The sequence below is a fragment of the Kitasatospora sp. NPDC048545 genome, assembly GCF_040651155.1.
GTDB lineage: Bacteria > Actinomycetota > Actinomycetes > Streptomycetales > Streptomycetaceae > Kitasatospora.
This window is the reverse complement of sequence record NZ_JBEZIQ010000006.1, coordinates 113,385-167,227: the sequence shown is the minus strand read 5'-3', so window position 1 is coordinate 167,227 and position 53,843 is coordinate 113,385. Positions and strand designations below refer to the sequence as shown.

The window sequence follows — 53,843 nt, the reverse complement described above, 5'->3', positions numbered from 1 at the left end:
CCGCCGCTTCACCGAGCTGGACCTGCGGGCCCGCAAGCGGGACGACGCACTGTTCGTCGTCCGGGCGCTGGACGGCCTCGGCGGCGACGGGGTGCTCAAGCTGGGCACCCCCGACTGCCCGCGCTGGCTGGGCGCGTTGAACGACCTGCGGCTGGCCCTCGGCGTCCGGCTGGAGGTCACCGAGGACGACGAGGAGGGCCTCTACGAGCTGCCGGACGGCGACGAGCGCAAGCCGCTGGTGATGGCGTACCTGTGGCTGGGGGCGCTGCAGGAGTCGCTACTGGAGGCGATGGTCGACTGAACGGCCGACTGAACGGCGCCGACTGAACGGCGCCGATCGAACGGTGTCGGCCGGGTGCCGCGGGCCGGGCGGTGCGGGCCGGGTGCCGCGGGCCGGGCGGTCGGTCCGGTGAGCGGCTCCGACCCGGTGAACGGAGCCTGAATCCAGGCGTATCACCGGATGAACGTGGAGCGGCCGGCCCGCTCCCGTTCGCGTTTCCGGGGCGATCGTGCCCGGTTTCGGGCAGGCCCCGGCGATTTCGTCCAGGATGTGGACGATTCGCCGGGGCTTTTCAGTGCAAAATGGGGCAGATCATACCAGGTCATGCTCAAATATCGCTCAGATGAACACCGCTGTCCGGACGGCCCGTGGTACGACTTCTCCACTCCCGAGACCGACCAGGACGGTGCACCATGGCCGAGAAGTTGTACGACCACGTGGTCGACACCAAGCCGGACGAGGAGGGCTACGAGCGGGGACTCGGCAGCCGCCAGATCCAGATGATCGCGATCGGCGGAGCGATCGGCACCGGGCTCTTCCTCGGCGCCGGCACCGCGATCTCCAAGTCCGGCCCGAGCCTGATCCTCTCCTACGCCGTCGCCGGCGTGGTGATCTTCGCGATCATGCGCGCCCTCGGTGAACTCCTCACCTACCGCCCGGTGTCCGGCAGCTTCGCCGAGTACGCGCGGGAGTTCCTCGGCCCCTTCGCCGGCTACGTGACCGGCTGGACGTACTGGCTGTTCTGGGTCGTCACCGGCATGGCCGAGACCACCGCCGCCGCCGTGTACGTGAAGTTCTGGGCGCCCGGCATACCCCAGTGGGCCAGCGCTCTGACCTTCCTGGTCGTCCTCTACGCGGCCAACCTGATCTCGGTGAAGCTGTTCGGCGAGATCGAGTTCTGGTTCTCCATGGTCAAGGTCACCGCCATCATCGGCATGATCCTGATCGGCGTCGGGGTGCTCACCCTGGGCTTCAGCAAGGCCGGTGACACCGCGTCGATCACCCACCTGTGGCAGGACGGCGGCTTCTTCCCCAAGGGCATCGGCTCCACCGTGATGACCCTCCAGATCGTCATGTTCGCCTACCTCGGCGTCGAACTCGTCGGCGTCACCGCGGGCGAGAGCGAGAACCCCGAGAAGACCCTCCCGCGCGCCATCAACACGCTGCCCTGGCGCATCGCGCTGTTCTACATCGGCGCTCTGGTCGTCATCCTCTCGCTCGTGCCGTGGACCGAATTCCAGCCCGGCGTCAGCCCGTTCGTCGCCGCCTTCGGCAAGATCGGCATCCCGGCCGCGGCCGGCATCATCAACTTCGTGGTGCTCACCGCCGCGCTCTCCTCCTGCAACTCCGGGATGTACTCCACCGGCCGCATGCTGCGCGACCTCGCTCTGCGCGGCCAGGCCCCGGGGCGGCTCACCACGCTCAACTCCCGCCGCACCCCGGCCTTCGCGATCACCGTCTCCTGCCTGCTGATGGGCGCCGGCGTGGTGCTCAACTACCTCGTCCCCGCGCGGGCGTTCGAGTACATCACCTCGGTCGCCACCGTCTGCGGCCTGTGGACCTGGGCGATGATCCTGATCTCCCAGATCCGCTACCGCCGGGCCTGGAAGGCCGGCCGCCTGCCCGCACCCGGCTTCAAGTCGCCCGGCGGCGCCTGGGTCAGCTGGGCCGCGCTCGCCTTCCTCGCCCTCGTCGTGGTGCTGATCGGCCTGGACGAGGACAACCGGATCTCGCTCTACGTCTTCCCCGGCTGGGCCGTGGTGCTGGTCATCGGCTACCGCTTCCTCCAGCGCCGCAACCCGCAGGCCGTCAACGGCCCCGCCCACGACGACCCGCACGCGGGGGACGCCGCCTGAGTCCGGGCTCCGCACGGCCCGGGACCGGACGCACGGCGGGACCGCACGTGCACCGGGACCGGCCCGCGGACGGCCGTCGACCGCGCCTCGGACACCCGTCGACCGCGCCTCGGACGCCCCGGCGGACACCCGCCGGGGCGTGGCTATCCTGACCGCATGCTGACCATCACCCGAGAAATCCGCGACCGGATCGTGGCCCACGCCCGCGCCGACCACCCGGACGAGGCCTGCGGCGTGGTCGCCGGACCGGCCGGCACCGGACGGCCCGAGCGGTTCGTCCCGATGCTCAACGCCGCCCGCTCGCCCACCTTCTACGAGTTCGACTCGGGCGACCTGCTCAAGCTCTACCGCGAGATGGACGACCGCGACGAGGAGCCGGTGATCGTCTACCACTCGCACACCGCGACCGAGGCCTACCCGTCGCGGACCGACGTGAGCTACGCCTCCGAACCGTTCGCCCACTACGTCCTGGTCTCCACCGCCGACGGCAACGGCGAGGACGACGCCTACCAGTTCCGCTCGTTCCGCATCGTGGACGGCGAGATCACAGAGGAAGACGTCGAGGTCGTCGAGGCCCACCCGGCCTGACCGGTACCCGCCCGGACGCGGCCCGCCGACCCCGGCGAAGAGGCGGCGGGCCCGCCGCGTCTCAGCACTGGGGACGAGAACATCCGGATCCCGAGACGGGCATGTCGGAGCGGGCCCGGGAATCTATACGATGAGCCCATGCGTTCCGTCGATGTGAGCAACCAGGCCCCGGGCACCCGCCTCGTGGCGCGCCTGCACATCGACCTGTGCCGGCACGCCGGCGCGATCTGTCCAGGCACGCCCGCGCGCTCGCGCTGAGAGCCGCCGCACCCCGCCCGGGCCCGCCGCCCCTCCGGCGCCGCCGCGCCCGGGCACCCGTCCGCCCTGCCGCGCCGCTGCGGCCCACCACTCCACGACTCGCACAGGAGCGCACCCATGGCCATCGAGGTCCGCATCCCGACCATCCTCCGCACCTACACCGACGGCGCCAAGGCCGTCGAGGGCAACGGCAGCAACCTCGGGGAACTCTTCACCGACCTCGACGCCCGCCATCCGGGCATCGCCGCCCGCCTCGTCGACGGCGGCGAGCTGCGCCGCTTCGTCAACGTCTACCTGAACGACGAGGACGTCCGGTTCCTGGAGGGCATCTCCACCGCCCTCGCCGACGGCGACAGCGTCACCATCCTGCCCGCCGTGGCCGGCGGCGCCCGCTGACCTCCCGGTTCCCCCGCCACGGCGGGGGAACCACCCCCGCGACCCTCACCGCCGTGTGACCCCTCACCGCCGTGGCCGGAGGCCTCCCTTGCGTTACGACAGTCCGCTCGAAGCCGTCGGCAACACCCCGCTGGTCCGCCTGCCCCGGCTGTCCGCCGCCGTCCCCGGCAACACCGGGGGCCTGGTCACCCTCTGGGCCAAGCTGGAGGACCGCAACCCGACCGGCTCGATCAAGGACCGCCCGGCGCTGCACATGATCGAGCGCGCCGAGGCCGAGGGCCGGCTCACCCCGGGCTGCACCATCCTGGAACCCACCAGCGGCAACACCGGCATCTCGCTCGCCATGGCCGCCAAGCTCAAGGGCTACCGGATGGTCTGCGTGATGCCCGAGAACACCAGCGAGGAACGGCGCGAGCTGCTCCGCATGTGGGGCGCCGAGATCATCCCCTCCCCGGCCGCCGGCGGCTCCAACACCGCCGTCCGGATCGCCAAGGAGATCGCCGCCGAACACCCCGACTGGGTGATGCTCTACCAGTACGGCAACCCCGACAACGCGGGCGCCCACTACACCGGCACCGGCCCCGAGATCCTCGCCGACCTGCCGACCGTCACCCACTTCGTGGCCGGCCTCGGCACCACCGGCACCCTGATGGGCGTCGGCCGCTACCTGCGCGAGAAGGTCCCCGGCGTGAAGATCGTCGCCGCCGAACCGCGCTACGACGACCTGGTGTACGGGCTGCGCAACCTCGACGAGGGCTTCGTCCCCGAGCTGTACGACGCCGAGGTGCTCACCACCCGCTTCTCGGTCGGCTCCGCGGACGCCGTCCGCCGCACCCGCGAACTCCTGAAGCAGGAAGGCATCTTCGCGGGCGTCTCCACCGGCGCCATCCTGCACGCGGCGATCGGCGTCGGCCGCAAGGCGGCGGCCGCGGGAGAACGCGCGGACATCGTCTTCGTGGTCGCCGACGGCGGCTGGAAGTACCTGTCCACCGGCATCTACACCGCCGAGTCCACCGAGGCGGCCGTCGAGGCGCTGCAGGGCCAGCTCTGGGCCTAGCGGCCGGCTGACGGTCGGCGGGTCCGGCCAGGACCTAGTTCAGCACCTGCCGGGCCCGGGACCACACCTGCCGGTCCACCGTGCCCGCCCGGCGGCGGAACGCCGACAGCGGGACCTCCCGCAGCTCGTCGGTCTCCAGCCAGCTGGCCCGGCCCTGCCGGTCGCCCACCGAACCGGGCGGCAGCGGCAGCACGCCCGGGCGCTCGGCGTGGTGCTTGCTGGTGATCTTCGCGACGGTCGCGGTCCGGCCCCGCACCCGCAGCACCAGGCACGGGCGGTCCTTCGACCCGGGGCCGTCCTCGAACGGCACCTCAGCCCACCAGATCTCCTGCGGTTCGGGGCGGGACCGGGTGCTCGGGCGCGGTCGCGGACCGGTCGGACCCGCCGGGCGGGGGGCCGGGCGGGTCCGCCGCGCCAGCACCGCCGCGACGGCCGCCAGCAGCGCGATGCCGGCCAGCGCCAGGACGACCCAGGTACCAGTCATGCCGTTCATGCGGCGAACCGTACCGGGCCGGGGGTGCGCGCCACCACCGTGACGGCTGTGACAGTTGAGCATGTGTCCGCGCTTTGCTCCCGGTTCGTCACGGAACCACCACTGTGCCCGTTCCGCGCCGGATGTCCGGCCGCACCCCGGAAGGCTGCGTCACGAACGTCCGCCCCGTCCCCCCGGAGGTGCCCCGTGCGTGAGCGAAGCGAGGTGGGTGCATGAGCCGTAGCGCCGAACTGTGGTCCTACGCCGAGATCGCCCGCCACATCGAGGTCCGCCCCGAGACCGTCCGCAGCTACCGGCGGCACGGGCTGCTGCCCGGCCCCGACGCGACCGACGCCGGCGGCCACCCCCGCTGGTACCCCGACACCATCCGCGCCTGGGCCCGCAACCGCCCCGGGCACCGCTGAGCCCACCCCGGCCCCGGCCCCCGCTCCCGTCCCCGGCGTTCTGGTGATTCCAGCCACAGCCCGGCACGGGGACGGGGGCAAAGTGCCGCTCCACCCTTACCCTCGACACACCAATGCAGTGCTACCGGCCGGTTCACCGGCCCGGCCTGCCGTTTTCCATGCCGTTTTCCAGCAGCAGCCAGGACGTGTCGGGGCGGAGGGGCTCGGATGAAACTGACCGTGGTGGGGTGCTCGGGGAGCTTCCCGTCCGCCGACTCGCCCTGCTCCAGCTACCTCGTCGAGGCCGACGGCTACCGCCTCGTCCTCGACCTCGGCAACGGAGCCCTCGGCGCCCTGCAGAAGTACACCGGCCTCTACGACGTCGACGCCGTCCTGCTCAGCCACCTGCACGCCGACCACTGCGTCGACCTGTGCGCCTACTGGGTGGCCCGCAACTACCGCGCCGGGGGCTGCCCCGAACTGCTCCCCGTGTACGGCCCGGCCGGCACCGCCGAGCGACTCGCCCGTGCCTACGACATGCCGGAGAACCCCGGCATGAAGGAGGTCTTCGAGTTCCGCACCCTCACTCCCGGCAGCTTCGACCTCGGCCCCTTCCGGGTCGAGGTCGCCCAGGTCAACCACCCGGTCGACGCCTTCGCCTTCCGGCTCGAACACGACGGTCGCTCGATCGTGTACAGCGGCGACACCGGCGAGAGCGCCGCACTCGTCGAACTCGCCCGCGACGCCGACCTCTTCCTCTGCGAGGCCGCGTACATCGACGGCCGTGACACCTACCGGGCCGTCCACCTCAACGGACGCGAAGCCGGCGAGCACGCCACCGCCGCCGGTGCCCGCCGACTCGTCCTCACCCACATCCCCCCGTGGACCGACGCCGAGCACAACCGCCGCGACGCGGCCGCCGCCTACGCCGGGCCGGTCGAGATCGCCCGCGCGGGCGCGGTGTACGAGGTCTGACCGGGCACGGGACCGCCCCGGGCGCGGAGCCCCGTCGGGCCTGCGCCCGGCGGCCGGGCGCAGGCCCGACGGGGCACGCCACCGGCGTCCGCCGGTGCTGCGGATCGACGTCCGTCACGGCCGCCCGGTACGCCTCCCGCAGCCGGGCGGTGACCGGGCAGGGAGGCGTGGGCAGGGCGCGGCACGTCCGGCCGGCGGCCCGGACGCCACCCGAACCCGGATCGGCGGACAGCGGTATGACGGAGCGCCGACTCACCGTGCCGCGGCGCCCGCCCCTGGCGCGGGGAGCCGCTTCCGGGCCGGCGTGCACGCGGGGCGGGTGGACCCGGGGACCGGGCGCCGGGGCCGAGGGCGGGGCTCAGCGTTGCCCGGGGACGGGCAGTCCGAGGTGGTCGCGCAGGGTCGGGCCGGTGTAGTCGGTGCGGAAGACCCCGCGTTCCTGGAGCAGTGGCACCACCCGGTCGACGAACTCGTCCAGGCCGCCCGGGGTCAGGTGCGGGACGAGGATGAAGCCGTCGGCCGCGTCGTTCTGCACGAAGTGGTCGATCCGTGCGGCGACGGTGGCTGGGGAGCCGACGAAGGACTGCCGGCCGGTCACCTCGATCACCAGTTCGCGGCTGGTCAGCCGCTTCTCCGCCGCGATCGCCCGCCAGCGTCGGGCGACGGCCAGCGGGTCGCCGAACCGGACCCGGCCCTGGACCAGGGCGCTGTCCGGGTCGGGGTCGACGTCCGGCAGCGGTCCGTCCGGGTCGTGGCCGGACAGGTCGACGCCCCAGACCTGCTCCAGGAAGGCGATCGCGGTCTGCGGTCCGACCTGGGCCAGCCGGACCTCGGCGGCGCGTTCGGCCGCCTCGGCGTCGGTGTCGCCCAAGACGAAGGTGGCCCCGGGCATGATCTTCAGTTCGTCCGGCTTGCGCCCGTACGCGGCGAGCCGGCGCTTGACGTCCGCGTGGAAGGCCTGGCCGGCGGCGAGGGTGGAGTGCACGGTGAAGACCACGTCGGCGGTGGCGGCGGCGAACTCCCTGCCCTCGGCGGAGTCCCCGGCCTGGATCACCACCGGGTGGCCCTGCGGCGGCCGCGGCAGCGAGAGCCGGCCCTCGACCTCGAACTGCGGGCCGCGGTGCCGGACGCCCTCCGCCCCGGCGTCCCAGAACTCCCTTGCCAGCTGCACGAACTCGGCGGCCCTGGTGTAGCGGTCGGCGCGGTCCAGGTAGCCGCCGCGGCGGAAGTTCTCCCCGGTGAAGGCGTCCGAGGAGGTGACCACGTTCCAGGCCGCGCGGCCGCCGGAGAGGTGGTCCAAGGAGGCGAAGCGGCGGGCCAGTTCGTACGGTTCGTTGAAGGTCGCGTTGACGGTGGCGGCCAGCCCGATCCGCTCGGTGACGGCGGCGAGCGCGTTCAGCACGGTGATCGACTCGGGGCGGCCGACCACGTCCAGGTCGTGGACGAGTCCCTTGTGCTCGCGCAGCCGCAGGCCCTCGGCGAGGAAGAAGTAGTCGAACTTCCCGCGCTCGGCGGTCCGGGCGAGGTGGCGGAAGGAGTCGAACTCGATGTGGCTGCCGGAGGCCGGATCGCTCCACACCGTGGTGTTGTTGACGCCGGGGAAGTGCGCGGCGAGGTGGATCTGCTTGAGCGGGCGGTCCGTCATCGGGTCACCTCGGCGAGCGCGGGGGAAGCGGCGGGAACGGGCGCGGCGACGGGCGCGAGGGAGGAGGGGAGGGTGCTGTAGCGGCCGGCCGGGCGGTCCAGTCCGAGGTGGTCGCGCAGGGTGCGGCCGGTGTACGCGGGGCGCAGCAGGCCGGCGGCGCGCAGGGCGGGGGCGATCCGGTCGGCCAGGGCGGTCAGGTCGCGCAGCGGGTCGGCGGGGACGAGGTGGAAGCCGTCGACGCCGGTCCCGGTCGCGGTGAGTTCGGCGAGCAGTCGCTCCTCGGCGGCGCGGTCGGTCCCGGCCGTCCCGGCGTCGCCGTCGCTGCCGGCGGTGCCGGTGATTCCGGTGATGCCGACGGGCAGGGCGGCGTCGAGCCGGGCGAGGATCCGCAGGCTCTCGCCGGCGCGCAGCCGCAGCTCGGTGGCGGCGCTGAGCCGGGCCGCCCGGTCGGGGGCGTCGAGCAGGACGACGTCGGCGTGCCGGATCGCGGCGGCGACCCGGGCGCGCCCGCCGGGGGAGGCGTCCGGTGCGAGGTCGGACGCGGACACCGGCAGCACGACCACCGGGCGGCCCTGCGGCGGACGCGGGGTGATGGACGGGCCGCGGACCGAGAAGTGGCGGCCCTCGAAGTCGACGTAGTGCAGCTTGTCGCGGTCGACGAACCGTCCGGTGGCGGTGTCGCGGATCTCCGCGTCGTCCTCCCAGCTGTCCCAGAGCCGGGCGGCGACCTCGACGGCGTCGGCGGCCTCGGCCCACAGCTCGTCGACGGGGGCGACCGGGCGGCGGCCGAAGGCCTTGGCCTCGGTGTCGGTCGCGGAGACGCCGACCAGCCAGCCGGCCCGGCCCTTGCTCACCCAGTCCAGGGTGTTGACCGAGATCGAGGTGTGGAAGGGTTCGGTGTGAGTGGTGGTGACGGTCGGCACCAGCCCGACCCGGCCGGTCAGCGGGGCGATCCGGGCGAGGGCGGCGAGTGCGTCGGGGCGGCCCGGCTCGGGGGTGAACGAGTCGTCGAGGGTGACGAAGTCCAGGGTGGCCCGTTCGGCGAGGCCGGCGAGGGCGGCGTAGTGCCCGGCGTCGAAGCGGCCGGGGCTGTCGAGGGCGGCGGACAGGTGGAGCTGGCGGGGCATGGTGAGCCTGACTTTCCTCGTGCGGAGGCGTGCGCGCAGGGGCCGGCCCGTACGGGGTCGGGGGTGCGCGGAGGCCCGCGGGTGCGCGGTGACGGCCCGCGGGCGGGAGCCGGGACGGGCGGCGGGGGAGGAACGGCGCCGGGCGGGACGTCAGCCGGGCGGCGGGGGAACGGTCGGCTCAGCCGCGACACGCCGCGGACCACACACGACCGAAGTCGATGTGGCTGCGGGTGACCAGCGGGCAGGTGGTGTTCACCGTTTCAGTTGACCAGGGGTTCCGTCGGTTCGTCAACCGCCGTTTCCGCGGGCCGGGACGTCCGGGAACGCCGGAGGCCCCGCTCGGCCGCTGGGGGAGCGGCGGCCGGGCGGGGCCTTCGAAGGGGTGGCGCGGACGTCAGGCCTTGGTGACGTCCTCGATCTCGTCGTCGTCCTCGCGACCGGGGGTCTTGAGGTTGAACTTGGTGATCGCGAAGCGGAAGAGGAAGTAGTACAGGGCGGCGAAGACCAGGCCGATCGGGATGATCAGCCACGGCTTGGTGGCCAGGTTCCAGTTGAGGCCGTAGTCGATCAGACCGGCCGAGAAGCCGAAGCCGTCGTGCACGCCCAGGCCCCAGGTGACGGCCATCGAGAGGCCGGTGAGCAGCGCGTGGATCAGGTAGAGCACCGGGGCGATGAACATGAACGAGAACTCGATCGGCTCGGTGACACCGGTGACGAAGCTGGTGAGCGCGACGGAGATCATCATGCCGAGGACGGCCTTGCGGCGCTCGGGGCGCGCGGCGTGGGCGATGGCCAGGGCGGCGGCCGGGAGGCCGAACATCATGATCGGGAAGAAGCCCGACATGAACTGGCCCGCGGTCGGGTCGTTGTGGAAGAAGCGCGGGATGTCGCCGGTCCAGGTGTGGCCCGAGGCGTCCGTGAAGCTGCCGACCTGCTGCTGGAAGAAGGTGTTCAGGAACTGGTGCATGCCGACCGGGATCAGCGCGCGGTTGGCGACGCCGTAGATGCCGGAGCCGGCGGCGCCGAGGCCGGTCAGCCAGTCGCTGGCGTTGGTCAGGCCGGTGCCGATCGGGCCCCAGAGCAGGCCCATGACGACGCCGAGCAGGGTGCCGACGAAGGCCATGATGATCGGCACGAGGCGGCGGCCGTTGAAGAAGCCGAGCCAGTCGACCAGCTTCTTGCGGTGGAACCGCTGCCAGATCATGGCGCTGAGCAGACCGACGACGATGCCGCCGAAGACGCCCGGGTTCTGCGGCTTGCCGGCCGGCAGCGCCTCGGTGACGGTGCCGTCCATCGGGAAGACGGTCAGCACGTTGTGGAAGACCAGGTAGCCGACGAGGGCCGCCAGCGCGGTCGAACCGTCGGCCTTCTTGGCGAAGCCGATGGCGACACCGACGCAGAACAGCAGCGGCAGGTTGGTGAACACGGCGTCACCGGCGGTGGCGAAGACCTCCGCGACCTTCCCCCAGCCGAGCCCGTCCTTGCCGAAGACGTCGGGCTGGCCGAGCCGGAGCAGGATGCCGGCGGCCGGGAGGACGGCGACCGGCAGCTGGAGGCTACGGCCGATCTTCTGCAGACCCTGGAGGAGGCTCTGGCCGAACTTCTTGGCGGGGCTTGGCGTGGCCGGAGCCGTGGCGGGCGCCGGTGCCTGCGCAGACTGACTCATGGGGGTGGGTTCCTAACGGCATGGCGGTCGGTCGGGGGAGGGCACAGGGGGCCGAACCGCGAACTGGTCTACACCACGGGTGGTGTAGACCAGTTTTGTAGCACGGGTGGAGAAGGGGGGGAACCCTGGAAAGGGCCGTCGCCCGGAAGTGCTATGAAATCGAAACCTACCTGCGGAACGACGATCATGATTAGTGCCGGGATTGCGATTTTGGCTATTTGCGCAACAAAAGAACGGCCGCCGCCCGGCCCGGCCCGCGCGGGCCGGGGGTGCGCGAACGGGAGCAGGGCGCCGCAGGTTCACCGGCGGCCCCGGTGACGGGCGGCGCGGCGGTCGCTCCGGGCGTGGGTCCGGGCCGGCCGCGGCGCGGCGGGGGCGCCCGCGGAGGTGTCGAAGCTCACGGCTGCGGGCGGGGTGACACCCGGCCGTGCTCGCCTATCGGGCAAACCGTGGCGATCCGACCGCCGACGCTGCGTCGATGCTCCGGAACGGGGACGGCGATGGCGCACCGCCGGGCGTCGCGGCGGCACCCGATCCCCCCGCCCGGATGGCACCGGGCGACCCGGGGCGGCCGCGCGCGGGCCGGGCCGCCCGGCCCGTCGCGCCGCGGCGGGTGGCGCTGCGGGAAATGTCCCGGACGAATGAGGGAATTGTTTCGGCGGCCGGGCCGCAAGTCCCCCCGGTAAATGACGAAGGCCCCGGACCGGCGGGTCCGGAGGCCATTGCGGGCAGAAATCCCCGAGGTGCTCGGGGTCAGTCCTTGGCGACGTCCTCGACCTCGCTCTCGTCCTCCCGCCCCGGTGTTTTCAGGTCGAATTTGACGATGATGAAGCGGAAGAGCACGTAGTACACCGCCGCGAAGGCGAGGCCGATCGGGATGATCAGCCAGGGTTTGGTGGCCAGCCCCCAGTTGAGCCCGTAGTCGATCAGGCCCGCCGAGAAGCTGAACCCGTCGTGCACCCCGAGGCCCCAGGTCACCGCCATCGAGGCGCCGGTCAGCAGGGCGTGCACGGCGTACAGGGCCGGGGCGAGGTAGGCGAAGGAGTACTCGATCGGCTCGGTGACACCGGTGACGAGGGAGGTGAGGCCGAGCGAGAGCATCAGGCCGTAGATCTCCTTCCGCCGGTGCGGCTTGGCCGAGTGCGCGATTGCGAGCGCGGCGGCGGGCAGCGCGAACATCATGATCGGGAAGAAGCCGGACAGGAACTGGCCGGCCGTCGGGTCGCCCCCCAGGAAACGCGGGATGTCGCCGTGCACGATCGTGCCGTCGGACTTGGTGAACTCTCCGAACTGGAACCAGACGAAGGTGTTCAGCAACTGGTGCATACCGATCAGCAGCAGCGCCCGGTTGAACACGCCGAAGAGTCCGGCGCCCCCCGCGCCGAGATCGGCCAGGTCCTGCGAGAAGTCATTGAGGCCGCGGCCGATCGGCGGCCAGATCCAGAGCGCGAGAACGGCCATCAGCATGCCGACCAGGGCGGTGATCATCGGCACCAGGCGGCGGCCGTTGAAGAAGCCCAGCCAGTCGACCAGCCGGGTGCGGTGGAACCGCACCCACAGCCAGGCCGACATCAGGCCGATCAGGATGCCGCCCAGCACCCCGGGGTTCTGGTACGTCGCGGCGGCCGCCTTCGCCGAGGTGAAGTCCACGCACTGGTCGCTCACCAGCACCGTCGGCGGCTTGCAGTGCTCCGGGAAGGCGTGCAGCACCCGGAAGTAGACGAGGAAGCCGACCACCGCCGCCAGCGCCGTCGAACCGTCCGCCTTCTTCGCCATGCCGATCGCCACGCCGACGCAGAACAGCATCGGCAGGCCGAAGGCGGAGTCGAGCAGCGCGCCGCCGGCCGCGGCGAAGACCCTGGCGACGTCGTCCCAGCCCAGGCCGTCCTTGCCGAACACGTCCGGCTGGCCGAGGCGGTTCAGGATGCCGGCCGCCGGGAGCACCGCCACCGGCAGCTGCAGCGAACGCCCCATCTTCTGGAGGCCGCCGTAGAAGGTGTGCCACCACGTCGTCCGCGGGGCCGCGGCGCCAGCCGAACTCATCCTTCGCCCTCCGGGTGCAGTTGCCGGGCGGTCGCCCCCTGAGGGACCCTCGGTCGGGGTCCAGGAACACCCGGGGTCCTTCCTGCGTTCTCCGAAGTGCACATATATTGGTGTAGACCACTTTGGGACACAGGCCGCACTCCGGTACGCCGGCCCCGCTGATCGTCATCCTCGGGCGACGATCGGGAGGCTGCCCGCCGGAATGGGCCGAAAGTGGACTGACGTGGCAAACCGGCCCTGTGCGGGTGATGCTGGTCGCGCTGCTCGTCAGCACGACCGCAGCTGAACCCGCGTCAGCCGCCGGCACGGACCTCGCCGCTCCACGGCCGAGGAACGACCCCCCACAGCACAGCGCACGACGGCACCCGGCAGAGCGGCCGGCGGGCCGAGACAGAGGGAGAAATCAGATGGCCAGCAAGGCTGAGAAGATCGTCGCCGGTCTGGGCGGCATCGACAACATCGAAGAGGTCGAAGGCTGCATCACCCGCCTGCGCACCGAGGTCAAGGACGCCTCCCTGGTCGACGAGGCCGCCCTCAAGGCCGCCGGCGCCCACGGCGTCGTCAAGATGGGCACCGCGATCCAGGTCGTCATCGGCACCGACGCCGACCCCATCGCCGCCGACATCGAGGACATGATGTGAGCTGAGCCACCCGGGCTCACCGACCCCGGCCCGCCGCCCCGCCCAGGGGAACGGCGGGCCGCGGCACGTCACGGCACACCACCGCACACCGCACCACGTCAGCACACACCGCGTCACGGTGCACCCGCGTCACGGTGCACCGCACCGCACCGCGTCACGGCACGCGACGTGACGGCACACCGCGCCCGGGCACGGGCCAAGCCGTATCCGAACCGCCGAGCCGAGCCACTACGCTCAGTGCCTATGTCACGCATCGACGGCCGCACCCCCGACCAGCTCCGCCCCATCACCATCGAACGGGGCTGGAGCAAGCACGCCGAAGGCTCCGTCCTCATCTCCTACGGCGACACCAAGGTGCTGTGCACCGCCAGCGTCACCGAAGGCGTCCCCCGCTGGCGCAAGGGCAGCGGCGAAGGCTGGGTCACCGCCGAGTACTCCATGCTCCCGCGCGCCACCAACACCCGCGGCGACCGCGAGGCCGTCAAGGGCCGCATCGGCGGCCGCACCCACGAGATCAGCCGGCTCATCGGCCGCTCGCTGCGCGCCGTCGTCGACCACCGCGCCCTCGCCGAGAACACCATCGTCCTCGACTGCGACGTCCTCCAGGCCGACGGCGGCACCCGCACCGCCGCCATCACCGGCGCCTACGTCGCCCTCGTCGACGCCGTCGCCTGGGCCCGCGACAAGAAGCTCCTGCGCGCCAAGGGCCAGCCCATCACCGGCGGCGTCAGCGCCGTCAGCGTCGGCATCATCGACGGCACCCCCATGCTCGACCTCCAGTACGAGGAGGACGTGCGCGCCGAGACCGACATGAACATCGTCTGCACCTCCGACGGCCGCTTCGTCGAGGTCCAGGGCACCGCCGAAGGCGCACCCTTCGACCGCGCCCTGCTCGACCGGCTGCTCGACCTCGGCAGCCTCGGCTGCGCCGAGCTCGACGAGATCCAGCGCAAGGCCCTCGAAGGCTGAACCGGCGCGGGCCCCGCAGCCGTGACACAGGACGGACGCCCCGCCGTACGGCCTGCTGTACAGCCCGGGCCCGGAGACCGTACGGTTCCCGCAGCAGCCCCGCTGCGGGAACCGCGCACCCCCCGGCGCGCGTCCCCCACCACGGAACCCGCGCCCCACAGGAGGACCGGATGCCGTCGAGCATCGCCCGCCCCACCGCCCTCGCCGTGGCCGGACTCATCGCGATCCTCCCGCTCTCCATGGTGAGCTGCTCCGCCGCCCAGAAGGCCATCGACTGCGGCAACACCGCCGTGAAGATCACCGGCGACATCGCCGACGTCACCAAGGCCTACGACAACGCCAGCAACGACTCGGCCGCCGCCGGGAAGGCCCTCCAGAAGCTCAAGGGCGACCTCGACCAGGTCGGCAGGAACTCCAAGAACACCGACGTCGCCAAGGCCGTGACCGACCTCCAGAAGCAGGTCGAGAACGTGCAGCGGGCCGCCGACAGGAACGAGGTCCCCGACCTCAAGCCGCTCGGCGACGCGGCCGGCAACCTCACCACGGTGTGCACCGGCTGACGGCCCGGCAACGCTCGGTAGGGTGAGCGATATGTCCACCCGCCTGATCCTCGCCACCCGCAACCAGCACAAGGTCGCCGAACTCCGCGCGATCCTCACCGACGCCGGCCTGGACGTCGAACTCGTCGGCGCCGACGCCTACCCCGAGATCCCGGACGTCCCCGAAACCGGCGTCACCTTCGCGGAGAACGCCCTGCTCAAGGCCCACGCCCTGGCCCGCGCCACCGGCCTGCCCGCCGTCGCCGACGACTCCGGCCTCTGCGTCGACGTCCTCAACGGCGCACCCGGCATCTTCTCCGCCCGCTGGGCCGGCAAGCACGGCGACGACCGCGCCAACCTCGACCTGCTGCTCGCCCAGCTCTCCGACATCGCCGAGCCGCACCGCGGCGCCCACTTCTTCTGCGCCGCCGCCCTCGCCCTCCCCGACGGCACCGAACGCGTCGTCGAGGGCCGCCTCCTCGGCACCCTGCGCACCACCCCGGCCGGAGACGGCGGCTTCGGCTACGACCCGATCCTCCAGCCCCTCGGCGAGACCCGCACCTGCGCGGAGCTCACCCCGGACGAGAAGAACGCCATCAGCCACCGCGGTCAGGCCTTCCGCGCCCTCGCCCCGGTCGTCAAGGACCTCATCGCCTGACGGGTCGCAGGAATGAGAAAGGCCCGTTCTCCTTCGATTCGAAGGAAAACGGGCCGTTTCGCTCAGTACGCCCGGTGGGACTCGAACCCACGACACTGCGGACCTAAACCGCACCTCTCTAGCCAGCTGGAGTACGGGCGCACGTCGAGACAAGCCTACCGGTAGGCGGCTTGTCTCGGGGCCAGTCTTCCGCCGGGATCGGGCTAGGCGACGGCGTCCTTCGTGAGCGTCGGACGGCTCCTGTTCCGGCCGCAGTAGGTGGGCGTGATGGAGTGGCAGTTGGGGCAGAGCAGGCGGAGGTTCTCGCGTCGGTTGTCCAGCCAGTCGCCGTTGACGTGGTCGACCTCCAGGGTCATCGGCCGTCCGAGCCAGGTCGGAGGGGTGCCGCACGACTCGCAGACGTCGGGGTGCCCGATGTGCAGGAGCATGGCACGAAGCCGGTCGCCCGGGACGCGCTGGCTCCCCGGCGGGCCTCGCACCAGCAGCTCTTCGGCCGTACGCCTCGGCCCGCTCTTCCGCCCCTTGTTGTGGGCCCGCCCGGTGAAGTGGCCGGTGTCGAGCCGGTGGAGGGCGATGGCTTCCTGCACCAGCGTTCGGGAGTTGCCGCAGTCGGTCATCCCGAGGGCGAGGATCACGCCGCGGATGCTCCGGTTGTCGGCCACGGCGAGGGCCAGCACGTCCTCGGGGACGGAGGCGACCCGGTCGCGGCCGTCGCCCCGGAAGCTGAAGTGCGAGGTGTCGATGCCAAGTTCGGCCAGGCGCTTCTTCAGGTACGAGTAGAGGCTGTCGTACGGCGTGACGCCCAGGTGGGCCATCACCCCGTTGATGCTGTCGCTGTTCGCCGCGGCTTCGGCCAGGAGCTCCCGCGGGTAGCGACGGCGGCCGTAGTCGGGCCGGCCGCCGTTGAAGTGCGAGGTGTCGATGCCGTAGTGGCGGAGCCGCTTGCTCAGGTAGCTGTGCGTGCCGCCCGCCATCGGCACGCCGAGTCTGCGCATCATCTCGTTCACGCTGCCGGACTCGGCGGCGAGCGTGGCGAGCAGTTCGCGGGTGTACTTGACCGGCATGGATGTCCCCCTGTGGGCCGATGAAGCCCCCTCCCCGGTCGGTGAACGAGCGGTGTCGGGGTTCGGTCACGGGTGGTGGCGGGTTTCGGCCACCGGCTGACTGGTTGCCGAGGGGTTCCGACCTGTGATGTTTGGCTTTTGATTACCAATTGGTACAGACCTATTGACCTGTGTGGTTCAGACCACATAGCTTCTGCGCCAATTGCAATCCCCCACGTGCGTGCTCCCCCACGGGCATGCGCCGACACTCTCTCCTGGAGGACCGAGTGTTGATCCGAAACACCGCGGAGCGGCGTCCCACCGCCGCTCGGCACCGCAGGAGTCCGGCGGCAAGGGCGGGCGTGGCCTCGTTGGCGGCCGCCTCGCTGGCCGGGCTGCTGATGGCGACGCTGGGTGCGGCGCCCTCGCAGGCGTCGGCGGCCGTCGACAACGCGGCCTGTCGGCCGGACGGGCTGTACCGGACCCCCGGGGTCGACGTCCCGTACTGCTCCGTCTACGACACCGGCGGGCGCGAGAAGATGGGTGCGGACCACCAGCGCCGCATCATCGGTTACTTCACCGGTTGGCGTACCGGCAAGAACGGTGACCAGCCGTACCTGGTGAGCGACATCCCCTGGGACAAGGTCACCCACCTCAACTACGCCTTCGGGCACGTCGGCGGCGACAACAAGCTGTCGGTCGGCACGGACGGCCCGACCAACGAGGCGACCGGGATCTCCTTCCCGGGCGTGCCCGGTGCCGAGCTGGACCCGACGCTCCCCTACAAGGGTCATTTCAACCTGCTGACGAAGTTCAAGAAGCAGTACCCGAACGTCAAGACCATGATCTCGGTGGGCGGTTGGACCGAGACCGGCGGCTACTTCGGGGACGACGGCAAGCGGGTGAACTCCGGCGGCTTCTACTCGATGACCGTGAACCCGGACGGCAGCGTCAACCAGGCGGGCATCGACACCTTCGCGGCCTCGTCGGTCGACTTCATCCGCAAGTACGGCTTCAACGGCGTCGACGTCGACTACGAGTACCCGACCTCGATGAAGGACGCCGGCAACCCGCTGGACTGGCAGCTCGCCAACTCCAAGCGCGGTTCGCTGGCCAAGGGCTACGCGGCGCTGATGAAGACGCTGCGGGAGAACCTGGACCGGGCCGGCGCCGCCGACGGCAGGCACTACCTGCTGTCGGTCGCGGCCCCGTCGTCCGGCTACCTGCTGCGCGGCATGGAGACCTTCCAGGTGGCGCAGTACCTGGACTACGTCAACATCATGTCGTACGACCTGCACGGGGCCTGGAACAAGTACGTCGGCCCGAACGCCTCGCTGTACGACGACGGCAAGGACGGCGAGCTGGCGGCGGCGAACGTATACGGCACCGGGCAGTACGGCGGCATCGGGTACCTGAACGCCGACTGGTCGTACCACTACTTCCGGGGTGCGATGCCGGGCGGCCGGATCAATGTCGGCCTGCCGTACTACACCCGCGGCTTCAAGAACGTGCAGGGCGGGACCAACGGCCTCTGGGGCACGGCCTCGGCGACCACCTGCCCGGTCGGCTCCGGACTGACGGCCTGCGGTGACGGCGCGGTCGGCATCGACAACATCTGGAACGACAAGGACGACGCGGGCAAGGAGTCCCCGGCCGGGTCGAACCCGATGTGGCACGCCAAGAACCTGGAGAAGGGCATCCTGCCCGACTACCTCGCCAAGTACGGCGTGACGGACACCGCGCTGCAGGGCACCTACGCCCGCAACTACAGTTCCGCCCTGGTGGCGCCGTGGCTGTGGAACGACACCAAGAAGGTGTTCCTCTCCACCGAGGACGAGCAGTCGGTGGGTGCCAAGGCGGACTACATCGTGAACCAGGGCGCCGGCGGCGCGATGATCTGGGAGCTCGCGGGCGACTACAAGTGGGACGCCGCGGCGAACGGCGGCAAGGGCGAGTACGTGCCCGGTTCGACGCTGACCTCGCTGATGTACGACAAGTTCAAGTCGGCGGCCCCGTACGGCGCGACCCGTTCGACGGTGGCGCTGCCGCAGCAGACCCTGGCGATCGACGTGTCGTTCACCAACTTCGCGCTGGGCGACTCGAATTACCCGATCAACCCGAAGCTGCACATCGTCAACGACTCGACGTTGACCCTGCCGGGCGGCACCGAGTTCCAGTTCGACCAGCACATCGTTGGACGTAACCTACGTGCATGAGCGATGACTTGGTGCAGCGCGCACACTGGGGTGACCTGACGGGGCTCAATCTGGCGGGGCTGGTACGCCTCTCGTTCGAGCCGGATTACGGCGGTGACGAGGACGAAGCCACCGAGCAGCAAGACAAGTTCACCCCCTTCACCGGTCGTGACATCAAGGGCCGGGACGAGCAGGAGAAGGACGCCCGGGGCTTCGTGGAGCACCGGCGCGGAAACTACGTCTACACCTACGAAGAGCCGGACACGAGTGCGTGGAAGCGCAAGCGCGTCCGTCTGCCGGACGGCCGAATCACCTACCGCGTTGTCCGTCCTGTTTTTGAGGGCGCGTTGGAGGACCTGAAGAAGGGCCGCACGCCCGATGGTCACCGCCTTGACGGCCTGATCGTGTACGACATCGACCGCCTCACGCGAGACAACCGCCACTTGGAAGACGCCATCGAGGTGGTGCAGAACTTCCGGCGCCCGATCATCGACATCACCGGCACCCTTGATCTCCTGACGGACAATGGGCGAACGGTCGCCCGGATCATGGTGGCGACGAACAACAAGCAGTCGGCCGACACCGCCCGCCGGGTGAAGCGCAAGCACCAGGCGCTGCAACAGGCGGGCATCCCTGCCGGTGGTCGGCGTCCCTACGGGTGGGCGGCCGACAAGCGGTCGCTGGAACCGGCGGAGGCCAAGAACATCCGTGACGCCGTCGAGCGGCTGATCAAGGGTGCGGGGGTCCGGACGATCGTGGCTGACTGGAACCGCAAGGGGCTGACCACGCCCGCCGGAAGCCAGTGGACGAACGCCAATCTCAAGAACGTTCTCCGTAACCCTCGTATCTGCGGGTACCGGTCGCGCTGGGTATCCGACATCGACCCGGAGACCGGCCGGGAGAACAAGCGCTGTGAGATCGTGCTTGACGACAAGGGCAAGCCGGTCCGAGGCCAGTTCGATCCGATCATCTCGGTCACGGAGTGGGAGGCGCTGACCGACGCCATCGGTACCGGTCCGGCCCCGGGCAGTGGCCACAACGCGCGCAAGTACCTGCTCTCAGGCATCCTGCGCTGTGACAAGAACGGTTGCGGCGCGCCGCTCCGGGCTCAGAAGTCGCCGCCGAGCCGCAAAAAGGCGCCCGGCTACTTCTACTACGTGTGCCCGGGGAAGACCGAAGGGCGCGGGTGCGGTGGGACCAGGCTCGCCGGCCCGGAGACCGACGAACTCCTGATCAAGCTTGTCATCAGCAAGTACGAGGAAGAGGCCGCACAGCGGCAGGCCGAGACCATCCCATCGGAGTGGGACAAGGAGGGGGAGCTTGCGCGCGTTCGTGAGGACCGCGACGAGCTGAAGAAGGCACGGCGGGCCCGGCAGGTCACCGCAGAACGCTACTTCGCCGATCTCGCCGAGTACGACGCGGAAGAGCGCCGACTGGTGAGCGAGCGGAACCAGTGGTTGCGCGCGACCTTCGCCGCCCAGGGGGAGCCCGTCAACCTCGGGAAGGACTGGGACACCCTGACGTTCCCCGCGCAGCGCGGCTACCTGGAGAAGGCGCTACTCTGCGTGCTGGTCGCCCCCGCAGCCGCGCCCAACAGGCCCATCCGGGACCGCCTCAGCCCGTTGTTCCGCGAGCGGATCGCGGGGCTCTGATCCCGGTGCCCGCAGCTGTGCCGTACTGTCACAGTGGCGGGCAACAGATGTGACTACACGCCTGCCGAGAAGCGCGTTGACGGCCTCCCAGTCGGCGTCAGACCAACGCGCCGCACGGCGTGCCTGTTCACGCGCCCAGGCCCAGTCCTCCCCTTCGTCAGCCGAGGTGGTCATTGCTCAACCTCACTCGTTCAAGGGCCAGTTGATCCTTGGCGATCTCTCGGTTGGTGGCGAGGTCTTCGGCGATTCCGGCGGCGATGAGTGCTTCGGCGGGCGTGTGGCCGGTTCCGACGAAGCGCCAGGCGGATTCCGTGGCGGTGTCGGTGTCCCAGTCCGCGTACAGGGCGGGGGCGCCGGCGAGGGCGCGGGCGTGTTCGGCGCGGTCGGTTCGAAGCCGGGTGTAGGTGGTGGAGTAGGCGTGGGTTTTGGTGAGGCAGTGGCCCCGGTAGCCGAGCATGTGGGCCCACGTGTGTAGCCGCAGGTGTTGGAGTTCGGGTAGTTCGCCGAGTCGCCAGGCGGTGGCGATGAGGGCCTGGATGTGGGGAGTGACGTGTAGCGCTCGGATGTCGGCCAGGGTTGTGATGCGGCGGTCGACGGCGCCGGCGGTTTCGGCGCTCTTGCTGGTGTACTTGGCGACGTAGGCGGCTACCGCGTCGTCGGTGAGGCGTCCGCCGTCCCCGCCCGTGAGGGGGTGGGCGTCGAGTTGGGTTCCGAAGCTGAGCCGTCCGTCGCCGTACGCGGCCGATTCGGGGCGCGGCAGGGCTACGGCGGCAGCCGCAGAGCGCACGGTCTCCAGGAGGAGATCCGCTGTTGCCCAGGGCGGGGGCGTGGAGGTGGGTCCGTCGGGGCCGTCGAAGCGGATGACGGCGTGGAAGTGGATGGCGCCGCGCTTCTGGTACTCGGCGACCTTGGCGGTCGAGACCCGGATCAGTGTGCGGATCGCCGTGCGGCCGACGCCGGTCCGGGCGGCTACGTGGTGGTAGAGGTTGTCACGGAAGGCCTTCCACAGGGCAGGGGCCGTGGCGTTCCACAGGATGTGGCCGGGGTAGTCGTAGCAGTCGGCGCAGAGCGGTTGTCCGATGAGCGGGTCTGTGTCCGGGTGGGTCCGGCCGCAGCCGTGTCGGCCCCCGTGTTCGCAGTGGCGGCGCCGGGAGTGGTGGCAGTCGCCCGCGCGGTGGACCGGGCCGAAGGTGGGGGCGGTCAGGGTGACGAACAGCCGGGGGTGCGTCCGCACCGTTTCGGGGACTCCCTTGCCGCCGATGAGTCCGGAGCGGACGAGGTGGAAGGTGTCGCCGCTGTGCTCTCGCGAGCAGGACGGGCAGCGGGTGGCCCGGCGGTTGCGGCAGCGGACGGCGAGCCGGCCGCCGGGTTCGGTGGTGGTCGAGTAGTGCTGCAGGACCTCACCGGTGTCGGCGTCGAGGGTGGTGGTGTGCCCGGTGAGGTAGACCGGTTCGGCGCAACCGCCGGTGGCGCGGATCTGTTCGAGCCAGCGGTTCAGGTCCGGCATCTCGCCGAGGCGGACCAAATCTCGGTCAACGGGCGGTAGTTGGCGTAGCCGCGCCTCCCGGTCGAGGAAGGCGCGGCGTGCGGCGGGATCGGTGTAGGGGTTGGTGCCGGTGGTCATGGTGGGTGTCTCCAGGGCCAGGGTTCGCCGGGCCCCGGCCGGGCCAGGCATGTGCTGGCACGGCCGGGGGTGGCGTGGGGGCGGGTGGAGGGGGTCCGGCGGATCGGGGTCCGTCCGCCGGTGGGGATTGGGTGGGTTGGCACGGTGATCACGCCTTTCAGGTGGTGGTGTGGGTGAGGCCCTGGACGATCCAGGTCACGGCGTAGACGATCGGGTTGGTCCAGCCGATGCGGTCGAGGTAGATGGCGAGCACGCCGACCAACAGGACCTGCCAGAAGCGCAGTTCGCCGGAGCGGACCAGGAGGAAGGTGGCGAGGGCGAGGAAGGCGATCAGGATGAGGGCGGCGCTGTTGCTCATCAGAGGTAGACCCCTTCGGTCGGCTCGTCGACGTGGAGGCCGGGCCAGGTGGGGGCGAGGCGGGCGTACTTCCGCGCGGCACGGCGGGCCTGGTCGGGGGTGACGTGGATCGAGCGGGCACGGAGCCACTGACCGTCGGTGTCAGCGGTGATGGCGACGCCCTGTTCGGCGAGCGTGATGCGCTGCGCTGCGGCAAGGGCGTCCTTGTTGAGATCGCCGAGCGCCATCTCCGCCGTGCCCGCGTCGCTCACCCGGTGGCAGATGCGGCCGGCCAACTGTGCACGCAGGGCCGTGACGCCGGGCCCGAGGTCCGAGCCGACGCGCTGACCGGCGATGACGAGGTGGATGCCGAGGGCGGCGCCGAGCTGGGAGAGCCGCAGGAGGTTCGTGGAGATCTCCCCGACCTCTGCCTTGTCCTCGCGCGTCGCCATCAGGTACAGCTCTGCTACTTCGTCGACGATGAGGACGACGGGCAGCTTGCGGAGCTTGGCCGGCAGGTCCCAGATCGACCGGGCGCCGACCGAGCGGCACAGCTGCATCCGCGCTTCGGTCTCCGCCACCAACTCGGCGAGCAGGCGCGCCGCTTCGGCCCGAGTCGAGGCCAGCGCCGACAAACGGTCCTCGAACAGGGACAGTTCCATGCCGCCCTTGAGGTCGATGCCGAACAGGGCGACGCGTTGCGGGGCGAGTTCCTTCACCAGGGCAGCGATCAGGGTGGACTTGCCGGAGCGGGTTGCGCCGACGATCAGCCAGTGCGGTGCCCGCCGGAAGTCGATCACCCACGCCCGGCCGTCCTCCAGCAGCCCGACCACCGCCCGCAGCACGCGCTGCTTCAGCTGATACGGCACAACCGGTCCCCGGAGCGGGTCCCAAGCCAGCGCCGACAGCGTCACGAACCCGCGCTCGTCCGAGAACAGCCGGACCGCATGGACCCGCCAGGCATGCGTCAGCGCTTCCACGGCGGACAGGAAGTGGTCCGGTACCTGCCCGGGGTGCAGTCGCACCGCCACGTCCAGGCCGCCCCGCCGCAGTTTCGGCACGCCCAGGCGGGGCGGGACCGGCTTGAGGGGATCACCCCTCACCACCAGATCGCCGAGCAGCGCCCGCCCGGGACGCTTGGCCACCGCGAGGCCGAGGTTCGTGGTCAGCCGCCGCCAGGTCACACGGACCCTGATCACGGTGACCGGGTAACCGAGCAGGCACCACCAGATGTAGGGGTAGTTGCGCCGCAGCCCGGGAGCCGTGGCGAGCAGGATGAGCACCGTGGCGAGCAGCGCCACCCAGAGGAGCTGGAGAACGATCACAGCCGTCCCCCGTTCTCCATGGCCGTGTTGTGCGCTTCGGTCTCAAGGTCCCGGGCCTGCCCGGCGGCCTTGGTGGCGACGATGGCGATGTGGTCGAAGAGCTGGGCACCGTCGTCGTCCCGCCCGAACGGGTCGACCTCTTCGGCCAGGTCCCCCAGTTCGCGCAGCAGACCGCGCAGCCTCACGCGCGTCGCGCTGCTCATCAGGCGTCGCCTCCCTTGCGCGAGGCCGCCGGGGCCGGGGCCGGAATGGGGGTGATGGCGTCGGCGCGGAAGGACAGACCGTGCCTGTCTCCCATCGCCCACGAGAAGGCGGTCAGGCCGGTGACGTGCACCCGCACGCCCTCCGCGACGCCGACCGGTTCGCCGGACACGCTGATCTCGATGATCGAGGCCCGCCGGCCGTCCTGCCGCACCGCGACACCGACCGTGTACACGGCCTGCCCCTCACGGTCCTTGCGCACCTCGCCGGTCTCGCGGTTCGCGATCCGCACCTCCGGGGCGACGATGCAGGTCATCGTGCCGAGCCGGGTTCCGTCAACGGGAATGGACTGCATGAGCGCACACTCCTAGATCACAAAGGCCATTTAACGTCCGTCGTCAAACGTACTTACCTTTGCGCCTCGATGATGCGCCACCTTGACGCCCCGACGCAAGCGATTCATGCTTACGTTTAACGCCTAGCGACTGACGACAGACATAGAGATGCCGCCCGACCAGGGCAAACGACGACACACGAACCCTCGAAAACCACACGACACACGCGACGCGGGCCACCCCGGCGCCCGCACCAAGGGGTCCAACACCATGGCGATCATCCGGAACGAGGCCCTGCACAAGCAGGTAGCGGCGGCGATGCGGCAGGCGATCGCCACCGGCGAATGGCCGCCCGGTACGCAGCTGCCCACGGAAACCGATCTCGCCCAGACGTACGGCGTCTCAAGGCCCACCGTCCGCCTCGCCGTCGCAGCCCTCCGCAGCGAAGGCCAGCTGGACGTCAAGCAGGGACGAGGCACCTTCGTCCGTCCCACCGTGCACGGCCCCTCCGACACCATGGAGCGCACCGTCACCCTCCGGGCGGGCACCTATGAAACGCCCACCGACGCGTGGTTCGGCCAGGGCGAGGAGCCGGCCGTTTACCGCACCCGCACCGACGCCATCACCGCACCCATGCTGAACATGAGTGAGGACGAACTGATGATCGGCGTCGATCGCCTCATCACCGACCCCGCCGGAGACGGCCGCGCCCTCCACCGCCTGTTGCTCCCCATGGAGCGCAGCGAAGGGACCTCTCTTGCCCAGCAGCCGGGCGTGACACCGGCCGAGGCCTACGCGGCACTGGCCGCCGCCGGGCACGAACCCGCCTGGCGCGATCGGGTCAGCGCCCGCGTCCCCCAGCCCGACGAACGTGAAGCCCTCCGCCTGTCCGAGGCCGCCGTTCTGCTGGTCGTCCACCGCGTCACCTACGACCGGCCGTCGGGCCTGCCGCTGCTGCTCGAAGAGACCAGGCTCGGCGCCGAGTCCACCGGGCTGACCTTCGACATCGAGGCCGCCAAGCCCAAGCGCACCACCCAAAGGGCCAAGGCCGCTCACTGACCGCCGTGCCTCACCGATCAGCCCCCACGTCCGAGCCAGGGCGCGGGGGCTGTCGCAACTTGCCTTCACTTACTCAAGCGGCGGCGCATCCGCGCCGCCGGCGGCCCCAGCCGCCCCGGCCGGGCATGCGGCCTTGCGGCCGTTCCGGGCCGGGCGGCTGGCCGCCCACGGACGCTTCACCGCTGGAAGGTGGAGGGCGCCCAGGCCCGTTCGCTGCCGCAGGGTGGCCGGGGTGGCCGGCCGAGGGAGGCTTTACACACCTTGCCGGGCCGGGGCCCGCGTCGGGCAAGGACGGGGGGCCACTCGGCCCAATTGCGGTCAGGCCCAAAAGCCCTGACCGAGTTCGCAGCAGCTTACGGCCCCCCGACCATGCCCGACCCCAACCCCGCAAGGACACCGCCCAAAGCCTCCCCCAACCGGCCACGCGCACCGGCTCCCCGCCCACCGGGATCCGGTCAGGCCAGCTCGCGGCGGACGTACGCGGCCAGGCAGAGCAGTTCCTCCAGGCTCAGCCAGCCCTCCGCGACGCCCTCCAGGCGAACCACTGGGCCACCGAGGGCATCGGTATCGGCGATCGCCCGCAGCTGCGCGCGCTTCACGCCGCATGCCGCGAGCAGCGCGTTCAACTCGTCCGCTTCCCGGCGCGCCACCCGCCACCCCGCCGCGTAGTCCACTCCCGGCAGCCACACCCACGCGTCCGGATCGAGGCCTGCCGCCAACTCCGCACCGAAGTCGTCGTCCCCGTCCAACAGTCCCTCAACTCCCTTGATCCACAATCGAACCGGCCATCCGTGCACAGACATGCCGAGGAGCCCGATACCATCGGCACCGGGTTCCAACCCACCGGACCACCCCTATCCCGCCAAGGTCACGGGGTGGTCCGGCACGTCTTCAGTTGTCCCTGATCAGGTCAGGGGCCCTACCGCGCAGCCTCGCTCTCTTCGGGGTCGTGGCCGAAGATCCGCCGGAACAGCTCCGCCTCGTCCAGTCCGGCCAGCGGATCGTCAACTCCGGTGCGCTCTCGCCAGATCCGCCGCATCAATCGCGCCCGAGAGTTGTCGAGGTATCCGGGTTCGGCGAACCACGCCGTCACCGCACGGTGGGCCGCACGCCGCCGGGGGGAGAGGGCCCGCACCGGCCAGGAGAACTGGCCACGCAGCGACCACCACCACACGATGCTGCCCAGCCAGGTCCGAGGGTCCCGCCGCATCACGGGCACACCCCGGGATCGGCCGGGTAGAGCTTGATCACGTACGGCGTGATCCCGACGAACGCGAGCGCCTGCACCTGCCCGTATGTCGCGAGTCGGTGCTCAATCGACGGCACCGCCGGCGGCCCGAACAGATCGTCGAAGTACTTCCACTGATCCGCGTCCAACGGCAGTGCCCGCAGCGAGCCGAGGAGCGCGGTCAGCGCGTCCGACAGTTTGGAGAACTGCGCGGGCTCCGTGACCCCCCGGACCTCCACCGTCACCGGGAACCGGTGCGGGGCTGTGCGCTCAGCGCCAGTCATGACCTCCCCTTCCTCCGCGCACGGCGCTTGAACGCCAGCCCGTTCAGCTTTCTCTCCACGACTTCCAGTTCCACCCGCACCCGCACTGAGGGCTGACGCATCCGCCGCACCTCTCCGACGAACGCCGCCGCGCCGCCTCTGAACGGCATGTCCGTGTCCAGCGCCCACGTCAGGTAGTCGCGGACCGGTTCGATCGCCTCATCGAGCGTCGCCGGCTGGTCAATGGGGAACGCGCACTCCACCGCCTCCAGCAACTTGATCAGGGAGTCCACGTGCGACAGGGCGCATTCGGCGGTGGACAGCAACTCGGCGCGATCCAGCTCCGCCAACGGCACCCCGGCCCGGATACGCTCCACGGCCCAGTACGCCTCATCCACCCGCCACTGACCCAAGCTGAACGCAAGGTGCGGAAACCGATCAGCCGGACGCGGCCGGGCGCTGGCACCAGGCTCAACGGGAAGGCTCGTCACGCCGACACCTCCCCCGCACGGCGCGGGTGCCACTTGTGAACACCCGCCGCCTGACCATTCACGACGATGTACCGAGCCAGCGCCCTCCGCAGCCCCGCGCCGCAGTAGAAGCACCGCGTCGCGGCCACCCCGGACGGCCTCCCGAGCCTCATCGCGCACCACCTTCCGGGCCCACCAGAGCCCAAACGATCTTCCCGATACCGCCCGGCCGGGTCTGACAGCCCCACTCCATCGACAAGGCCTCCACCAGACACAGCCCCCGGCCCGACACGTGGTCCGCACAGGTGGACCGCCGGATCACCGGCCTCTCGCTGCTCGCGTCATGCACCTCCACCCGAACGTGGTCACAAACCGACTCGAATCGGATGGCGATACGCCGCCCCTTGGGCACCCGGGCATGCACCACAGCGTTCGTCACCAACTCGGAGACCACGAGCTCACTGCTGTCCATGAGGTCGACGCCATCCGGAACGCCGCGCAGGAAGTCCTGCAACAGCCTCCGCGCCTCACCGACCGACAGTCGGTGGCGCGGCAGCCAGAAGAACGCCCACGAGGAGGGCGGAGATGCCGAAGCCCCTACCGATGTACCTGCACTGTTCACTACATCCGCCCCAACTCTCGCCGAATTCACTCGGTCCACGAAGCAGCCGTGCCGACCTTCCGTTTCAGACAACACCGTCAGGCCGGGCCGGAGTAATGTCGTAGGGGGTGTTGAACCATAGTGAATGGTCGTCAGTCTGCCGACAGGGGAACGATCTTGAAGACACCGAACTCTCAACTGCCGACTGGCTGAGCCGTACGGGCTGGTCGCTCGGTGAACTCGCCCGACGCGTTCGGGCAAAGGCAGCCGAAGGCGGGCACCCACACATCTCGTCGGACCCGTCCAGCGTCAAGCGCTGGCTCGACGGCCAGTCGCCGCGCTGGCCGGTGCCGGACATCCTGTCGGACGTGTTTTCGGCGCACTTCGGCTACCGGGTCACTGCCTACGACCTTGGGCTTGAGACGTCATCCGTTGCGGACCGAGCCCTTGTCTACAACCAGTCCTACCCCGCTACGGTGGAGGCCGTTGCAGACCTTGGGAGGGCCGACGTGGATCGACGGAAGTTCCTGACCGGATCAACATTCGCTGTCGCCGCAGCAGTCGGGCCATCTCGTGACTGGCTGCTCCAGACACTCGACCAGGCCCCGAGGCCCGGCCGGCGGGTCCAGTTGGAGGACGTGACCGCCGTCAAGAACATGTTCGGCGCGTTCCAGCAGATGGACATCTTCCAGGGCGGCGGATCGGGCCGCCTCGCGCTCGCCGCCTACATGAACGAGCACGTGTTCCCGTTGCTCCGGTCGACCAACACCGAGGAGGTTCGGCACGCGCTGTGCGAGGCAGCCGCCGAACAGACCTACCTGCTCGGATGGATGGCGTACGACAACGGCGAGCACGGCCCGGCGCAGCGTTACCTGATCCAGTCCCTCCGCCTTGCCGAGGAGTCCGGGAACACGGCGCTCGGTGCCCATGTGCTCGCCGGTATGGCCGACCAGGCGACGCTTCTCGGGCACCCGGACGAGGGCCGCCGGCTCGCCCAGGCCGGACGCGCGGGGCTCTCCAGGACACCGGAGTCGGACGCGTGCATGGCGGACCTCTGGGCTCTCGAAGGTCGCGCGCTCGCCAAGCTCCGCGACAAGCGCGCGGCAGCTCAGGCGGTCGCCGCCTCGGAGGAGGCTTACGCGAAGGTCCAGCTCGACAACGAGGCTGAGTGGGCCCGGTTCATCGATCCTGCCTACCTCAACGGCGAGCACGCCCAGACGTTCCAGGACATCGGCGACGCCGGCGAGTCCGAGCGATACGCCCGCCTCTCGATCGAGCACGCCACGGCCCAGAAGCGCGCCAGGCGCGGCGCCATGTCCCAAGCCGCCCTTGCAGTCTCCCACCTCCAGCGCCGGGACCTCGAAGCAGCGCACGCGGCTGGCCTGCGGACTCTCACGCTGACCAGCCAGGTCAAGTCATCCCGTGCCGCCGAGGCCGTACAGAACCTCAAGCAGCAGATGGTCCCGTTCGGCCGCCACGCTCTGGTGGCAGACTTCAACGACCGGGCGCGCGAAGTGCTTGCAGCCTGATCACCGGCTGCACATGTCGGGCCCTTCCTGTGTGGGGAGGGCCCGACCCATGTGCGGAGGCAGGTTCGCGGAAAGCCCGTGTTACATCTACGAATGTGTTGCGACTACGGCAACTCGGCCCCGGGCAACGCCAAGGACCAGTCCGGCTTCGGGTTGCAGGTGATCAGACAGGACAACCCGGGCCCGGGCAACGTGGGCGGTCTGAAGGGCACCTACAACCGGGTGTCGGTCAAGCTGCCGGGGTGGCAGTCGCTGGCGCCGGGCGCGTCGGTCGACATGGACTTCGTCTACTACCTGCCGGTGTCCACGCCGTCGAACTGGACGGTCAACGTGGGTGGCGCGCTGTACGGCATCAAGGGGGACCTGACCCGGGGCGCGGCGGACGGCGGTACGACCCCGCCGACCACGCCTCCGACGACGCCGCCGACCACCCCGCCGACCACCCCGCCGACAACGACGCCGCCGACGACGCCGCCGACCACGCCGGCCGGTTGCGCGGGTGCGCCGGGCTGGGACGCGGGCACCACCTACGCGGCCCCGACCAAGGTCTCGTGGAAGGGCCACTACTACCAGAACAAGTGGTGGACCAAGGGCGACGACCCCGCGGCGAGCGGCGCGTGGGGAGTCTGGAGCGACCTCGGGGCCTGCTGAACCGACAGCGGTCCGTGAGGTGAAGGACGGCGGTGGCGGCGCACCCGGTCGGGGGGTGTGCCGCCACCGCTCCGTTTCCGGTGGTGAGGGGCTCAGGCCTCGATCTTGAGGTCGCGCAGCAGCTTGGCGACGTGGCCGGTGGCCTTGACGTTGTAGAGCGCGCGCTCGACCTTGCCCTGCTCGTCGACGATGATCGTGGAGCGGATCACGCCCTGGTAGGTGCGGCCGTAGTTCTGCTTCTCGCCGTAGGCGCCGTACGCCTCCAGGACCTTGTTGTCCGGGTCGGAGAGCAGGGTGACCTTGAGGTGCTCGGTCTCGCGGAACTTGCCGAGCTTCTCCGGCTGGTCGGGCGAGATGCCGATGACGTCGTAGCCGGCGCCCGCGAAGACCTCCAGGTTGTCGGTGAAGTCGCAGGCCTGCTTGGTGCAGCCGGGGGTGAGCGCCTTGGGGTAGAAGTAGACGACGACCTTGCGGCCCGCGTGGTCGGCGAGGGACACCTGGTTGCCGTCGGCGTCGGACAGGCTGAAGGCGGGCGCGGTGTCGCCGGGCTGGAGACGCTCAGTCATGGGTGGACTCTCCTGGTGCGTGCTGCTGTGACGGGCGGTCGTACCACGGCAAACCTACCTCCGATGGTGGGTGGGGCCGCGCGGCCGTTCCCGGCAGCTGACACACTGGGTCAGCGCACGGATCGCAACGGATCGCACAGATCGACATCGGCAAGTGAATGGGGTGGCCCGAGTGGGCGAGGCGAGCACGCAGGACAAGTCGGCGCGGACGACCGCCCAGATCGAGGCGGACATCGAGAGCGCGCGCGGCCGGTTGGCGGCGACCCTGGACGAGCTGGCCGTACGCGTTCACCCGAGCACGATCTCCGCCCAGGTCAAGGCCAAGGCGGCGGCCGCCGTCGAGGAGCGGGCCGGGCGGGCGTACGTGGCCGCGAGCGGCATGGTGGACAAGGTGAAGGCGCAGTTCGTGGACGAGAAGGGGCAGCCGCGCCGGGAGCGGATCGTGCCGGCCGCGTTGGTCGGTGTGGGTCTGGTGCTGCTGGTCGCCTCGTCGCGCAAGCGTCGCAAGGACTGACCGTTCGCGGACGCGGACGCGGACGCGGGTGAGGGCCGGGCGCGGTGCGTGCCCGGCCTTCCGGGCGCGCGGCCTTCCGCATGCCGGGCCAGGGTCACGCTCCGCGCCGGGGAGCGGTACCTTCGGGACCGTGAGTACGAACGACGAGACCCGCTCCGATCACCAGCACGAGGCCGCCCGGCACGACCGGCTGGGCGAGAAGCTGCCGATCCGGATGCTGCACGACCGGGTGCTGGTGCGCATCGAGGGCGGCGAGGGCGAGCGCCGCTCGACCGGCGGCATCCTGATCCCGGCGACCGCGGAGCTAAGTAAAAGGTGCACGTGGGCGGAAGCTGTTGCTGTCGGCCAGAGCGTGCGCTCGGTCGAGCCCGGGGACCGGGTGCTGTACGACCCGGAGGACAAGCTGGAGGTCGAGGTCAGGGGCGCGACGTACGTGCTGCTGCGGGAGCGTGACCTGCACGCCGTCGCGGCGACGCGCTTCGGGGACACCGAGGGCTCGACCGGGCTCTACCTGTGAGCGCGCGGCGCCTGCGGTACTTCTTCGAGGCGGGGGTCGTCGGCACGGCGCTGTGGCCGGACGACGTGGAGAGCCCGTACGGCTACCCGGCCGAGCTGGACCGGTTGCCGCTCGGCGCGGGCCTGCGGGCGGAGCTGGACTGGTTGTCGGAGTGGTTCCAGTCCTCGATCGACTGGGACGACCCGGGCGGTCCGTCGCCGTGGGGGCCGGAGGAGGAGGCGCGCTTCGCGGTGCGCGCCGTGGCGGCGCTGGAAGCGGTGCGCCGGGAACTCGGCCCGAGGTGGACGGTCGTGGACCGGTTCCGGCCGGCCCGACCGGTCAGGCCGGTCTGACCGGCAGGGGTCCGGGCCGTCGGCGGGCCCGGGTGCGGCGGCGGTTGCGGGCGTCGGCCCGGATTCGTCGGTGGCGGGCGTTAGGGTCCGGCCATGACGAGGAGTGTGCCGCTGATCGGTGACGGGGAACGTCGGGCCAGGCTGGGGCGGCGGCAGCTGTTGGCGCCCCCGGTGCGCGCGGTGCGCGCGGTGCGGGTGGAGGACGTGGCCGACGCGGTGGTCGGGCTGCACGCGACGGACGCGGCCACGGTGTACCTGTCGGCGTGCGCGCGGCTGGCCGAGCCGACGGCGGCCGAGGTGGACCGGGCGCTGTACGAGGACGTCTCGCTGGTGAAGCTGCTGTCGATGCGGCGGACGATCTTCGCGGTGACGGAGGGCTTCGCCCCGTACGTGAGTGCGGCGGCGGCGCGGGCGATCGCGGCGAAGGAGCGGGCGACGCTCCTCAAGCACCTGCGGGACCACGCCGAGGGTTGGGACGAGCAGCGGCTGGCCGCGACCGAGCGGGACGTGCTGGCCGCGCTGGCGCTGCGCGGCGAGGCGACGACCAAGGAACTCGGCGACGATGTACCGCAGTTGCGCGAGACGATGCTGATGTCGGCGGGCAAGGCGTACGAGGCGAAGCAGAGCGTGGGCAGCCGTCTGCTGCGGCTGTTGGCCTCGGACGGGCACGTGCGGCGCTGCCGTCCGCGCGGCTCGTGGTTGAGCAGCAGCTACCCGTGGGCGCTGGTGCCGCAGTGGCCGGACGTGCCGGTGCGGGACGCGAAGGCGGAGGTGGTGCGCCGTTGGCTGGCCGCGTACGGTCCGGGGACGGTCGAGGACGTGAAGTGGTGGACGGGCTGGACGCTGGGGGATGTCCGGGCGGCGCTGGGGGACGTCGGTGCGCAGGGCGTGGGCCTGGCGGGCGGTGCGGCGGGGCTGGTGCTGCCGGGTGACGACGGCCCGGTGGAGGAGCCGGAGCCGTGGGCGGCGCTGCTGCCCGCCCTGGATCCGGCGGTGATGGGCTGGCGTGGGCGGGACTGGTACCTGCGGCCGGAGGACGTGCCGGCGCTGTTCGACCGGGCGGGCAACGCCGGGCCGACGGTGTGGTGGTGCGGCGAGGTGGTGGGCGGTTGGGCGCAGCGTGCCGACGGCGAGCTGGTGTGGCGGTTGTTCCGGGACGTCGGTGCGGAGGCGGGGAGGGCGGTCGCGGCGGAGGCGGAGCGGTTGGCGGGGTGGCTGGGCGGGGTGCGGGTGACGCCGCGGTTCCGGACGCCGGTGGAGCGGGAGTTGGTGGCGGGGCGGTAGGCCGGGCCGTTCCAGACGAGTAGTTCCGATGTCTGGCTGCGGAGACAGCAAGAGGGTCCCGGTGATCCGTGTGTGACGACAGACCTCGAAACCCTCTTGACCTCACTCAATGTGAAAGTTGACGACGAGATCGGAGGAACCCGATGGATGGGAACGCCGCCGCTACTGAGCGACAGCGAGTTGGTCTGTCCGGCGGTCGCGCAGGCACTGCTCGGGTACCACTCCGAGGCCCGGTGGCTGCGCTACGCGAACAAGCACCTGCCGGACATGTTCCCCTGCCTGCCGCAGCGGCCGGGCTACAACAAGCGTCTGCGATCCTCGCTTCCGCTGCTCAAGCGCATGATCCGGGAGCTGGCCATGGACAGCGACTTCTGGTTCGACAACCACTGGATCGTCGACTCGACGCCGGTCCCGTGCGGGATGTCGCGGCCGACGGTGTTGCGGGCTCCACCGGAACCCCGGCATTGTCGCCGGCCGCGAGCCCCGCGCCGTTCGGTGCGGGGCTTCGCCGGTTCACCCGTGGGCGAGCGGCACGCCGGGCGGCAGCGGCGGCTTCACCGGGAGCCGGACCGTGCCGCCGACGTGCCTTGCGCAGCGCCCGTACTCTCCCGGGCTGCTCAGGCCACGGCGGGCTCCGCGTCGAGGACCGCGTCGATCTCGGCCAGTTCCTCGGAGGTCGGCACCCACTGCCCGGCGGCGGCGTTGGCACGCACCTGCTCGGCACTGCTCGCCCCGGCGATGACCGAGCCGCAGCCGGGCCGTGCGGCGAGCGCGCCAACGCCGATCTCGAGGACGCTCCGGCCGTGCGCCTCGCCCCAGGCGGCGAGACGTTCGACCGCGTCGAGGCCGGCCTCGGTCACCCGCTCGGGCCGCGACGCCAGGCGCGAGCCCGCGGGCACGCCCGTGAGACGGCGCACCTTCCCGGTCAGCAGGCCATTGGCGAGCGGGTAGAACGGCAGCACACCGAGGCCGTAGTGCAGCGCCGCGGGCACCACCTCCCGCTCCGCACCGCGTTCGAGCAGCGACCATTCGTTCTGAGCCGAGACGAACGGGACGGCCCCGATCTCCCCGGCGACGTGCGCGGCCTCGGCGATCTGCCAGCCGGCGAAGTTGGAGTGCCCGATGTAGCGCACCTTGCCTTCGCGCACCAGCTCGCTGAGCGCGGCGAGCGTCTCGGCGATCGGTGTGCGCGGGTCAGGGGTGTGCAGCTGGTAGAGGTCGATGTGGTCGGTCTGCAGGCGTCGCAGCGACTCCTCAACCGCGCGCCGGATGTAGGCCCGGCCGCCCTTCGCCCCGGCCGCCGGCCCGTACCCCAGGTCCGCCCGCTGATAGCCGAACTTGGTGGCCAGCACGACCTCGTCGCGCCGCCCTTTCAACGCCTGGCCGAGCAGCGTCTCGGAGCCGCCCCCGGCGCCGTACATGTCGGCGGTGTCGAAGAGCGTCACCCCGGCGTCGAGTGCCGCGTCGACCACCGCGAGCGTCTGCGCTGCGTCGAGACGTCCGCCGAAGTTGTTGCAACCGAGTCCAACTACGGAGACGAGGAGTCCGCTGTTGCCGAGCGTTCGATATTCCATGGGGTGACTCTAGTTCTGGCACGACAACCGGACCGGCCAGCCCGTCACCCGGTCACTGATCGACCACTGAGCACATCGGAACTACTCGTCTAGGGGCGGTGGTCCGGGTCGTTCAAGGGGCGGTGGTCCGGGTCGTTCAGGGGGTGGGTGTCGCCGCCGGGTGGGTGGCGGGGCCGCCGGTGGCGGTGGGCGGGTCGGTGGGCCGGGGCGGCCGGGTCTGGGTGGGCCGGGGGGTGGGGCTGGGCTGGTCCTGGGTGGCCGTGGGCTGGGGGGCCGGTGGGGTGGGGGTGGTCGGGCCGGGGGCGGGTTCGCCGGTGGCGGCGGGGGCGCTGGGTGCGTGGGTGGGGGTTCCGCCGGGTGAGCGGGTGGCGCCGGTGGTCGGGCCGCCGGGGGCCGGGGTGGTGCCGGTGCCGGGGGAGGTGGTGCTGGTGGTGGGCCAGGGGCCGGGGCTGAAGCCGGGGCCGGGGTCGTCGTGGCCGGTCTGCAGGTCGAACTGCTGGGTGGGGGTGCCGCCGAGGGCGGCGGTCATGTAGGCGGTCCAGATCTTGGTGGGGATGGCGCCGCCGTTGATCCGGGTGAGTCCGGCGGTGCCGGCCAGTGGTTCCTTGGCGTGGGTCTTCGGGTTCTCCCGGAACAGGCCGACGGTGGTGGTGAGTTCGGGGGTGTAGCCGGCGAACCAGGCGGAGAGGTTGGAGTCGGTGGTGCCGGTCTTGCCGGCGGCGGGGCGGCCGAGGTCGAGGGCGGCGGCGCCGGTGCCGCGGGGGCTGACGACGTCGCGCAGGACGTCGGTGACGGAGTCGGCGATGCCGCGGCCGATGGCGTCGGTGGGGTTGTGGTCGGGCGTCTTGGGGACGTCGACGGCGCCGCCGGGGTTGACGCGTTCGAGTTTGAGGACGGACCACGGGGTGTGGGCCTGGCCGTGGTTGGCGAGGGTGGCGTAGGTGCCGGCGAGGTCGAGGGCGCTGGGGGTGGCGGTGCCGAGGGTCATGGAGGTGTTGGCCGGGTCCATGCCGCGGACAGTGTCGGGGATGCCGAGTTTGACGGCGGTGTCCCGGACGCGGGCGAGTCCCGCGTCGACGCCCTCCTGCGCGTAGACGGAGTTGACGGACTTCACCATGGCGTAGCGCAGGGTGATGTTGCCGTAGTCGACGTCGTCCTCGTTGGGCGGTGCGTAGGGGGTGGGGCCGCCGGTGACGGGGCGTTCGCTGGTGCCGTCGTAGTGGGTCTCGGTGGTGATGGGGTGGCCGTCGAGGGTGTGCTGGGCGAGCAGGCCGGCGGCGAGGTCGATCGGTTTGAAGGTGGAGCCGACCTGGTTGTCCTGGCGCAGGGCGTCGTTGTAGGGCTGTTTGGCGTAGTCGGGGCCGCCGTAGACGGCGAGGACGCGGCCGGTGGCGGGTTCGACGGAGGCGCCGGCGACCCGGACGTCGGTGTCGGTGGTGGGGCGGGCCCTGGGGTCGAGTTCGTCGGTGAGTTCGTCCTGGACGGCTTTGACGAAGGCGTCCTGTTTGGGCTTGTCGAAGGTGGTGGTGATGCGCCAGCCGCCGGCTTTGAGGGTGGCGGCGTCGATGGTGCCGGAGGAGATGAGGTAGTCGTCGGCGACGCCGACCAGGTAGCCGGCCTGTCCGGCGAGGCCGGTGGCGGGCTGGGGGTCGATCGGGTCGGGGAAGGTGGCGGCGGTGCGGTCGGCGGTGGTCAGGAAGCCGAGCTGGACCATGCCGTCGAGGGTGTAGTTCCAGCGGGCGACGGCCTTCTCGCGGTTGGCGGGGGTGGCGGTCTTGACGTCGTAGAGGCTGGGGGCCTGGAGGAGGGAGGCGAGGTAGGCGCTCTGGGGGAGGGTGAGTCCGGAGACGTCGACGCCGTAGTAGGCGTGGGCGGCGCTCTGGATGCCGTAGGCGCCGCGGCCGTAGTAGCTGCTGTTGAGGTATCCGGCGAGGATGTCCTTCTTGTCGCGCTGCTGGTCGACCTTGAGGGCGATGAGGAGTTCGCGGCCCTTGCGTTCGATGGTCTGACTCTGGGTCAGGTAGTAGTTCTTGACGTACTGCTGGGTGATGGTGGAGCCGCCCTGCATGCCCTTGCCGAGGAGGGTGTTCCAGCCGGCGCGGACCATGCCCTTCAGGTCGATGCCGCGGTTCTGGTAGAAGGTGCGGTCCTCGGCGGAGACGACGGCCTGCTGGGTGTGCAGCGGGATCTGGTCGATGGTGACGTCGGTGCGGTTGACTGCGCCGGTGCGGGCGATCTCGGTGGTGCCGTCGGCGTAGAGGTAGATGTTGTTCTGGGCGACGGCGTGGGCGTTGGGGTCGGGCACCGGGACGATGACGTAGAGCACGGCGAAGCCGCCGACGGCGAGCAGGAGCGCGGTGGTGAGCGTGCCGAGGATGACCCGCCAGGTGGGCAGGAGCCGGCGCCAGAGCGGGAGGGCGCGGCGGGCCTCGCGGCGGGCGGCCCGTTTGGCCTGGCGTCGGGTGCTCAAGGTCATGGCGAGATTATGTGCTATTTGACGTCCGGTCAGCGGCGGTTGGGCGTTTGACGTGCGCGGTTGGGTGCTTCGGGCGCCGTCCCGGGTGTGCGGGTGGGTGGGTCGTTGCGGCTGTCGGAAAACCGGGTGCGGGCGGTGGGGGCCGGAGGTACGGTGAAAGATGCGAACTTCATAGCGCGCCCGTTTCGGCAGCTCCGTCGGTCCGGCCCGGTACCCCCGGGTGCGGCCGGTCGGAGCCGTTGGGGCGTGCGCGGACGCGTGCGGACGTTCCTCTGCCCGTATTTGTCGATAAGGAGACAATATGCTGAACGCTGCCCCCGCCGAGGCGCGGCCCCCCGATCCCGGGGCGGCCCTCGCCGCCTCCCTCGGGCTGTACGCGGCCGTCGCCCGCGGCGCCTTCCGCCGCTACTCCACCTACCGGGCCGCCACCCTGGCCGGAACCTTCACCAACACCGTCTTCGGCATCATCCTCGCCTCCTCCTTCCTCGCCCTCTGGCAGGCCCGGCCGGGCCTCGGCGGCTACGACCAGAGCCAGGCCGTCACCTACATCTGGGTCAGCCAGGGCCTGCTGGTCACCGTCGCCGTGTGGGGCGGCGGCTTCCAGGACGACGTCCAGGACCGGTTCCGCAGCGGGGACATCGCCGTCGACCTCTACCGGCCGGTCGACTTCCAGGGCTGGTGGCTGGCCACCGACCTCGGCCGGGCCGCCTTCCAACTGCTGATCCGCGGCACCGTGCCGATGCTGGTCGGCGCGCTGGTGTTCCGCACCCGGATGCCCGAGCAGCCACTGACCTGGGCGTTCTTCCTGCTCTCTGTGCTCCTCGCGGTGGTGGTCAGCTTCGGGCTGCGCTTCCTGGTCTCGATCACCGGCTTCTGGCTGCACGACTCGGAGGGCGTGCGCTCGGTGATGCTGGTCGTCTCGATGTTCTTCTCCGGGATGCTGCTGCCGATCGCGCTGTTCCCCGGGTGGCTCGGCGACCTCGGCCGGGTGCTGCCCTGGGCCGCCCTGGTCAAGGTGCCGACGGACGTCTTCCTGGAACGCGCGAACGGCAGCGGGCTGCTCGGGGCGTTCGGATTCCAGCTCGCCTGGGCGGTCGCGCTGCTCGCCGCCGGGCGCGGCGCACAGTGGCTGGCGACCCGCCGGGTGGTGGTCCAGGGTGGCTGAGCAACTCGTGGCCGGGGACCGCACCGCCGCGGACCCCGACGGCGGAGGGCCGTTCGTGCGGGAGCGCCTCGGTCCCCGCACCGCGTGGGCGGTCCGCTCCTGGTGGCTCTGCGCCCGGATGTGGATGCGCTCGATGATGGCCTACCGGGCCTCCTTCGCGCTGAACCTGCTGGCCAGCCTGGTCACTCACTCCCTCGACTTCGTCGTGCTGGTGATCATGTTCCGGCACACCGACCGGCTGGGCGGCTGGACCCTGCCGGAGATCGCCTTCCTCTACGCCACCGCGACCTTCTCCCTCGGCGTCGCCAACCTGCTGGTCGGCTCGGCCGACGGCCTCGGCGTACGGATCGTCAACGGCTCGCTGGACACCATGCTGATCCGCCCCGCGCCCGCGCTCTCCCAGCTGTGCGCCGAACGCTTCTCGCTGCGCAGGCTGGGCCGGCCGCTGCAGGCCCTGGTGGTGCTGGCCTGGTCGCTGGCCGCCCTGGACGTGCACTGGACCTGGGACCGGGTGCTGCTGGTGCCCGTCCTGCTGGTCTGCGGCAGCGTCATCTTCGGCGCGATCTACATCGGCGGTGCCACCGTCCAGTTCTGGTGGGGCGAGTCCAAGGAGATCCAGAACTCCTTCACCTACGGCGGCGCGACCCTGCTGCACTACCCGCCGACCATCTTCGCCAAGGAACTGGTCGCCGGGGCGGTCTTCGGCGTCCCGCTGGCCTTCGTCAACTGGCTGCCCGCCCTGCACATCCTCGGCCGGCCCGACCCGCTCGGCCTGCCCACCGCCTTCCAGTACGCCTCCCCGGTCGCCGCCGCCCTCTGCGTCGCCGTCGCCGGGCTCGCCTGGCGCGCCGGGCTGCGCGCCTACCGGGGCACCGGCAGCTGACCACTCCCTCACGGTAAGGAACGCCCATGGCACTGATCGAACTAGAGGACGTCCGCCGCAGCTTCACCGTGCGGGCCCGGGCCGGCCGGTTCAGCCGGACGAAGCGCGAGGTGCGCGCCGTGGACGGGCTCGGATTCTCCGTCGACGCCGGCGAGTGCGTCGGCTACATCGGGCCCAACGGGGCCGGCAAGTCCACCACCATCAAGATGCTCACCGGCATCCTCGTCCCCAGCTCCGGACGGCTGCGCGTCGCCGGGGTCGACCCGGCCCGCGAACGCGTGGCGCTGGCCCGCCGGATCGGCGTCGTCTTCGGGCAGCGCACCACCCTCTGGTGGGACCTGCCGCTGCGCGACTCCTTCGAACTCGCCCGCCGGATCTACCGCATCCCCGACCGGCGGTACCGCGAGAACCTCGACCGCTGCGTCGAACTGCTCGACCTGGGCGGCCTGCTGGACACCCCGGTCCGGCAGCTCTCGCTCGGCCAGCGGATGCGCGGCGACCTCGCGGCGGCGCTGCTGCACGACCCGCAGGTGCTCTACCTCGACGAGCCGACCATCGGCCTGGACGTGGTCAGCAAGGCCAAGGTGCGAGAGTTCCTGCGCGAGGTCAACCGCGACCGGGGCACCACGGTGCTGCTCACCACCCACGACCTGACCGACATCGAGCAGCTCTGCGACCGGGTCATGGTGATCGACCACGGCCGGCTGGTCTACGACGGCGGGCTGGACGGCCTGCACGCCACCGGGCGCAGCGAACGGACGCTGGTCGTGGACCTCGCCGACGCCCGGCCGGCGATCGAGGTGGCGGGGGCCCGGGTGGTGAAGGTCGAGGGGCCGCGCCAGTGGCTGGCCTTCCCGGCGCAGCAGAGCGCCGCGCCGATCGTGGCGGCGGTCGCGGAGCGGTACCCGCTGGTGGACCTGTCGGTACGCGAACCGGCGATCGAGGACGTGATCGCCCGGATGTACGCGGAGGTCGCGATCGGCTGAGCGGGGCGGGCGGGCGGGCCGGTCGGTCGTCGTGCGTCCGGACCGACCGACCGGCCGACCGGCCGACCGGCCGACCGGCCGTTCGGGCCGTTCGGACCGTCCGGTCGCACGCGCCCCGTGCCGTCCGGTCGTCGTACGGACGTGCGGTGGCCGGGAGCGTGTTCCGGTCCCCGTCGCCGGTGCGGGTGACGGTCGTGACTCCGTGCTTCCGGCCCGAGTTGACCGGTCGCCGCGCGCAGAGACCAGGACCCGGAGGCCCGCCGCCCGATGACCGTGCCCGACGGGACCGTGGTGGTCGCGGTACGTGACGCCATGCCGTACCTCACCGCCTGGCTGGACCCGCTGGTCGGGCGGGCGCCGGGGCGGCTGGAGGTGGTGGCCGTGGACGACGGCTCCACGGACGGCGGCGGCGAGCTGCTGGACGAGTACGCGGCCCGCCACCCCGGGCTGTTCCGGGTGGTGCACCGGCCCGGCCCGGGTGGACCGGCGGGCCCGGTCGGCCGCGGTGCGGCGCCGGGCCGCGGCCGCTACGTGCTGTTCCTCGGCGCGGACGACAAGCTCGGCGGGGAGGCGCTGGAGCGGCTGGTCGCGGCCGCCGACGCCTGGGGTTCGGACGTGGTGGTGCCCGGACGGGCCGGGGCGGACGGGTGGCCGGTGCCGCGGGGGAGCTTCCCCGACGGCGCGGGGCCGGCGGGCTCCGCCGACCCGGCGCCGGCGTGGGCACCGGTCTGGGCGCCGGCCGGCACCGAGCTGTTCCGGCTGGACCTCGTCCGGCGCCACGGGCCGCGCCGCGACGAGGGGCTGACGGTCCTCTCGGACCGGCCGTTCACCCCGGAGGCCTTCCTGCGGGCGGGCAGGGTGTCCGTCCTCGCCGACGCCGACTGCTCCTTCCTGGTGCCGCGCGAGGACCGGGGCGGCGTCACCGGGCCGGCCGGGGCGCCGGACCGGCTGCGCGGGATCGCCGCGCTCCGGCAGGCGGCGGCCGAACTCGCCGCACCCGGCGCGGAGTCGGACGCCGTCCGGGCCCGCAGCTTCGCCCGGGACGTGCCGCGCGTGCTGCAGGAGGGCTTCCTGCTGCTGGACCACGGGTTGCAGGAGCGGGTGTGCGTCGAGGTCGACCGGCTGGTGGAGCGGTTCGGGGCGCGCGAGGTGTACCACCGGCTGCCGGTCGCCGCCCGGGTGCGGATCGAACTCGCCGCCGTCGTCGGGCCGGAGGCGCTGCGCGACCAGATCCGCTACGAGGCCGCGCACGGCGAGCCGCCGGTGGTCGTGGACGGGCGGCGGCACTACGCGGCCTTCCCGGCGTTCCGGGACGCCCGGCTCGGCCTGCCGGACGAGTTGTTCCTGCTGCGGGAGGAGCCGGCGGCCGAGGCGGTCCCCCCGCGGTTCGGCCTGGCGCGGCAGCTGTGGCGCGGGGTGGTGCCGGCGCGGCTGCGGCGTCGGCTGTGGCGCCACCCGCTGCGGCGGGCACTTCGGGGAGCGGGTCGCAGACCTGGGGGCGTGTGATCGCTGGGCACGCCCCCGTCCGCGCCGGGCAACGGGCAGACTGGCGGGGTGAGTGACGATGCCTTCAGCGGGACCGGCCCCGGGGTCCGGTTCACCGCGGCCGACGAGCAGAAGAGACACGGCGTCCGCCGGATGAAGACCATCGCGACCGGCCTGCTGGCCTTCGCGACCCTGGTCTTCGCCCTCTCCACCTGGGCGAAGGCGGCCGGCGCGGGCGCCTGGGCCGGGTACGTGGCGGCCGCCGCCGAGGCGGGCATGGTGGGTGCGCTGGCCGACTGGTTCGCGGTGACCGCGCTGTTCCGCCGCCCCTTCGGACTGCCGATCCCGCACACCGCGATCATCCCGACCAAGAAGGACGCCTTCGGCCGCTCGCTCGGCGAGTTCGTCGGCGAGAACTTCCTCTCCGGGCACGTGGTGCGCGGGCGCCTCGCGGCGCTCGGCATCGGCCGCCGGCTGGGGGAGTGGCTGGCCGCGCCGGGCAGCGCCGAGCGGGTCACCAAGGAGGCCTCGGCGGCGCTGCGCGGCCTGCTCGCGGTGCTCCGCGACGACGATGTGCGGGCGGTCGTCGCCGAGGCGGTGACCCGGCGGGCGGCCGCCACCTCGGTGGCCGAGCCGATGGGCCGGATGCTCGGCAAGGTGGTCGCCGACGGCGGGCACCACGGCGTTGTGGACCTGGTCGCCGTCCGGGCGCACGACTGGCTGACCGACAACCACGAGGACGTGGTGCAGAAGGTCACCCAGAAGACCCCGGGCTGGACTCCCAAATTCATCGACAACCAGGTCGGCGAGCGGGTCTACAAGGAACTGCTGCGCTTCGTCACCGACATCCGGGACGACCAGGACCACCCGGCCCGCGGCGCGATCGACAACTTCCTCGCCGACTTCGCGACCGAGCTGCAGACCGACCCGGAGACCATCGCCCGGGTCGAGCGGGCCAAGGGCGAACTGCTGGCCCGCCCCGAGGTGCAGGACCTGATCAACTCCACCTGGGCGGCCGTGCGCACCCTGGTGATGGGCGCGGCCGAGGACGAGGACAGCGAACTGCGCCGGCGCATCCGCGAGGGCGTGCGCCGCTTCGGCGAGCGCCTGGCCACCGACACCAAGCTGCAGGCCAAGGTGGACGGCTGGCTGCAGGACGCCGCGCAGTACCTGGTCGAGACCTACCGGGCCGAGATCACCTCGCTGATCTCCGACACGGTGGCGGGCTGGGACGCCGACGAGGCCTCCCGCAAGATCGAGGCCAACGTCGGCCGCGACCTGCAGTTCATCCGGATCAACGGCACCGTGGTCGGAGCCCTGGCCGGACTGCTGATCCACACCGCGGCGGTCGCGCTCGGCGGCTGACCGTCCGACCGGGCCCGCCGGCTTGGGCCTATCCTGGGCCGGTGTCCGCGATACGCGCGTAGAAGACACGGAGAAGGAAGAAGGGAACCACCGTGGTCCAGCCGGACGGAAGTCGGATCGGAAACCCCACCGGAAGCACCGGTAGCACCGGCGGCATCGAGGCGTTCATCGCCGGGATGCCCAAGGCGGAACTGCACGTCCACCACGTCGGCTCGGCCTCGCCGCGCGTGGTCGCCGAACTGGCCGCCCGGCACGCCGGGCAGTCCAAGGTGCCGACCGACCCGGCCGCGCTCGCCGAGTACTTCACCTTCACCGACTTCGCGCACTTCATCGACGTCTACCTGAGCGTCGTGGACCTGGTCCGGGACGCCGAGGACGTCCGGGCGCTCACCTACGGGGTGGCCGAGGACATGGCGCGCCAGAACATCCGGTACGCCGAGCTGACCATCACCCCGTACTCCTCGGTCAAGCGCGGCATCCCGGACGTCGCCTTCATGGAGGCGATCGAGGACGCCCGGCTGCGCGCCGAGAAGGAGCTCGGCGTCGTGCTGCGCTGGTGCTTCGACATCCCCGGCGAGGCCGGCCTGGAGTCGGCCGAGGTGACCGCCCGGCTGGCCACCGAGCTGGCCCCCGAGGGCCTGGTCAGCTTCGGCCTGGGCGGCCCGGAGATCGGTGTGCCGCGCCCGCAGTTCAAGCCGTACTTCGACCGGGCGCGGGCGGCGGGCCTGCGCAGCGTCCCGCACGCGGGCGAGACCACCGGGCCGGAGACGGTCTGGGACGCGATCCGGGTACTCGGCGCCGAGCGCATCGGGCACGGCACCCAGGCGGTCAGGGACCCGGCGCTGATCGACCACCTGGGCGAGCACCGGATCCCGCTGGAGGTCTGCCCGACCTCCAACATCGCCACCCGGGCCGTGGAGCGGATCGAGGACCACCCGATCAGGCAGATGGTGGACGCGGGGCTGCTGGTCACGATCAACAGCGACGACCCGCCGATGTTCGGCACCGACCTCAACACCGAGTACGCGGTGGCGGCGCGGCTGCTGGGGCTGGACGAGACCGGGGTGGCGGCGCTGGCCCGCAACGCGGTCGAGGCCTCCTTCCTGGACCCGGCCGGCAAGGCGCGGCTGTCCGGCGAGATCGACGCCTACCTGGCGGGCTGGAAGGCCTGACGCCACCCGCTCGCGCCCGTTCTCGGACCGCCCCGTCGACCCCGGTCGGCGGGGCGGTCCGCGTTCCGGCGCCGGAGCGCGCCGACGGTGGCGCCATCGGTGGCGCCAAAGTGGTGCCAATAGATCCTCGACATGGCGCCACTGCCGTGCCATGCTTGAGCCATGGACCTCACGCCGTACGTCGAAAACCTCCGGAACGAACTCGCGGTGGCCGCCGCCGCCGGTGGGGACGAAGCCCGTGCGCTGGCCGACCGGCTGACGCTCCCGCTGGAGTCGGCCGTACGGCTCACGCTGCTCAACGCGCTGTCGGCCGCCATGGGCGAGGTCACCCGCGACCTCGCCCCGGGTTCGGTGGACGTGCGCCTGCGCGGGCTCGACCCGGAGTTCGTCGTGACCGCGCCGCCCGGCTCCGACGGCTTCCACGGGGACGCGCCGTCCGTGGTGCCACCGGCCCCGGTCGTGGTGCCACCGGTGGCTCCGGTGGTGCCGGAGTCGGACGAGAGCGGCACGGCCCGGATCAACCTGCGCCTGCCCGCCAACCTCAAGATCCGGGCGGAGGAGGCCGCCGGGCAGGAAGGTCTCTCCCTCAACGCCTGGCTGGCCCGGGCCGTCGCCGGCGCGCTGGAGGCGGGCGGCCGTCCGGTCGCCCTCCCGGTCGCCGACCCGGGCGCCCGCACTCCGCGCAGTGTCGGCGGCCAGGGCTTCACCGGCTGGGTCCACTGACGCTCCCGCGCCACCGACGGCCCGCTCCACCTGTACCACCCGTAACAGCCCGAACGTTCCACAGCCTTCGCACCTTCGACGTCACCCCCGCTCCGACCAGCGGGAACACTCACACGAGCCAAGAGGACGGGACAGCCATGCCTACGTACGAGACCGACGGACCGATCTCCGCCGCCTTCGACTTCGAGATCGGCGCACTGTGGATCACCGCCGGCAAGCGCACCGACGCCGTGGTCGAGGTGCGGCCCGCCAACGCGGCGAGGGAGGCGGACGTCAAGGCCGCCGAGCTGACCCAGGTCGACTTCTCCGGCGGTCGGCTCACCGTCAAGGGGCCGAAGCAGCGCACCGTGTTCTCCAGTAAGAAGGGGTCGATCGAGGTCCTGGTCGAGCTGCCGGCCGGCTCCCAGGTGCACGCCGACTCCCCGATGGCGGACTTCGTCGCCGAGGGTCCGCTCGGCGACTGCCGGCTGAAGACCTCCATGGGCCGGATCCAGGTCGACCGGGCCGACAGCGTGCGACTCAAGACCGACATGGGCGACATCCGGCTCGGCGCGGTCGCGGGGGACGCCGAGGTGTCCGGCTCCGGCCGGATCGAGATCGGCACCGTCGGCGGTGCGCTGACGGTCAAGAACAGCAACGGCGACACCGAGATCGACGAGGTGCACGGCGAGCTGACCGCCAACGCCTCCAACGGCCGGATCCACGTCGGCCTCGCCGGGGCGGACGTGGACGCCAAGTCGGCCAACGGCCACCTCCGGGTCGGCCGGGTGGTCCGGGGCAAGGTCACCCTGCGGACCGGTGTCGGGGACGTGGAGGTCGGCATCGCGGAGGGCACGGCGGCCTGGCTCGACGTGCACAGCAAGTTCGGCGGCGTCCGCAACTCCCTCGGCGAGGCCGACGGCCCGGGCGGCGCCCGGGAGACCGTCGAGGTCCGCGGCAGCACCCAGGTCGGCAGCATCATCGTCCGGAGGGCCTGATGACCGCGATCTCGGCGACCGGACTCACCAAGTCCTACGGCGACAAGTCGGTGCTCGCGGGCATCGACCTGCAGATCCCCGCCGGCACCGTGTTCGCCCTGCTCGGGCCGAACGGCGCCGGCAAGACCACCACCGTGCAGATCCTCTCCACCCTGATCCCGGCGGACGGCGGCACGGCCCGGGTGGCCGGCCACGACGTGGTCCGCGAGGCCGACGGGGTGCGGAAGGCGATCGGGGTCACCGGCCAGTTCGCGGCGGTGGACAACCTGCTCACCGCCGAGGAGAACCTGCTGCTGATGGCCGACCTCAACCACCTCCGCCGTCGGGAGGGGCGGAGGCGGGCCGAGGAACTGCTGCACCGCTTCGACCTCGCCGGGGCCGCGCGCACGCCCGTCACCACCTTCTCCGGCGGCATGCGGCGCAAGCTCGACCTGGCGATGACGCTGGTCGGCGACCCGGAGGTGATCTTCCTCGACGAGCCGACCACCGGACTGGATCCGCGCAGCCGCCGCACCATGAGGGAGATCATCCGGGGCCTGGTCGCCGACCAGGGCGTGACGGTCCTCCTCACCACCCAGTACCTGGAGGAGGCCGACCAGCTCGCCGACCGGATCGCCGTCCTGGACGGCGGCCGGATCGTCGCCGAGGGCACCGCCGAGGAGCTGAAGCGGATCGTCCCCGGCGGGCGGATCCGGCTCCGGTTCGCCGACGCCGCCCAACTGGGTGCCGCCGCCGGCCTGTTCGACTACGCCGCCGTCGACACCGAGGCGCTGCGGCTGGACATCCCGGGGGACAACTCCGTCATCACGGTGAAGGCCGTCCTCGACGCGCTCGACAACGCCTCCGTGCGGGCCGAGTCGCTGGTCGTGGAGACGGCCGACCTGGACGACGTGTTCCTCACTCTGACCGGGGAGGGCGTGCGATGAGCGCGACCACGAGCGTGACCACGAACGCGACCACGAACGCGACCATGAGCCACGCGGTCCGCGACTCGCTGACCATGCTGCGGCGCAACCTCAAGCGCGCGCAGCGGTACCCGGCGATGACCTTCTCGGTCGTGGTGATGCCGGTGATGATGCTGGCGCTCTTCAACTACGCCTTCGGCGGGGCGCTGGGGCTCGGCATCGGCGGCGGTAGTTACATCGACTACGTGACGCCGGGGATCGTGCTGATGACGGCGACGGCCGGGTCCGTCGCCACGGCGGTCGGTGTCTGCGTCGACATGACCGAGGGGATCGTCAACCGGTTCCGGACGATGGCGATATCGCGGTCGGCGTTCCTCGCCGGCCACGTGATCGGCAGTGTGATCCAGACCGTGATCGCGCTGGTGCTGGTGACGGGCGCGGCCTTCGCGATGGGCTTCCGGTCGCACGCGGGCCCGGTGGAGTGGCTCGCGGCCGCAGGGCTGCTGCTGTTCGTCACGCTGGCGCTGACCTGGATATCGGCAGGCATCGGGCTGGTCTCGAAGACGCCGGAGAGCGCCAGCAACACGCCGCTGCCGCTGACCTTCCTGCCCTTCATCGGCAGCGCCATCGTCCCGCCCGACTCCATGCCGACGGCCCTGCGCTGGTTCGCCGAGTACCAGCCCTTCACGCCCGTCATCGAGACCCTGCGCGGCCTGCTGATGGGCACCGCGATCGGCACCAGCGCGTGGAGCGCCCTCGCCTGGTGCACCGGTCTGACGCTGCTCGGCTACTTCTGGTCGCGGAGCGTCTTCCACCGGCGGTGACGGGGGTACGGCCGGTGGACGCGGCCCGGGTGACGGAACCCCCGTCACCCGGGCCGTAGGGCTCGTCGTCGACCGCCCGCCCGCGGGAGTTCGGCGCCGGGCCCGGGGGCGTGCCCGTAGTAAAGTCCGGGCAAAAGTTCACCCAGGGGGAGTACATGGCGGCGGCTGCGTGGCACAGACGGATCGAATGGTGGTTCAGGGGCGCCGCGTTGGTCGCGTTCCTGGCCTACCTGCCGGGCTACCAGGCCTCCCGCTCGGGTGGCCTGGTGGAGGTCGAGCGCTGGCTGAACCACCCCGTCCTGCTGCTCGGGACGGCAGCGGTGATGCTCATGGTCTCGATGCTGGTCCGGTTCGAGTTCCGCGAGAGGTGGGCGCAGCTCGGCTGCGCCGCCGTCCTGTCGCCGCTCATCGTGGTCACGGTGGTGATCGGGGCCGTCACGTACTTCCTGGGCGGTGACGGCCGGCTGGTCGAGCGCAAGCCCGACCCGAGCCGCCCCGAGCACGTCCTGATCATCACCGACGTGGCGTTCTCCATCGACCCGATCTACCGGGTGGAGCTGCTGACCGGTAGTGGCTGGACGGCCCGCCACTGGGACCTGGGCACCTGGGACGAGGGCGACGGCTTCCGCAGGGCCGAGTGGTCCGGGCCGGACCGGATCACGGTGACCACGGAGCACGAGGCCAGGGTCTACAGCGTCAACGGCGACGGCCGGCTGAGCGGGCCGGAGGTCACGCCCCGCTAGGCAGTGCCCGTCTGCCCGTCTGCCCGTCTGCCCGTCTGCCCGTCTGCCCGTCTGCCCGTCTGCGGGCGCTGGGGGTGGGTTGCCGGCGGGCGGCGCTATCGTCACCGGCCATGGGATTCTCCGGGGCCTTCGTGGTGGCGCGCTCTGCGCGGTCGCTGACCGAACTGACGTCGGTCCGGGTGGACGAGGTGCTGCCCGAGTGGGAGGCCGAAGGCGCCGGGGCCGGCGACTGGCGGATCCTGCAGACCGGCGGCCCGGTCGACACGGCGACCGGGATCGTGGCCGAGACCGGGGCCCCGGTGCTCGTGATGCACGTCCACGACAACGACTTCGTCTTCGCGCAGCCCTGGGGGTCGGGTGGCCTGAGCTGGCACAGCACCTTCCCCCGGGAGATGGCCCTGGACTGCGAGCTGCCCGAGAAGTGGATCACTGAGCCCGATGAGATCGCGCCCCGCGCGGCCGCCTGGGCGGAGGGCGCCGGGCTGCGGCCCGACCAGGTCGCGGTGCTGGCCGTGCTGGAGCAGGGGAGTGAGCTGCTCGCAGAGGACCTGGCGCTGGACCTCACCCGCGCACTGGGCTTCGGATTCCCGAAGGGGTAGACCCGGCTCCCCGCGGGGCGCGACCGCCGCGCGGGGAGCCGGGTGCCGGTGGCCGGGCGGCTACCAGCGGTCGATGCCCATGACCTTCGCCGCGTTGTGGATGGCGTTGTAGTGCGGGATCGACATGTCGGACTTCTTCTGGCCCGCGGGCAGGTTCTTGTCGGCCGCGCGGAACTCGTCCCGGGCGGAGGCGAGCAGGCTGGTGCCGTAGGAGACCGGGACGTCGTTCTTGCCGTGGATCGGGTGTGACTTGGCGGCGGTCTGGCTGCCCGCGTTGGCGAGGATGCTGCGGGCCTGGTTGTAGGCGTCGGCCTTGACCGTCTTCGGGTTGCGGACCTGCGCCTGCACCCCGGCCACCGGCCGGGCCTGTTCGGCGGCGGTGGCGACGGGCGCGGCGGCGGCGCAGAGGGCGCCGGCGGTCACGAGGACGGCGAGGGCGTTCCGGAGGTTCCGGTCCATGGGAATGCCTTTCGGTGAATGATCGTCAAAGTTGCTCGGTAGCACCGCATGCGTGAACGGTGCGGGTGCGAACGCCTTCGTCACTACCCAGGCCCTCCGCAGCGGAAAACCGCCTTCCGCTCGGAGAGTTCGGGAGCGATCCGATCAAGCCGTTCTCGATCCGCGTCGGTCGTATCGCCATACTGGCGCGATGGAAGCCGAGTTCTACGCCGACGTCATCGCCGCCGGCGGCCTGACCGCCGTACTGGAACGGGCGGCGAGCAGCGCCGCCCCTGCCCCCGGGGGATGTCGATGAGCGGGGACGGCATGGGCGACGCCACCGTGGGGAGCGACGTGCAACCGGGCTTGGGCGAGATCGAGTGGTGGTTCGCCGCCGTCGCGGACGGCCGGGTGAGCAGGGACGCGGCCGACCGCTGGGCCGGGCGGTGGTTCCTCGACGACGGACTCCAGTGGGACGACCTGTCCCTGTGGGCACTGAACCTGCTGCACGGCATCGACCTGCGGACCGGGCCCGGAGAGCCGTACCTGCACGACGAGGCGCAGGTGCAGGAGTGGTTGGCCGAGTTGAGGCACCGCCGGCGCCGGTGAGGGCGCGGGCGGCTCGCGCCTCGGGCCGTCAGAGCGGCTCCGGCTCAGGCCGTGGCGGCGCCGCGCAGGCGGGCGGCGGATCGGGCCAGCAGCGCCGCCGCGAGCAGGACCGGGCTGAAACCCAGGGCGCACGCGGCGAGCACGTCGACCGCGGTCAGCCCCGCCGAGGAGGTCGCGACGAAGGCGGCGGCGGCCAAGGGCGTGGTCAGGACGGGGGCGAGCAGGAGCAGGGTGGCCTGCTTCTTCTGCTCGCGGCTCCACATCCGGGAACTGGTGACGCGGACGGCGGCGGTGACGGCGGCCGCCAGCGCGAGCACGGGCCCGGCGACCGGGAGCAGGAGCAGCGGAAAGGGGAGCACCGCGAGGAGCAGCGTCACGTTGGTCCGGCGGGCGCTCTCCGGCTCGGGAAGGGTCAGTCCGTCCTCGGCGAGCGCGGCGTCGGCGATCTGCCGGGGGGTGCCGAGCTGTTCCAGGACGCGGCGGACGGCGGCCTCGTCGGCGGGGTCGTGCTCGGCGAGCGAGACCTCGACGTGTTCGCGCAGGTCGGCGAGGAGTTCGCGGCGGCGCTCCTCGGACAGGGGGGCGGTGTAGCGGGTGACCGCGTCGAGGTGGGCGCGGACCAGGGGGTGCTCGATGGGGTTGTTCACGGGTTCTCTCCCGGGTCGAGGACGTGGTCGACGGTTTCGCGGAAGGCGGGCCAGAGGGTGGTGAACTCCCGCAGCGCTTCGCGGCCGGTGTCGGTGAGCGTGTAGTAGCGGCGGGACGGTCCGCTGGCCGAGTCGCGGAGGAAGGTCTCGGCGAGCCCGGCTCGGCGCAGCCGGGAGAGCAGGGGGTAGATCGTCCCCTGGCTGGTGGCCAGCATCGGGAAGCGGCCGAGTTCCTGGAGCAGTTCGACGCCGTAGCGCGGGCCGTCCTTGAGCAGGGCCAGTACGCAGTACTCCAGCACGCCCTTGCGCAGCTGGGTCGCCACGGGCCCGTCGGGGGCCTCGGCGGGCCCGTCCGGGTTGGTGATGCCAGGTACCATGCATCACAAGGTAGCAGGCGGAACAAGGTAGCGCGACGGACCGACCCGCCGGAGAGAACGAAACGGCCCGCCGAAGAGCCGGCGGGCCGTGGGTGGGGGAGTGGGTCAGACGTCGAACTCGCCGTTGCGGATGGCGGAGACGAGGTCACGCCATTCGGCGGGGGTGAGTTGGGCGACGGCCTCGGGCAGAAGGCTGCTGCGGACGTAGACGGCGCCGGGGCCCATGGCTATCTCGGGGCAAGCGTTGCTGTCCGCGCAAGCCTCGGGGCGCTTCCAGTGAAGGGTTTCCATGGCTAGAGCTCTTTCCTGATAAGCCGGATGACGTCCCGAGACTGGCTCTCGGTCAGAGAGCGTTCGGCCATCACGTCGATCATGTGGCGGTAGTTGTCCAGGTACTTCTGCTCGTGCAGGAACGCTGGTCCGCCGACTGCATCGAGCTGGACGGTATCCAATCGGGGTACCGGCCCCTTCGCGTAGAACACGCCTTGCCCTGCGCCGATGAATCCGTCGGAGTTGAAGCTGATTACTCGGAGCGTGACGTGCGGTAGCTCGGAGAACTCAAGCAGCTTGTCCAGCTGTTGCCTTGTGGCGTCACGCCCGCCGAATAGCATGCGCAGGGCGGCTTCGTGGACCAGTGCCGAGTACGGCCGGGCTCCTTGGCGCATCATCAGTGCGGTTCTCTGGAGACGGTGTTCAAGGCGAGCTTCGAGTAGCCGAGGTGGCAGCGGCGGGTAGACCTCGCGGAAGATGGCTCTTGCGTAGGCATCCGTCTGCATCGCGCCCGGAACATGCGATACCTGGTAGGTCTGCATTCCCTCGGCGAAGTGCTCCATCTCCGCAATGTCGAGGAAGCCGATCGGTACGGAACCCCGGTAGTCCTCCCACCAACCCCGGTGGCGTTCCTCGGCCATGGCCGCGAGGGCCTCCACGAAAGCGTGGTCGCTCTCCGCGTAGTCGCAGGCGAGCATGCGGACCCGCTCGGCGCTGATCGGGTACTGCCCCTTCTCGATCTGGGTGATCTTCGTTCGGGCGAATCCGAACAGCGCGGCGGCTTGGGCGGTCGTGCGTTCGGCGCAGTCGCGCATCTTGCGCAGCTCGATGCCGACTCGCTCCTGCCTGGCTGACGGGGTGGTTCGTGGTGGCATGCCCCCAAGCATCCATCGCGATCCCTTGAGGGGTCCAGCAATCCTCCGATCGAGTGAAGGGTCGGGGTAGAAGTACCCCAACATGTACCACCGGGCTCTACATTCGGTGATGCACCGATCACCGATGCGGGCGTCAGTAACGCTTCCTCGCACCGAAGAACACCCATGTCCAGTGGGCTCGTTCACGGCGACGTATCCGCCGGTCTCACCCCTTCCCCTTCCGGGAGACCCCTGTGCGCAACCTCAACTCCCCCTCCCTCACGCTCTCCCGCGACGCCCTGCGCGACGGCATGACCCGCGCCGGCTGGCCGCCCGCCTCCATCGCGGACGCCGAACTCGCCCTGGTCGAACTCATCGTCAACGCCTGGCGTCACGGCGGGACGACCTCCCCGGTCGTCCTCATCCTCTTCCTCGCCGACACCCTCCGCGTCACGGTCTCCGACCGCAGTCCGAGCCTCCCGGAGCAGCAACCCCTTTCCGTCCTGGCCGAGTCGGGCCGGGGCCTCCAGCTCGTCGCCGGCCTCACCCACCGCTGGGGCGTCGACCCCCAGCACCTCGGCAAGAGCGTCTGGTTCGAGCTGCAGCTGGACGGTGCCGCGTGAGCGCCCACCACCCCATCCACCCCGCCGATCCGGCCCTGCTCCACCTCACGGTCCGCCAGCTCTCCGAGCTGATCATCGAACTCCGCACCGAAGGGCGAGTTCGGCCTCCTCTGGCCCTCCGCCGCCCCGGGGGAGACCAATCTGCACGGCCTGCGCCTCATCAACCTCGGCAACATTCCGGCCAGCACGCTGATCAACCTCCTCGCGCTCCTCCGCGAGTACAAGCGCAACCGTGACGCCCGCTCCTGATCTCCTGCGCACCTGTCCGCTTCCCGCGTAGGCTCTCCGCCCGGCCGGGGGATCCGCCCCCGGCCTGCGGTGCGCCGACTGTGCGCCAACCACCGGGAGAACCAGCGTGATACTCGAACTCCGCACCTACCGCCTGAAGCCGGGCACCCGTGCCGACTTCGTCCGCGTGATGGCCGAGGAGGCCGTTCCGCTGCTCGAAGCGGCCGGCATCCGGGTCGTCGACCACGGGGCCTCACTGGTCGACGAGGACGGACACGAAGAGGCCTACCTGATCCGGGCGTTCGACTCCGTCGAGCAGCACCGTTCGCAGGAGGACGCCTTCTACGGCAGTGACATCTGGCGTCAGGGCCCGCGTGAGGCCATCGTCTCGCGCATCGAGAGCCTGCACTCGATCGTGATCGAGGTCGCCGAGGGCGCCGTCGAGGCTTTCAAGCGCAACTGACGCTTCGCCCGCCCGGATCGAACCCGCCCGGCTCGAACCCGGCTCGCCCGAACCCCGCTCGCCCGAACCCGGCTCGCCCGAACCCGGCTCGCCCGAACCCGGTTCGCCCGAACCGTGGTGGTCCGAACGTCGGCTGTCCGAGACCCCGGCAGGTCTC

60 protein-coding genes and 1 tRNA gene (1 of these 61 only partly in view) are annotated in these 53,843 nt (G+C 71.5%); 36 read left to right on the top strand and 25 right to left on the bottom strand.

Translation table 11 applies throughout. The features are described 5' to 3' along the window. The 6 genes from AB0D10_RS08840 to AB0D10_RS08815 all read left to right on the top strand — a co-directional run. Window positions 1-301, top strand: partial view of a DUF2017 domain-containing protein gene (locus tag AB0D10_RS08840; RefSeq protein ID WP_360253395.1) — the 3' portion only. The gene continues 272 nt to the left of window position 1, outside the view; the window shows 301 of its 573 coding nt (coding positions 273-573); its start codon lies beyond the left edge, outside the window; the stop codon is at window positions 299-301. 392 nt (window positions 302-693) lie between these two features. Then, window positions 694-2,136, top strand: a complete 1,443-nt coding sequence (locus AB0D10_RS08835; RefSeq protein ID WP_360253393.1) for an amino acid permease — start codon at window positions 694-696, stop codon at window positions 2,134-2,136. Window positions 2,137-2,292: 156 nt separating this feature from the next. Next, window positions 2,293-2,724, top strand: a complete 432-nt coding sequence (locus AB0D10_RS08830) for a M67 family metallopeptidase (protein ID WP_360253391.1) — start codon at window positions 2,293-2,295, stop codon at window positions 2,722-2,724. A 138-nt stretch (window positions 2,725-2,862) separates the two neighbouring features. Beyond that, window positions 2,863-2,982: a putative leader peptide gene (locus AB0D10_RS08825; RefSeq protein WP_317621128.1), complete on the top strand. Its 120-nt coding sequence runs from the start codon at window positions 2,863-2,865 to the stop codon at window positions 2,980-2,982. Window positions 2,983-3,099: 117 nt separating this feature from the next. Continuing rightward, window positions 3,100-3,378 (top strand): MoaD/ThiS family protein, encoded by a 279-nt coding sequence (locus AB0D10_RS08820; RefSeq protein WP_350514862.1) that lies wholly within the window; start codon window positions 3,100-3,102, stop codon window positions 3,376-3,378. An 88-nt stretch (window positions 3,379-3,466) separates the two neighbouring features. Then, entirely contained in the window at window positions 3,467-4,435 is a 969-nt protein-coding gene (locus AB0D10_RS08815; RefSeq protein ID WP_360253389.1) for a cysteine synthase, read from the top strand. Between the two features lie 34 nt (window positions 4,436-4,469). On the opposite strand, the gene AB0D10_RS08810 is transcribed toward AB0D10_RS08815, so the two are convergent. Next, window positions 4,470-4,919 carry a type II toxin-antitoxin system PemK/MazF family toxin gene (locus AB0D10_RS08810; RefSeq protein WP_360253547.1) on the bottom strand — a complete coding sequence of 150 codons (450 nt, stop codon included), beginning with the start codon at window positions 4,917-4,919 and terminating at the stop codon, window positions 4,470-4,472. 221 nt (window positions 4,920-5,140) lie between these two features. Between AB0D10_RS08810 and AB0D10_RS08805 the strand changes: the two genes are divergently transcribed. Beyond that, window positions 5,141-5,332, top strand: a complete 192-nt coding sequence (locus AB0D10_RS08805) for a MerR family transcriptional regulator (RefSeq protein ID WP_360253387.1) — start codon at window positions 5,141-5,143, stop codon at window positions 5,330-5,332. Between the two features lie 207 nt (window positions 5,333-5,539). Further along, a complete protein-coding gene (locus tag AB0D10_RS08800) occupies window positions 5,540-6,286 on the top strand; it encodes an MBL fold metallo-hydrolase (RefSeq protein WP_360253385.1) in 747 nt (248 codons plus the stop codon). Between the two features lie 358 nt (window positions 6,287-6,644). Here the strand turns inward: AB0D10_RS08800 and AB0D10_RS08795 are convergent, their stop codons facing one another. The 4 genes from AB0D10_RS08795 to AB0D10_RS08780 form a co-directional block, all read right to left on the bottom strand. Next, window positions 6,645-7,931: an LLM class flavin-dependent oxidoreductase gene (locus AB0D10_RS08795; protein ID WP_360253383.1), complete on the bottom strand. Its 1,287-nt coding sequence runs from the start codon at window positions 7,929-7,931 to the stop codon at window positions 6,645-6,647. Continuing rightward, a complete protein-coding gene (locus AB0D10_RS08790) occupies window positions 7,928-9,058 on the bottom strand; it encodes an LLM class flavin-dependent oxidoreductase (RefSeq protein ID WP_360253381.1) in 1,131 nt (376 codons plus the stop codon). Before AB0D10_RS08790 ends, AB0D10_RS08795 begins: the two co-directional genes overlap by 4 nt. 394 nt (window positions 9,059-9,452) lie before the next feature. Beyond that, window positions 9,453-10,724 (bottom strand): PTS transporter subunit EIIC, encoded by a 1,272-nt coding sequence (locus AB0D10_RS08785; RefSeq protein ID WP_360253379.1) that lies wholly within the window; start codon window positions 10,722-10,724, stop codon window positions 9,453-9,455. Window positions 10,725-11,477: 753 nt separating this feature from the next. After that, on the bottom strand, window positions 11,478-12,767 hold the full coding sequence (locus tag AB0D10_RS08780; protein ID WP_360253377.1) for a PTS transporter subunit EIIC: 1,290 nt from the start codon (window positions 12,765-12,767) through the stop codon (window positions 11,478-11,480). A 407-nt stretch (window positions 12,768-13,174) separates the two neighbouring features. On the opposite strand from AB0D10_RS08780, the gene AB0D10_RS08775 reads away from it, so the two are divergent. The 4 genes from AB0D10_RS08775 (at window position 13,175) to rdgB (ending at window position 15,574) form a co-directional block, all read left to right on the top strand. After that, window positions 13,175-13,408, top strand: a complete 234-nt coding sequence (locus AB0D10_RS08775; RefSeq protein WP_030060521.1) for a PTS glucose/sucrose transporter subunit IIB — start codon at window positions 13,175-13,177, stop codon at window positions 13,406-13,408. Between the two features lie 243 nt (window positions 13,409-13,651). Continuing rightward, window positions 13,652-14,377, top strand: coding sequence for a ribonuclease PH (gene rph / locus AB0D10_RS08770; RefSeq protein ID WP_360253375.1), 726 nt, complete (start codon window positions 13,652-13,654; stop codon window positions 14,375-14,377). A gap of 170 nt (window positions 14,378-14,547) precedes the next feature. Continuing rightward, on the top strand, window positions 14,548-14,937 hold the full coding sequence (locus tag AB0D10_RS08765) for a hypothetical protein (protein WP_360253373.1): 390 nt from the start codon (window positions 14,548-14,550) through the stop codon (window positions 14,935-14,937). A gap of 31 nt (window positions 14,938-14,968) precedes the next feature. Next, on the top strand, window positions 14,969-15,574 hold the full coding sequence (gene rdgB, locus AB0D10_RS08760) for an RdgB/HAM1 family non-canonical purine NTP pyrophosphatase (RefSeq protein ID WP_360253371.1): 606 nt from the start codon (window positions 14,969-14,971) through the stop codon (window positions 15,572-15,574). Between the two features lie 66 nt (window positions 15,575-15,640). On the opposite strand, the gene AB0D10_RS08755 is transcribed toward rdgB, so the two are convergent. After that, a tRNA-Leu gene (locus AB0D10_RS08755) sits at window positions 15,641-15,715 on the bottom strand. A gap of 62 nt (window positions 15,716-15,777) precedes the next feature. Further along, entirely contained in the window at window positions 15,778-16,638 is an 861-nt protein-coding gene (locus tag AB0D10_RS08750) for an HNH endonuclease (RefSeq protein WP_360253369.1), read from the bottom strand. Window positions 16,639-17,018: 380 nt separating this feature from the next. Between AB0D10_RS08750 and AB0D10_RS08745 the strand changes: the two genes are divergently transcribed. Beyond that, window positions 17,019-18,833 (top strand): glycosyl hydrolase family 18 protein, encoded by a 1,815-nt coding sequence (locus AB0D10_RS08745; protein ID WP_360253545.1) that lies wholly within the window; start codon window positions 17,019-17,021, stop codon window positions 18,831-18,833. Then, complete coding sequence (locus tag AB0D10_RS08740) at window positions 18,830-20,464, top strand: recombinase family protein (protein ID WP_360253367.1); 1,635 nt, start codon at window positions 18,830-18,832, stop codon at window positions 20,462-20,464. The genes AB0D10_RS08745 and AB0D10_RS08740 overlap by 4 nt, the downstream gene beginning before the upstream one ends. Before the next feature lie 157 nt (window positions 20,465-20,621). Here the strand turns inward: AB0D10_RS08740 and AB0D10_RS08735 are convergent, their stop codons facing one another. The 5 genes from AB0D10_RS08735 to AB0D10_RS08715 all read right to left on the bottom strand — a co-directional run bounded on the left by AB0D10_RS08735 (window position 20,622) and on the right by AB0D10_RS08715 (window position 24,306). Continuing rightward, window positions 20,622-22,088 (bottom strand): replication initiator, encoded by a 1,467-nt coding sequence (locus AB0D10_RS08735; RefSeq protein WP_360253365.1) that lies wholly within the window; start codon window positions 22,086-22,088, stop codon window positions 20,622-20,624. 157 nt (window positions 22,089-22,245) lie between these two features. Next, window positions 22,246-22,446, bottom strand: a complete 201-nt coding sequence (locus AB0D10_RS08730) for a hypothetical protein (protein ID WP_360253363.1) — start codon at window positions 22,444-22,446, stop codon at window positions 22,246-22,248. Then, window positions 22,446-23,747 carry an FtsK/SpoIIIE domain-containing protein gene (locus tag AB0D10_RS08725; protein WP_360253543.1) on the bottom strand — a complete coding sequence of 434 codons (1,302 nt, stop codon included), beginning with the start codon at window positions 23,745-23,747 and terminating at the stop codon, window positions 22,446-22,448. Before AB0D10_RS08725 ends, AB0D10_RS08730 begins: the two co-directional genes overlap by 1 nt. Then, window positions 23,747-23,953, bottom strand: coding sequence for a hypothetical protein (locus AB0D10_RS08720; RefSeq protein WP_360253361.1), 207 nt, complete (start codon window positions 23,951-23,953; stop codon window positions 23,747-23,749). The genes AB0D10_RS08725 and AB0D10_RS08720 overlap by 1 nt, the downstream gene beginning before the upstream one ends. Further along, window positions 23,953-24,306 carry a hypothetical protein gene (locus AB0D10_RS08715; RefSeq protein ID WP_360253359.1) on the bottom strand — a complete coding sequence of 118 codons (354 nt, stop codon included), beginning with the start codon at window positions 24,304-24,306 and terminating at the stop codon, window positions 23,953-23,955. Before AB0D10_RS08715 ends, AB0D10_RS08720 begins: the two co-directional genes overlap by 1 nt. 250 nt (window positions 24,307-24,556) lie before the next feature. Here AB0D10_RS08715 and AB0D10_RS08710 point away from each other — a divergent pair, with 250 nt between their 5' ends. Then, window positions 24,557-25,345: a GntR family transcriptional regulator gene (locus AB0D10_RS08710; RefSeq protein ID WP_360253357.1), complete on the top strand. Its 789-nt coding sequence runs from the start codon at window positions 24,557-24,559 to the stop codon at window positions 25,343-25,345. A 455-nt stretch (window positions 25,346-25,800) separates the two neighbouring features. Here AB0D10_RS08710 and AB0D10_RS08705 read toward each other — a convergent pair whose 3' ends face one another. From AB0D10_RS08705 to AB0D10_RS08685, 5 genes are all read right to left on the bottom strand, one after another. Then, window positions 25,801-26,148: a hypothetical protein gene (locus AB0D10_RS08705; RefSeq protein WP_360253355.1), complete on the bottom strand. Its 348-nt coding sequence runs from the start codon at window positions 26,146-26,148 to the stop codon at window positions 25,801-25,803. Between the two features lie 116 nt (window positions 26,149-26,264). Continuing rightward, on the bottom strand, window positions 26,265-26,555 hold the full coding sequence (locus AB0D10_RS08700; RefSeq protein WP_360253354.1) for a hypothetical protein: 291 nt from the start codon (window positions 26,553-26,555) through the stop codon (window positions 26,265-26,267). Then, entirely contained in the window at window positions 26,555-26,857 is a 303-nt protein-coding gene (locus tag AB0D10_RS08695; protein WP_360253352.1) for a hypothetical protein, read from the bottom strand. The genes AB0D10_RS08700 and AB0D10_RS08695 overlap by 1 nt, the downstream gene beginning before the upstream one ends. Continuing rightward, complete coding sequence (locus AB0D10_RS08690; protein WP_360253350.1) at window positions 26,854-27,327, bottom strand: hypothetical protein; 474 nt, start codon at window positions 27,325-27,327, stop codon at window positions 26,854-26,856. The genes AB0D10_RS08695 and AB0D10_RS08690 overlap by 4 nt, the downstream gene beginning before the upstream one ends. A 148-nt stretch (window positions 27,328-27,475) precedes the next feature. Beyond that, window positions 27,476-27,928 (bottom strand): ATP-binding protein, encoded by a 453-nt coding sequence (locus AB0D10_RS08685; RefSeq protein ID WP_360253348.1) that lies wholly within the window; start codon window positions 27,926-27,928, stop codon window positions 27,476-27,478. Window positions 27,929-28,035: 107 nt separating this feature from the next. Here AB0D10_RS08685 and AB0D10_RS08680 point away from each other — a divergent pair, with 107 nt between their 5' ends. Next, entirely contained in the window at window positions 28,036-29,436 is a 1,401-nt protein-coding gene (locus AB0D10_RS08680; RefSeq protein WP_360253346.1) for a transcriptional regulator, read from the top strand. Between the two features lie 93 nt (window positions 29,437-29,529). Next, the gene (locus AB0D10_RS08675; RefSeq protein ID WP_360253344.1) at window positions 29,530-30,087 is read left to right on the top strand and encodes a chitinase C-terminal domain-containing protein; all 558 of its coding nucleotides are present in this window, start codon (window positions 29,530-29,532) and stop codon (window positions 30,085-30,087) included. 92 nt (window positions 30,088-30,179) lie between these two features. On the opposite strand, the gene bcp is transcribed toward AB0D10_RS08675, so the two are convergent. Then, window positions 30,180-30,653: a thioredoxin-dependent thiol peroxidase gene (gene bcp / locus AB0D10_RS08670; RefSeq protein WP_360253342.1), complete on the bottom strand. Its 474-nt coding sequence runs from the start codon at window positions 30,651-30,653 to the stop codon at window positions 30,180-30,182. Between the two features lie 172 nt (window positions 30,654-30,825). Between bcp and AB0D10_RS08665 the strand changes: the two genes are divergently transcribed. The 4 genes from AB0D10_RS08665 to AB0D10_RS08650 all read left to right on the top strand — a co-directional run bounded on the left by AB0D10_RS08665 (window position 30,826) and on the right by AB0D10_RS08650 (window position 33,300). Beyond that, window positions 30,826-31,167: a DUF3618 domain-containing protein gene (locus tag AB0D10_RS08665; RefSeq protein ID WP_360253340.1), complete on the top strand. Its 342-nt coding sequence runs from the start codon at window positions 30,826-30,828 to the stop codon at window positions 31,165-31,167. Between the two features lie 214 nt (window positions 31,168-31,381). Next, entirely contained in the window at window positions 31,382-31,684 is a 303-nt protein-coding gene (locus AB0D10_RS08660; RefSeq protein ID WP_049655715.1) for a co-chaperone GroES, read from the top strand. Continuing rightward, window positions 31,681-32,016, top strand: a complete 336-nt coding sequence (locus AB0D10_RS08655; RefSeq protein ID WP_360253338.1) for a hypothetical protein — start codon at window positions 31,681-31,683, stop codon at window positions 32,014-32,016. Before AB0D10_RS08660 ends, AB0D10_RS08655 begins: the two co-directional genes overlap by 4 nt. 93 nt (window positions 32,017-32,109) lie before the next feature. Beyond that, window positions 32,110-33,300, top strand: a complete 1,191-nt coding sequence (locus AB0D10_RS08650; protein ID WP_360253336.1) for a winged helix DNA-binding domain-containing protein — start codon at window positions 32,110-32,112, stop codon at window positions 33,298-33,300. A 617-nt stretch (window positions 33,301-33,917) separates the two neighbouring features. Here AB0D10_RS08650 and AB0D10_RS08645 read toward each other — a convergent pair. Together AB0D10_RS08645 and AB0D10_RS08640 are read right to left on the bottom strand one after the other, a co-directional pair. Next, window positions 33,918-34,874: an aldo/keto reductase gene (locus tag AB0D10_RS08645; RefSeq protein WP_360253334.1), complete on the bottom strand. Its 957-nt coding sequence runs from the start codon at window positions 34,872-34,874 to the stop codon at window positions 33,918-33,920. 136 nt (window positions 34,875-35,010) lie between these two features. Continuing rightward, window positions 35,011-37,350 (bottom strand): transglycosylase domain-containing protein, encoded by a 2,340-nt coding sequence (locus tag AB0D10_RS08640; RefSeq protein ID WP_360253332.1) that lies wholly within the window; start codon window positions 37,348-37,350, stop codon window positions 35,011-35,013. A gap of 301 nt (window positions 37,351-37,651) precedes the next feature. On the opposite strand from AB0D10_RS08640, the gene AB0D10_RS08635 reads away from it, so the two are divergent. The 12 genes from AB0D10_RS08635 (at window position 37,652) to AB0D10_RS08580 (ending at window position 49,177) form a co-directional block, all read left to right on the top strand. After that, window positions 37,652-38,515: an ABC-2 family transporter protein gene (locus AB0D10_RS08635; RefSeq protein ID WP_360253330.1), complete on the top strand. Its 864-nt coding sequence runs from the start codon at window positions 37,652-37,654 to the stop codon at window positions 38,513-38,515. Then, window positions 38,508-39,398, top strand: a complete 891-nt coding sequence (locus AB0D10_RS08630) for an ABC-2 family transporter protein (protein ID WP_360253328.1) — start codon at window positions 38,508-38,510, stop codon at window positions 39,396-39,398. Before AB0D10_RS08635 ends, AB0D10_RS08630 begins: the two co-directional genes overlap by 8 nt. Window positions 39,399-39,424: 26 nt before the next feature. Further along, window positions 39,425-40,384, top strand: a complete 960-nt coding sequence (locus AB0D10_RS08625; protein WP_360253326.1) for an ATP-binding cassette domain-containing protein — start codon at window positions 39,425-39,427, stop codon at window positions 40,382-40,384. Between the two features lie 267 nt (window positions 40,385-40,651). After that, complete coding sequence (locus AB0D10_RS08620) at window positions 40,652-41,890, top strand: glycosyltransferase (protein WP_360253324.1); 1,239 nt, start codon at window positions 40,652-40,654, stop codon at window positions 41,888-41,890. 48 nt (window positions 41,891-41,938) lie between these two features. Continuing rightward, window positions 41,939-43,234 carry a DUF445 domain-containing protein gene (locus AB0D10_RS08615; RefSeq protein ID WP_360253322.1) on the top strand — a complete coding sequence of 432 codons (1,296 nt, stop codon included), beginning with the start codon at window positions 41,939-41,941 and terminating at the stop codon, window positions 43,232-43,234. Window positions 43,235-43,389: 155 nt separating this feature from the next. Continuing rightward, entirely contained in the window at window positions 43,390-44,406 is a 1,017-nt protein-coding gene (locus AB0D10_RS08610; protein ID WP_360253541.1) for an adenosine deaminase, read from the top strand. Between the two features lie 162 nt (window positions 44,407-44,568). Then, window positions 44,569-45,129 (top strand): toxin-antitoxin system HicB family antitoxin, encoded by a 561-nt coding sequence (locus AB0D10_RS08605; protein ID WP_360253320.1) that lies wholly within the window; start codon window positions 44,569-44,571, stop codon window positions 45,127-45,129. Between the two features lie 137 nt (window positions 45,130-45,266). Then, entirely contained in the window at window positions 45,267-46,106 is an 840-nt protein-coding gene (locus tag AB0D10_RS08600; protein ID WP_360253318.1) for a DUF4097 family beta strand repeat-containing protein, read from the top strand. Beyond that, window positions 46,106-47,032, top strand: a complete 927-nt coding sequence (locus tag AB0D10_RS08595; protein WP_360253316.1) for an ATP-binding cassette domain-containing protein — start codon at window positions 46,106-46,108, stop codon at window positions 47,030-47,032. The genes AB0D10_RS08600 and AB0D10_RS08595 overlap by 1 nt, the downstream gene beginning before the upstream one ends. Beyond that, entirely contained in the window at window positions 47,029-47,835 is an 807-nt protein-coding gene (locus AB0D10_RS08590; RefSeq protein ID WP_360253314.1) for an ABC transporter permease, read from the top strand. The genes AB0D10_RS08595 and AB0D10_RS08590 overlap by 4 nt, the downstream gene beginning before the upstream one ends. 209 nt (window positions 47,836-48,044) lie before the next feature. Then, complete coding sequence (locus tag AB0D10_RS08585) at window positions 48,045-48,578, top strand: hypothetical protein (protein ID WP_360253312.1); 534 nt, start codon at window positions 48,045-48,047, stop codon at window positions 48,576-48,578. Between the two features lie 110 nt (window positions 48,579-48,688). Next, window positions 48,689-49,177, top strand: coding sequence for a hypothetical protein (locus AB0D10_RS08580; protein WP_360253310.1), 489 nt, complete (start codon window positions 48,689-48,691; stop codon window positions 49,175-49,177). A 60-nt stretch (window positions 49,178-49,237) separates the two neighbouring features. Here AB0D10_RS08580 and AB0D10_RS08575 read toward each other — a convergent pair whose 3' ends face one another. Next, window positions 49,238-49,636, bottom strand: a complete 399-nt coding sequence (locus AB0D10_RS08575) for a hypothetical protein (RefSeq protein ID WP_360253308.1) — start codon at window positions 49,634-49,636, stop codon at window positions 49,238-49,240. A 306-nt stretch (window positions 49,637-49,942) separates the two neighbouring features. On the opposite strand from AB0D10_RS08575, the gene AB0D10_RS08570 reads away from it, so the two are divergent. Then, entirely contained in the window at window positions 49,943-50,224 is a 282-nt protein-coding gene (locus AB0D10_RS08570; RefSeq protein ID WP_360253306.1) for a hypothetical protein, read from the top strand. Between the two features lie 44 nt (window positions 50,225-50,268). On the opposite strand, the gene AB0D10_RS08565 is transcribed toward AB0D10_RS08570, so the two are convergent. The 4 genes from AB0D10_RS08565 to AB0D10_RS08550 all read right to left on the bottom strand — a co-directional run bounded on the left by AB0D10_RS08565 (window position 50,269) and on the right by AB0D10_RS08550 (window position 52,393). Further along, a complete protein-coding gene (locus AB0D10_RS08565; RefSeq protein WP_360253304.1) occupies window positions 50,269-50,871 on the bottom strand; it encodes a hypothetical protein in 603 nt (200 codons plus the stop codon). Next, entirely contained in the window at window positions 50,868-51,248 is a 381-nt protein-coding gene (locus AB0D10_RS08560) for a PadR family transcriptional regulator (RefSeq protein WP_360253302.1), read from the bottom strand. Before AB0D10_RS08560 ends, AB0D10_RS08565 begins: the two co-directional genes overlap by 4 nt. A gap of 105 nt (window positions 51,249-51,353) precedes the next feature. Then, on the bottom strand, window positions 51,354-51,539 hold the full coding sequence (locus tag AB0D10_RS08555) for a DUF397 domain-containing protein (RefSeq protein ID WP_360253300.1): 186 nt from the start codon (window positions 51,537-51,539) through the stop codon (window positions 51,354-51,356). 2 nt (window positions 51,540-51,541) lie between these two features. Then, a complete protein-coding gene (locus AB0D10_RS08550; protein ID WP_360253298.1) occupies window positions 51,542-52,393 on the bottom strand; it encodes a helix-turn-helix transcriptional regulator in 852 nt (283 codons plus the stop codon). Between the two features lie 233 nt (window positions 52,394-52,626). Here AB0D10_RS08550 and AB0D10_RS08545 point away from each other — a divergent pair, with 233 nt between their 5' ends. Further along, window positions 52,627-52,995 carry an ATP-binding protein gene (locus AB0D10_RS08545; protein ID WP_360253296.1) on the top strand — a complete coding sequence of 123 codons (369 nt, stop codon included), beginning with the start codon at window positions 52,627-52,629 and terminating at the stop codon, window positions 52,993-52,995. Between the two features lie 355 nt (window positions 52,996-53,350). Further along, complete coding sequence (locus AB0D10_RS08540; RefSeq protein WP_360253294.1) at window positions 53,351-53,686, top strand: NIPSNAP family protein; 336 nt, start codon at window positions 53,351-53,353, stop codon at window positions 53,684-53,686. The last annotated feature ends 157 nt before the right edge of the window (window positions 53,687-53,843 follow it).

Bases quoted from the DNA above. Each gene is read 5' to 3' on its own strand.
- rph (WP_360253375.1), top strand. From the start codon at position 13,652: ATGTCACGCATCGACGGCCGCACCCCCGACCAGCTCCGCCCCATCACC.
- AB0D10_RS08790 (WP_360253381.1), bottom strand. From the start codon at position 9,058: ATGCCCCGCCAGCTCCACCTGTCCGCCGCCCTCGACAGCCCCGGCCGC.
- AB0D10_RS08795 (WP_360253383.1), bottom strand. From the start codon at position 7,931: ATGACGGACCGCCCGCTCAAGCAGATCCACCTCGCCGCGCACTTCCCC.
- AB0D10_RS08600 (WP_360253318.1), top strand. From the start codon at position 45,267: ATGCCTACGTACGAGACCGACGGACCGATCTCCGCCGCCTTCGACTTC.
- AB0D10_RS08775 (WP_030060521.1), top strand. From the start codon at position 13,175: ATGGCCAGCAAGGCTGAGAAGATCGTCGCCGGTCTGGGCGGCATCGAC.
- AB0D10_RS08780 (WP_360253377.1), bottom strand. From the start codon at position 12,767: ATGAGTTCGGCTGGCGCCGCGGCCCCGCGGACGACGTGGTGGCACACC.
- AB0D10_RS08810 (WP_360253547.1), bottom strand. From the start codon at position 4,919: ATGACTGGTACCTGGGTCGTCCTGGCGCTGGCCGGCATCGCGCTGCTG.
- AB0D10_RS08560 (WP_360253302.1), bottom strand. From the start codon at position 51,248: ATGGTACCTGGCATCACCAACCCGGACGGGCCCGCCGAGGCCCCCGAC.
- AB0D10_RS08695 (WP_360253352.1), bottom strand. From the start codon at position 26,857: ATGACTGGCGCTGAGCGCACAGCCCCGCACCGGTTCCCGGTGACGGTG.
- AB0D10_RS08575 (WP_360253308.1), bottom strand. From the start codon at position 49,636: ATGGACCGGAACCTCCGGAACGCCCTCGCCGTCCTCGTGACCGCCGGC.
- rdgB (WP_360253371.1), top strand. From the start codon at position 14,969: ATGTCCACCCGCCTGATCCTCGCCACCCGCAACCAGCACAAGGTCGCC.
- AB0D10_RS08730 (WP_360253363.1), bottom strand. From the start codon at position 22,446: ATGAGCAACAGCGCCGCCCTCATCCTGATCGCCTTCCTCGCCCTCGCC.
- AB0D10_RS08750 (WP_360253369.1), bottom strand. From the start codon at position 16,638: ATGCCGGTCAAGTACACCCGCGAACTGCTCGCCACGCTCGCCGCCGAG.
- AB0D10_RS08645 (WP_360253334.1), bottom strand. From the start codon at position 34,874: ATGGAATATCGAACGCTCGGCAACAGCGGACTCCTCGTCTCCGTAGTT.
- AB0D10_RS08580 (WP_360253310.1), top strand. From the start codon at position 48,689: ATGGGATTCTCCGGGGCCTTCGTGGTGGCGCGCTCTGCGCGGTCGCTG.
- AB0D10_RS08820 (WP_350514862.1), top strand. From the start codon at position 3,100: ATGGCCATCGAGGTCCGCATCCCGACCATCCTCCGCACCTACACCGAC.
- AB0D10_RS08620 (WP_360253324.1), top strand. From the start codon at position 40,652: ATGACCGTGCCCGACGGGACCGTGGTGGTCGCGGTACGTGACGCCATG.
- AB0D10_RS08605 (WP_360253320.1), top strand. From the start codon at position 44,569: ATGGACCTCACGCCGTACGTCGAAAACCTCCGGAACGAACTCGCGGTG.
- AB0D10_RS08720 (WP_360253361.1), bottom strand. From the start codon at position 23,953: ATGAGCAGCGCGACGCGCGTGAGGCTGCGCGGTCTGCTGCGCGAACTG.
- AB0D10_RS08745 (WP_360253545.1), top strand. From the start codon at position 17,019: ATGGCGACGCTGGGTGCGGCGCCCTCGCAGGCGTCGGCGGCCGTCGAC.
- AB0D10_RS08590 (WP_360253314.1), top strand. From the start codon at position 47,029: ATGAGCGCGACCACGAGCGTGACCACGAACGCGACCACGAACGCGACC.
- AB0D10_RS08570 (WP_360253306.1), top strand. From the start codon at position 49,943: ATGGGCGACGCCACCGTGGGGAGCGACGTGCAACCGGGCTTGGGCGAG.
- AB0D10_RS08675 (WP_360253344.1), top strand. From the start codon at position 29,530: ATGTGTTGCGACTACGGCAACTCGGCCCCGGGCAACGCCAAGGACCAG.
- AB0D10_RS08595 (WP_360253316.1), top strand. From the start codon at position 46,106: ATGACCGCGATCTCGGCGACCGGACTCACCAAGTCCTACGGCGACAAG.
- AB0D10_RS08830 (WP_360253391.1), top strand. From the start codon at position 2,293: ATGCTGACCATCACCCGAGAAATCCGCGACCGGATCGTGGCCCACGCC.
- AB0D10_RS08650 (WP_360253336.1), top strand. From the start codon at position 32,110: ATGACGAGGAGTGTGCCGCTGATCGGTGACGGGGAACGTCGGGCCAGG.
- AB0D10_RS08765 (WP_360253373.1), top strand. From the start codon at position 14,548: ATGCCGTCGAGCATCGCCCGCCCCACCGCCCTCGCCGTGGCCGGACTC.
- bcp (WP_360253342.1), bottom strand. From the start codon at position 30,653: ATGACTGAGCGTCTCCAGCCCGGCGACACCGCGCCCGCCTTCAGCCTG.
- AB0D10_RS08805 (WP_360253387.1), top strand. From the start codon at position 5,141: ATGAGCCGTAGCGCCGAACTGTGGTCCTACGCCGAGATCGCCCGCCAC.
- AB0D10_RS08635 (WP_360253330.1), top strand. From the start codon at position 37,652: ATGCTGAACGCTGCCCCCGCCGAGGCGCGGCCCCCCGATCCCGGGGCG.
- AB0D10_RS08835 (WP_360253393.1), top strand. From the start codon at position 694: ATGGCCGAGAAGTTGTACGACCACGTGGTCGACACCAAGCCGGACGAG.
- AB0D10_RS08800 (WP_360253385.1), top strand. From the start codon at position 5,540: ATGAAACTGACCGTGGTGGGGTGCTCGGGGAGCTTCCCGTCCGCCGAC.
- AB0D10_RS08735 (WP_360253365.1), bottom strand. From the start codon at position 22,088: ATGACCACCGGCACCAACCCCTACACCGATCCCGCCGCACGCCGCGCC.
- AB0D10_RS08740 (WP_360253367.1), top strand. From the start codon at position 18,830: ATGAGCGATGACTTGGTGCAGCGCGCACACTGGGGTGACCTGACGGGG.
- AB0D10_RS08550 (WP_360253298.1), bottom strand. From the start codon at position 52,393: ATGCCACCACGAACCACCCCGTCAGCCAGGCAGGAGCGAGTCGGCATC.
- AB0D10_RS08705 (WP_360253355.1), bottom strand. From the start codon at position 26,148: ATGTCTGTGCACGGATGGCCGGTTCGATTGTGGATCAAGGGAGTTGAG.
- AB0D10_RS08660 (WP_049655715.1), top strand. From the start codon at position 31,382: ATGCTGCACGACCGGGTGCTGGTGCGCATCGAGGGCGGCGAGGGCGAG.
- AB0D10_RS08640 (WP_360253332.1), bottom strand. From the start codon at position 37,350: ATGACCTTGAGCACCCGACGCCAGGCCAAACGGGCCGCCCGCCGCGAG.
- AB0D10_RS08825 (WP_317621128.1), top strand. From the start codon at position 2,863: ATGCGTTCCGTCGATGTGAGCAACCAGGCCCCGGGCACCCGCCTCGTG.
- AB0D10_RS08785 (WP_360253379.1), bottom strand. From the start codon at position 10,724: ATGAGTCAGTCTGCGCAGGCACCGGCGCCCGCCACGGCTCCGGCCACG.
- AB0D10_RS08715 (WP_360253359.1), bottom strand. From the start codon at position 24,306: ATGCAGTCCATTCCCGTTGACGGAACCCGGCTCGGCACGATGACCTGC.
- AB0D10_RS08555 (WP_360253300.1), bottom strand. From the start codon at position 51,539: ATGGAAACCCTTCACTGGAAGCGCCCCGAGGCTTGCGCGGACAGCAAC.
- AB0D10_RS08710 (WP_360253357.1), top strand. From the start codon at position 24,557: ATGGCGATCATCCGGAACGAGGCCCTGCACAAGCAGGTAGCGGCGGCG.
- AB0D10_RS08625 (WP_360253326.1), top strand. From the start codon at position 39,425: ATGGCACTGATCGAACTAGAGGACGTCCGCCGCAGCTTCACCGTGCGG.
- AB0D10_RS08700 (WP_360253354.1), bottom strand. From the start codon at position 26,555: ATGCGGCGGGACCCTCGGACCTGGCTGGGCAGCATCGTGTGGTGGTGG.